Genomic DNA, 57,671 nt, shown 5'->3' with positions numbered 1-57,671 from the left:
ACCTCGAGCCGATCGTGACCGCTCCGCTCCTGGCACTCGTCGCCGTCGCGGAACTCGCCCGTACCGCCGTCCGACGGACGCAGGTCCACCGGCCGCGGCGCGGGATCCGGGCCGTCCTCGCCCTCGGAGCCGCCGCGGTGCTGCTCGCCGGGGCCGCCACCCTGCCGAGCACGCTCCGGACGATCGCCGATGCCCGCTACGACCCGGCGGCCTGCCTCGACCGGTGGGCCGGCGGGCGGGACGTCGTCGGAGTCGGTCAGTTCTGGACGGTGCGACCGCTCGCGACGTACTCCGCCACCAACGTGCAGCTGCTGCAGGTGCGGGACACGTTCCAGACCTACCCGTGGCTGGTCGACCTCGGCGCGTACCGGGACGCCGCACCGACCTTCGTCGTGATCGGGTCCGGCGACGTCTGGACGACCGCGGTCGAGGACTCGCTCGGCGCCCCGGCGACCATCACGCACTGCACCGGGTTCGACGTGTACGACTACGCCGGCACGGCCGGTGCGGCGATCCTGCAGCGCGACGTCGTCGGCAGTGCGGACGTCATCCGGCGCGAACGCGGGTTCTGAGCCCGGGAGTTGTCCACAGCCGCGCGGCGGGACCCGTTCCGACCTGTACGGATGTATAGGCTCGGGCCCGTGACTCGTCCCACCAGCCACTCCCGCCCCGGTGCCGCCGTACGCCTCCGTCTCGCCGCCACCGCGCTCGCGCTCGCGGGCCTGCTCGGCACGGTGGTCCTCGACGCCCCGACGGCGAGCGCGACGACCTACCCCTCGTGGGACGACGTGATGGCGGCGCGCGGGCAGGAGTCCGACAAGCAGGGCCAGATCACCGAGATCCGCGGCATCATCGCCGGGCTCTCCGCCGACGTGAAAGCGGCCGAGGCCGAAGCCGAACGGCTCGGCACCGAGTTCTTCGAAGCGCAGAGCAAGGCGCAGGACGCCGCCGAGAAGGAACAACGTCTGCGCGCCGACGCCGACGAACACACCGACATCGCCGAGCAGAGCGCCGCGCAGGCCGGTCAGTTCGCCGCGCAGATGGCGCGCTCCGGCGGCGCCGACGTCACCGCGTCGGTCATCTCCGGGGGCGAGGACGCGAGCGACCTCCTCTACAACCTCGGCGCACTGAGCAAGCTGTCCGAGCAGGCCGAGCGGGTCGAAGCCGCGGCGACCGCGGACGCCGCCGTGGCCCGGTCGCTCACGGCGCAGGCCGACCGGGCGTCCGAGGCACTGGCCGACCTCGCCGCCGAGGCCGAACGTCGCATGCAGGCGTCCCAGGCCGCAGCGGACAAGGTGCAGGCCGCCTACGACGAACAGCAGAGCAACAAGGCCCGGCTCGACGCCCAGCTCGCGACCCTGACCTCGGGCCGCGTCCGGACCGAAGCCGAGTTCGCCAAGGGTGAGGCGGTGCGCAAGGCGGCGGAGGAGAAGGCTGCGCGTGAGGCGTACCTCCGCGCGATCGCGGCTCAGAACGCGGCGAACAGCGGCGGCGGGGGTGGCACCGGCAGCAGCGGTTCCGGGTCGAACGGCTCCGCCGGCTCGGGTTCGGGCACCGGATGGGTCCGTCCGGCGAGCGGGTACGTCATCAGCCCGTACGGGTACCGCGTGCACCCGATCTACGGCACGGTGATCAAGCACGACGGCACCGACCTGGCGAGCGGGTGCTCCACGCCAATCGTCGCCGCGGCGGCTGGGACGGTCGACTACGTCGGCTGGTACGGCGGGTACGGCAACTACGTCCGGATCAGTCACGGCGGCGGGGTGCAGACGGCGTACGGGCACATCGTGAACGGCGGGTTCCGGGTCAGCCCGGGTCAGCAGGTGTCGGCGGGGCAGCTCATCGCGCTCGTCGGCTCCACGGGCAACTCGACCGGCTGCCACACGCACTTCGAGGTCCACGTCAACGGCGCCACCACCGACCCGGTGCCGTTCATGCAGGCGCGCGGCGTCGCATTCTAACCGACGGCAGCGTCCGCGGGCTCGATCCCGTCGTCGTCCAGGTTCCACAGCGCCCGGTACCACGCCGTGCGCTCCTCGTCCATCGCCAGCCCGTACGCCTCGTGGAACAGCGCCTCCCACCCGGGCCCGTAGTTCCACCCGAGCGCCATCGTCGCCACGCCCAGGTCGGCCCACCGGTCCGCGATGCCGAGCGCGTCGAGGTCCACGTGTCCCGCCCAGCGACCATCGGCGCCGATCAGGGTGTTCGGCGTGCACGGGTCCCCGTGGCACACCACGACCCGGTCGGTCGGCGGCTCCGGCCCGAGCACGTCCGGGTCGGCCCCGGCCGCGCGAGCCCGACCGGTCCGGTGGGCCGTGGACCACTCGAAGGGGCAGTCGAGCACGGGCAGGGTGTCGTGCAGCGCCCGCAGCCCCTCCCCGGCGGCGATCACCGCCGTCCGTGGTTCGTCGCGCCACCGGGGGTCGACGGCGCTCCACCCCGGGAGTGCACGGGTCCGCAACCAGGCGCCCTCGTCGTCGACGCCGTGGTCGAGCAGCTCCGGGACCCGCGCGTAGCGGGACGCCCAGGTCAGCCGGGCGGCCTCGCCGACGATCCACGGTGTGTACGCGTGCGGGAGGACCTTGACGTACTCGTCGGCGCGGCCGTCGTCCCCGATGCGGAAGGTCCGCCCGCCGATCTCGTTGACCCACACGGCCTGCACCGGGCGACCTCGTGCGGCACGGTCGACCACGTGAGGCACGACGACGTCACCCCGTGCGCGGGAGATCCCGTCGATCGAGCGGGGCATGCGTGCCTCAGTGCACCCGGTCCGTGCGGCCGGACCCCGATCCGCCGCGGGCGATCTCGAGCAGCACCGGCAGCTGGTCGCCGAGGAGCGCGTCGAGGTCGGCGACGATGCCTTCGACGCCGGTCGTGATGTCCCGCGGGGACGCCCCGCGTCGGGGTCGGACCCGGATGCGGATCGCCCGGCTGCCCCGGACCCGGTAGACGTCGACCGCCAGCGACCCGACCTGCGGCATCGCCCCGATCGCGGAGGACAGTGCGTGCTGCACCGCGGCGGAGTCGATCCGCACCGCGCCCGCGACCCCGTCCGCGGAACCGTCGTCCTCGATCACGGTGCCGACGCGGCCGCCACCGAGCGTCGACAGCACGACGATCGCGAGGATCCCGAGCACCAGTCCACCGCCGAGCACCCACGTCCACGCGGTGGCCGAGGCGTCCCGCCCGGCACCGGTTCCGAGGGCTTCGAGCGAACGCGCCCAGTCGTGCCAGGTCGCCGCAGCCCAGGGCAGGGTCTGCACGAGGATCGCGCCGACGCCGAGCACGAGCAGTGCCAGACCGACGAGCACGAGCGCCGTGCGGCCCACACCGCGGTTCGTCGCGTTCATCCGTCCACCCGTCCGGTCGGTTGCACGCGGACCCGCACGGTGACGGACGGTTGCGCGTCGATCGCGACGAACTCCGACTCCACGGCCTCGGTCGCGGCCACGGCGGGGACGTCGACACCCGCGGCGGGCCGGAGCACGACGTCCACCGTGCGGCGACCGACGGTGCCGACGGCGGCGTCGGGTCCGAGCCGGGTGGCCGACCGCGCAGCGCGGGCAGCAGCGGACGCGAGGACCTCGTCGTCGACCACGACCGCGAGGCGGACGGAGGACATCGCGTGCCGCGGCCGCCGCTGGGGCAGGAGTCCCTGCCCGAGGAACACCAGTCCGACGAGGGCCACGACGGCGCCGATCCCGATCACGATCGTGGCGTCGAGGCCCCGGGGTGCACGAGCCGCGGTGTCGACGACGTCCCGCGGGTCGATGCCGAGGACGCGCTGGTCGAGGAGCACGAGCACGGCGGCGAACACTGCGGCAGCCGCGACGACGAGTGCGACGAGCATCGCGACGACGACGGCGCCCGAACGGGACGCGTTGGTCTCGCGGCGGACGATCCGGCGGTACACGCGGTCGTGGGTGCGGCCGGTCGACGACGGGGCCGCAGTGGTCGGGGGCGTGGTCGACAGGTCGGTCATCGGACCCGCCTCGGGACGTCGACGACGGACGACGAGAACGTCACGGTCACCCGCTGGACCTGTCGACCGGTGATGCTCCGGAGCCGCTCGGCGATCGTGCCGCGGGCCCGGTGCGCCGTGGTGGTGACGGGTTCGTCGGGGACTGCGTGGCTGCCCAGCACGGGCACGGTGAGCGGGGCGGTGATCTCGACCGCCAGCCCACCGTGACCGTCGTCGGCGACCCGGGCACGCGCCTCCCGGAACGGCACGCGCAGCGCTTCGGCGGCGACCGCCTGGGCGGTGTGCACGAGCGCGGCGGAGCCGATGCGGTCGTACCCGGCCACCGGACGCGCGCCCACGGCGCCGCCGGCGGCCGCGCTCACGAGGAGCTCCGGCGCCCGCGCAGCACGTCGAGCAGACGGCGGAGGTCGATGTCGCCCGTCACGATCCGGGCGACCAGGCCGCCCACGACCATGAAGACGGCGACGACGACGAACGCCCAGAAGCCGAGCGTCACCGCGACGATCGCGAGGAGTGCGCCGGCGCCCATGCCGACGACGGTGGCGTTCACCGGACGCGACCCTCGGAGTCGACCTCGACGCCGGCCAGCCCCGGGATGTTGACGTCGTTGATGGCGATGTTGACCTCCGTGACCTCGAGCCCGACGAGCTCGGTCACGGCCTTCGTGACGGCGGCGCGCACGGCGGTCGCGACCTCCATCATCGGCGTCGGGTAGTCGACCACGATCGTCAGGTCGACGGCGACCTGGGTCTCGCCGACCTCGACGCGGACGCCCTGCCCGAGCGCGCTCGAACCGATCGCGTCGCGGATCGCCCCGAACGCGCGCGCGGCGTTGCCGCCCAGGGCGAAGACCCCGGGGACGTCCCGAGCGGCGATGCCGGCGACCTTCGCGACGACGGTGTCGTCGATGATCGTCCTGCCCTTGGTGGTCACCTGCGTCGTCGTGGTGCCGGTCGTCGCGGTCCCGTCGACGCGGTTCGTCGTCGATGCCATCAGTGCCTCCTGCGCTCGCTGCCTGGTCTCCCAGCGAACACCATCGTGCCGTGCCGCGCCCGTGAGCGGCACCGCGCCCGCGGCGGACGCCCGGCCGTCCCGCGGTAGGTTCGGACCCATGCGCGTCGCGACCTGGAACGTGAACTCCGTCCGCACCCGAGTCGGTCGGATCGTCGACTGGCTCGTCCGTGAGGACGTCGACGTCCTCGGCATGCAGGAGATCAAGTGCAAGCCGGAGCAGTTCCCCGTCGAGGCGTTCGAGCAGGCCGGGTACCAGGTCGAGGCGCACGGGCTCAACCAGTGGAACGGCGTCGCGTTCGCCAGCCGTCTGCCGATGGAGGACGTCGAGCGCGACTTCCCCGGTCAGCCGGGGTTCCTCAAGGGGCAGGAGGGACCGGACCTCCCGGTCGAGGCACGCGCGATCGGCGTCACCGTCGACGGCGTCCGTCTCTGGAGCCTCTACGTGCCGAACGGCCGCGAGGTCGGCGACCCGCACTACACGTACAAGCTCGACTGGCTCGCGCAGCTGGCCGACCGCACCTCGGAGTGGCTGACCGCCGCCCCGGAGACCCCGCTGGCGCTGATGGGTGACTGGAACGTCGCGCCGCTCGACCGGGACGTCTGGGACATGCGGGTCTTCGAGGGCGCCACCCACGTGAGCGAGCCCGAGCGCGCGGCGTTCCGCACGTTCGAGGAACGCGGCCTGCAGGACGTCGTCCGACCGATCGTCCCCGACGGCTACACCTACTGGGACTACAAGCAGCTGCGGTTCCCGCGGAACGAGGGCATGCGCATCGACTTCGTGATGGGCTCCCAGGCCTTCGCCGACGTCACCGTGGCGGCGGCCATCCACCGGGACGAGCGGAAGGGCGACGCCCCGAGCGACCACGTCCCCGTCACGGTCGACCTGGACCTCGAGACCTCGCTCGACGACGACCGCCCGATGATCTTCTGACGCTTCTGTTACGTCACGCGACGGCTGCCGTCGCCCTCCGCCGGCAGCACGACGTACGTTTCCTGCACCCCCTTCCGAGAGCAGGTGAAGCCATGTCCCGCACGACAGTCCTCCCGATCCAGCGCGTCATGGCCGACGCCACCCCGAAGGCCTGGAGGGACGGCATCGTCGTCGAGACCCGTCCCGCCGACCTCGTGGTCGCCTTCCTCGACGGTGCCGTCACGCAGCTCCGGGTGGCGGACGCCGACGCACTCGCGTCCGTCGGCGACCCGGTCGCCCACCACCCGGTCGCGGAGATCCTCAGCGTCGGCGAGCGCACCACGACGGCCCGCGTCGCCTAGGAGGCGTCGCGGTCGGGTGCGTGCTCGCGCTGGCTGCCGCTCTGGCGCTCGCGCTCGTCAGGCGGGCATCGCGGTGAGCATCGCCTCGCACTTCGCGACCATCTCGTCGCACGCCATCGCGCAGTAGCGGCACGACTCGTCCATGTCGGCGTGCTGCCGGCACTCGGCCGCGCACGCGGTGCCCATCGCCACGCAGGCCATGAGCATCGTCCGCATGCTCGAGGCGTCCATCCCCATCGGACGCATCATCATGCGCATGCCGGTGTCGGCCATCATCGCCGTGTTCGAGCACATCGCTGCGCACGTGGCCATCTCGGCACCCATGCGCATGTCGCTCGCGGAGCACATCGTCGCGGCCATCGACGCGGCGTTCATCGCCATCATCGTGTCCTGCATCATCTCCGCGTCCATCGCCATGGGCATGTCGGTCGCGGACATGCTCTTCATCATCGCCATCGTGTCCATCAGGGTCTCCCGTCCCTCGATCCGGCGCGGCGCCGCTCGGTGCCGCGATGCCGCCCACGGTACGCGGGCCGTCGGGAGCGCAGGCTACGAGCCCGCGAAGAATCCCCCTGGCCTGGCGGCGGCCGCCGGCCGGCGCGCGCCGCCGAGCGGGCACGACCCGCCGCCACCGCACCGCCGAGCGGGCGGAACCGGCCGCCCCCAGCCCCCGAACGTGACAGAAAAGGCCCGCTCGCGCCGACGCCGGACGGGAGGCCTGCGCCAGCCCACCCCGCGCCTCCCGTCCGCCGAGCGGGCACGACCCGCCGCCACCGCCCCGCCGAGCGGGCGGAACCCGCCGCCCCCAGCCCCCGAACGTGACAGAAAAGGCCCGCTCGCGCCGACGCCGGACGGGAGGCGCGGCGCCAGCCCGCCCCGCGCCTCCCGTCCGCCGAGCGGGCACGACCCGCCGCCACCGCCCCGCCGAGCGGGCGGAACCCGCCGCCCCGGACCGCCGAACGTGACGGAAAACGCCCGCTCGCGCCGACGCCGGACGGGAGGCGCGGCGCCAGCCCGCCCCGCGCCTCCCGTCCGCCGAGCGGGCACGACCCGCCGCCACCCCACCGCCGAGCGGGCGGAACCGGCCGCCCGGAGGCGCCGAACGTGACAGAAAACGCCCGCTCGGCGCGCCGAGCGGGCCCGGGCGCCCGCGCGGGCCTACGGGTGCAGCAACGCGGCCACCACGACCAGCACGGGCACGGACCCCACCGTCGAGATGAGCACCACGTCCCGCGCCACGGGCACCGCCGCCCCATACCGCTGCGCGTAGTTGAACACGTTCTGCGCCGCCGGCAACGCCCCGAGCGTCGTGAGCACGAAGACGTCGTGGTCCCCGAGCCCGAACACGAACCGCGCGAACACGAACGCGACCGCCGGCATCACCACGAGCTTGATCGCCGACGCCACGACGACGTCCGTCCGGATCGCCGGGTCCCGCAGCGGCGTCGCACCGTGCAGGCTCATCCCGAACGACAGCAGCACGATCGGCACGGCCGCAGCGCCGACGAGCGAGAACGGCTCGAGCACCGGCGTCGGCAGCTCGATCCCCGTCGCCGAGAACAGCAGGCCGACGAGGGACGCGATGATGATCGGGTTCCGGAACGGCCCGGACACCCGGCGTCCCCAGCTGCCGCCGGCCGAGGTCGCCGTGTCGAGGATCGTCAGCGCGATCGGGGCGAGCACGACGAGCTGCAGCAGGATCACCGGGACGACCGCGGTGGCCTGCCCGAGGACGTACACGGCGACCGGCAGCCCGATGTTGTTCGCGTTCACGTAGCTCGACGCGAGCGCACCGACGGTGGTGGTCGCCAGCGGCCGGCGGAGCACCACCCGGAACAGGATGCCGGCGCCGACCGCGACGACGACCGCGCTGAGGAGCGACACCCACAGCATCGGCGACAGCAGCACGTGGATGTCGGCCGTGGCGATGGTGTGGAACAGCAGGCAGGGCATGAGCACGAAGAACGCGAGCCGGCTCATCACGAACTGGGCGTGCTGGCCGAGCAGCCCGACGCGCCCGACGACGTACCCGACGGCGATGATCGCGCCGATGATCGCGAACCCCGTCAACACGCCAGCCATCGCGTCCATCCTTGCACCTGGGGACGGCTGTCATGTGACGTCGCTCAGGCCGGAAATGCGAACGCATCGAATACCGTTGGAGCCACCATGACCTCGACGAACTCCGCGACGCTCACCCGTTCGACCGACTCCAGCCAGCCCCTGGTCCCCCTCCTCGAGGAGCGGTGGAGCCCGCGCTCCTACGACGAGTCGGCGACCGTCTCCGACGAGCAGCTCGACGCCGTCCTCGAAGCCGCACGCTGGGCGGCCTCCGCGAACAACTTCCAGCCGCGCCGCTTCATCGCCGGCCGCCGCGGGACCGAGACCTTCCGCAAGATCAACGACAACCTCATCGGCTTCAACGCCGGGTGGGCGTTCCGCGCGAGCGCACTCGTCGTCGGCATCCTCGAGACCGAGACCGAGGACGGCACCGCGCGTCCGTTCGCGCAGTACGACCTCGGCCAGGCGATCGCCGCGCTGACGGTGCAGGCGCACGCCGAGGGGCTGCACGTCCACCAGATGGCCGGCATCGAGGTCGAGGGCCTCCGCGCCGCGTTCGACCTCCCGGAGCGCTTCGTCCCGTTCACCGTCACCGCGATCGGCACCGTGGCGGACCCGTCGCAGCTCGACGAGAAGGCCGCCGAGCGCGAGGTCGCCCCGCGCACCCGCATCCCGCTCGACGAGGTCGTGCTCGTCAAGGAGTAGTCCGGGGCGTAGCATGTACTGACATGGAACAGACGCCGGAGATGAACTTCTACACCCGCAAGTGGGTCCGCCCCGAAGACCTCAACGCGAACGGCACGCTGTTCGGCGGCAGCCTCCTCCGCTGGATCGACGAGGAGGCCGCCGTCTACGCGATCATCCAGCTCGGCAACGGCAAGGTCGTCACGAAGTACATGTCGGAGATCGTCTTCGTCTCGTCCGCGAGCGAGGGCGACATCGTCGAGATCGGCCTCGTCGCCACGCGCTTCGGCCGCACCTCGCTGACCATGCGCGCCGAGGCGAGGAACCTCTTCACCCACCGCAGCATCCTCACGATCGACGAGGTCGTGTTCGTCAACCTCGACGCGGACGGCAACCCGGCGCCGCACGGGTACACCGACATCACCTACGCGCGCGACCGTGTCCCGGCGACCCACCGAGCCTGACAGAATCGGTCGCATGACCACGCCCCGACTCGTCGCCTTCGACCTGGACGACACGCTCGCCCCCTCGAAGTCCGCGCTCGACCCCCGCATGCTCGAGACCTTCGCGTCCCTGCTCGAGGTCGTGCCGGTCGCGGTCATCTCCGGTGGCAACTTCGCGCAGTTCGAGCAGCAGCTCGTGGCTCCGTTGCGGCAGCGCGAGGGCCTCGTGCTCGACGACCTCCACCTCCTGCCGACCTGCGGCACCGCCTACTACCGGTGGTCCGGGGACGACTGGGCGCTGCAGTACGCCGAGGACCTCACCGAGGAGCAGAAGGCCCGCGCCCTCTCCGTGGTCGAGTCCCAGGCGAAGGCCGCCGGCTTCTGGGAGTCCGAGACCTGGGGAGCGATCCTCGAGGACCGCGGCTCCCAGATCACCTTCTCGGCGCTCGGCCAGGCCGCGCCCGTCGACGTCAAGAAGCGCTGGGACCCGACCGGCGCGAAGAAGGACGAGCTCCGTCGGCTCGTGCAGGCCGAGCTCCCCGACCTCGAGGTCCGCTCCGGCGGCTCGACGAGCGTCGACATCACTCGCAAGGGCATCGACAAGGCGTACGGGATGCAGCGGCTCGCCGAGATCACGGGCATCGCGCTCGACGACATGCTGTTCGTCGGCGACCGACTCGACCCCGAGGGCAACGACTACCCGGTCAAGGCGCTCGGCGTCCCGTGCCACGCGGTGACGGGGTGGGAGGACACCGACGCGTTCCTGACGGAACTGATCCCGACGCTGCGCTGACGGTCCGTCCGGCAGGAAGGGCCGGACTGGAGGCGCGGCTCGGCCGTCAGGGGATGCTGCGGACCGCCTCGACGAACGCCCGGATCTTCGCCGGGTCCTTCACGCCGCGTTCCGACTCCACCCCGCTCGACACGTCGACCCCGTCGGGGTCGAGCGACTCGATCGCCGCGACGACGTTCGCCGGCGTGAGCCCGCCCGCGAGGATCCATGCCTCGTCCACCTTCCCCGCGATGGACGCCGGGTCGATGAGCCGTCCGCTGCCCGGCACCGCGGCGTCGAGCAGGAGCAGGTCGTGGTCGTACGACGCGCGCACGTCCGGGGTCTCGCGGAGGTAGTCGTCGGCGGCGACCGCCCGGATGGTGAAGAAACCGGCGTCGCGCGCCCGGGCGAAGTCCGTCGCGGACTCGCCGCCGTGCAGCTGCAGGGTGGTGAGCCCGACCTCGGACGCGATGCCGACGATCTCGTCGATCTCCTGGTCGCGGAAGACCCCGACGGCGTCGATGCCGTCCGGCACCCGCGCGACGAGCTCCTTCGCGAGGTCGGCCGTCACGGTCCGGGGGCTCCCGGCGGCGAACACGAACCCGACGGCGTCGGCGCCCGCGTCGATGGCGGCGTCCACGGTCTCGGGCGTCGACAGGCCGCAGATCTTGATCCAGCGCTGGTCGGTCATGCCGTCCATCCTGCCAGGGACCACGGACGCGGGGAGCGTCCGGTCCCGATCAGTGCAGGGTGCCCGCGACGTACGAGGCAGCGCAGGCGGCCAGGACCCCGAACACGGCGAACGACCCGACGAGCACGTTCCGCCGCCGCCAGCGCTGCACCACCACGAACGTGCCGCGCCTGGCGTGCCGGTGCGCTGCACGGTGCATGCGGTGGGCGCGCTTGTGCTCCACGCGGGCGGGTCCGAGCGGGACCGGTCCGGTGATCTGCGTCGATCCCCCGCGCAGGGCACTGGCGATCGCCACGGCCGTGGGGCGCCGCTCCGGGTCGCGCGCGGTCATCTTCGCGAGGAGGTCCCGCCACTCGGGCGCGATGCCGTCCGGGATCTCCGGGTCGTGCCGGAGCCGGGCGAGCGCCGCCTCGATGAGGGTGCCGGTGTACTCCTGCTTGCCGGTCAGGGCTTCGAGCAGGACGAGGCCGAGCGAGTAGACGTCCGTCGCGAACCCGATGGGCTCGCCGGCGACCTGCTCGGGGCTGAGGTAGGCCGCGGTGCCGATGATCGTGCCGTCGTTCGTCAACCGTGACCCGTCGACGAAGTGCGCGACGCCGAAGTCCGTCAGCTTGACCGTGCGGGCGAACCCGGACGACCCTTCGTCGCTCATCAGGATGTTCGCCGGCTTGACGTCCCGGTGCACGATGCCGCGGGAGTGCACGTACGCGAGGGCGTCGGCGAGCTGGGCACCGAGGTCGGCCACCTCGTAGTTGTGCATCGCGCCGTCGGCCAGTCGGCGGAGGAGCGTCGTGTCGGCGATGAGCTCCATCACGATGAAGCGGTGCGGGCCGTCCTCGAAGTCGTGGGTCCCGGCGTCGTAGAGCGGGATCAGGCCCGGGTGCGAGAGCATGCTGAGCAGGCGGATCTCGCGTTCCTGCCGGACCCGGTCGGCCGTGGTCATCGACTCGGGGGTCGCGAACATCTTCACGGCGACCGCTCGGTACGTGTGCTCGTCACGCGCTTCGTAGACCGACCCCATGCCGCCCGTGCCGATCAGCTTGACGAGCCGGTAGCGACCCGCGAGGACCGTGTCCGTCCGTGCGCTCTCGAGCAGGGTCATTGGTGTGTCGTTCCGTTCGGAGCCCGGTTGTCCGCGGCAGTTGCCAGCGAGGTGACTCACCCAGTAGGGTACGCGCCGCCCTCCGTTTCGGGAGCGGCGTTATGACATCGTGATGGGGGACAGTTTCCCGCGACTTCCCCGGAACCATGCGGATGCATCGGGGTACGGTCGGCCTCTCCGAGAGTGAGCGATCACGCGCCGAACGCGCAAGGAGGACGAACATGGCACTGTCCAAGGGCGAGAAGGTCCACTGGAACACCTCGCAAGGGAAGACGACCGGCACGCTCGTCGAGAAGAAGACGAAGGACTTCCAGTTCGACGGCCAGCACTTCAAGCCGACCGACGACGACCCGTACTGGATCGTCGAGTCGGAGAAGTCCGGCAAGCAGGCCGCCCACAAGGAGTCGGCGCTGACGAAGGCCTGACCGGTCAGTCGCCCGCGGGCTCGGTCCGCCGGGTCTCGCGGGCCTGGCGGCCACGTCGGATTCGTCGGACGACGAAGGTGACCGCGACGGCTGCGATCGCGACGTAGAGGACGCGGTCGATCCACTCCGTGTACTGCTCGACGCGCTCGTACTGCGAGCCGAACGCCGCGCCGAGCAGGACGAGCGCGCTGTTCCAGATGCCGCTCGCGATGATCGTGAACACCGAGAACGTCGCGAGGTGCATCCGGTCGGCACCCGCCGGCAACGAGATGAGGCTCCGGACGATCGGCACGAACCGGCCGAAGAACACCGCGCTCCGGCCGTGCCGGTGGAACCAGTCCGCTGCCGTGCGGAAGTCGTCCTCGTCGACGAGCGGCAGCTTGCCGAGCCAGCGGACCGTCCGCTCGAAGCCGATGACCGCGCCGAGCCAGTAGAGGACGAGCCCCCCGAGGTACGACCCGAGCGTCGCGAGCACCAGGACCAGCACGAGGTTCATCCGCCCGGCACCGGCGAGGAACCCGGCGAGCGGCAGGATGACCTCGGACGGGATCGGTGGGAAGACCGTCTCGACGAAGAGCATCAGCGCAACACCCCACTCGCCGAGGGCGTCGATGAGCCGGAGCACGAGGCCGGACAGCCCGCCCATCTCGGCGTCGTCGGCGGCATCGGAGGCGGCTGTCACGGTCGGGGCGAGGGCGGCCAGGGCAGTCGTCATGCCGCCATCGTCCCTGAGTGCCCTGACAGAACCCGGCGCAGGACCTGGACGTCGCCCGGGCCGGCCCGCCCGCCCGAGAACAGCCGGACCCGTCAGCCGAGCCCCATGTGCGACGTCCGCACGTGCGTGAGCGATCGGGCGAGGGCACCGCGGGCCACCGCGTCACGACCGACGGTCGACGCCACGATCCCCACCGGGTGCCGGAGCTGCGGCGTGACCACCTCGGTCAGGGCGGCGCAGAACACCTCGGCGGCGGGGAGCACCTCGCCGCCGACGACCACGACCTCGGGGTCGATGGTGGCGACGAGCTGGACGACGCCGGGAGCGACGTCCTCGGCGAGCCCGCGCACCACCGCAGCGGCGGCCGCGTCCCCCTGCCCGGCCGACACCATGACGGACTCGAGGTCCGAGCCGGACGGGATCCGCGCCTCCAGTCGGGCTGGTGCACTCGGCCAGCCGGTCGATGCCAGGCCGCCCATCTCCCCCGCTGCTCCGCGCGCACCGCGCGCCAGTGCCCCGTCGACGACGTAGGCCGCTCCGATCTGGCGACCCATCACCAGGTACAGGCCGTCCTGGACCCCTCGGAAGCGTCCCCACATCGCCTCGGCGGTGGCGGCGAGCTTCGCGTCGTTGTCGAAGAACGTCGCGGAGTCGGGGAAGAGGTCGCCGATCCGTCCGGGCACCCGACGCTCGACCCACTGCGGCACCGCGACCGTGTAGTCGATCTCGCCGGAGCGGTCGACCACGGCCGGCACCCCGAACGTGGCGGCGAGGAGGCGTGACGGATCCGTGCCGGCCACGAGTCGTCGGACGACGTCCTGCACGCTCTCCCACGCCTGCTCGGCCGAGGCGAGGTCGGTGTAGACCTCTTCCACCCGGGCGAGCCGCTGGCCGCGGAGGTCCGACCGCAGGCCGACGATGCCGTGCAGCCCGAGGTCGACGCCGAGCACCGATCCGGCCGCGGCGTCGGCACGGAACCGCTTCGCCCGGCGTCCGGCCTTGTTCGGCGTCGCGATCGCCTCGGCCTCGCTGACCCAGCCCTCGTCCACGAGGTCCGCGAGCGCCGCCTCGACCGTGGGGCGGGAGAGCCCGACCGTCCGGCTCAGCTCGGTGACGGTGTGCGAACCGTCGCCGCGGAAGAGCTCGTCGAGGATCGCGCGCGAGTTGATGAGCCGGAGCATGCCGGGCGTGCTCCCGACGACACCGTTCGGAAGCGTTGACAGGGTCTCGTCCACGGCCATAGCCTCCATATTACGAAAGATCATTGAGGAATGGTGGACTCCGACATGCTCATCCCACGGCCGCTCCGCACCGAACCCGGTGCCGGCGCCTTCGCGCTCACGCCGTCGACCCGCATCGCCGCAGACCCTGCGAGCGAGTCGGTCCGACTGTACCTGCAGCAGACCCTGCGGGGGTCGACCGGGTTGCCGGTGCGTGACGCCGCGGACGGGGCGGACGCCACCCAGCGGGACGTGATCGTGCTGCGCGTCGCCTCCGACGACGTCGCACTCCCCGAGGGCCCCGGCGGCGACCGGTCGGAGTCCTTCCGGCTCACGGTCACCGCCGCCGGCGTCGAGATCACCGGCGGCGGCCCGGCCGGCGTCTTCTACGGCGTCCAGGCGCTCCTGCAGTCCCTGCCCGCCGACGTCTACCGGAAGGGACGCGTCGGCACCGGTCCGTGGACCATCGCGTCGACCATCGTCGAGGACGCCCCGGCCTTCGCCTGGCGCGGTGTCATGCTCGACGTCGCCCGGCACTTCCGCACCAAGCACGAGGTGATGCGGGTCATCGACCAGCTCGCCGCGCACCGCCTGAACCGCCTCCACTTCCACCTCACCGAGGACCAGGGGTGGCGGATCGAGATCCGGAAGTACCCGCGCCTGACCGAGATCGGGTCGTGGCGGACGGAGTCGCAGGTCGGCGCACACGTCCCCGGGCCGGACGGCACGCTGATCGTCGCCGGCAGGGACGGGCGCCCGCACGGCGGCTACTACACGCAGGACGACATCCGGGAGATCGTCGCCTACGCCGCGGACCGCTTCGTCACCGTCGTCCCGGAGATCGAGACGCCCGGGCACGTCCGCGCTGCCCTCGCCGCGTACCCGCACCTCGGCGTGCACCCCGAGACCCCGGTCGACGTCTGGACGGAGTGGGGCATCGCCGACGACGTCCTCAACGCCGACGAGTCGACGATCGAGTTCTTCGAGGACGTCCTCGACGAGGTCATGGCGCTGTTCCCCTCCGACTACATCGGCGTCGGCGGCGACGAGTGCCCCAAGGTCCAGTGGGAACAGGACCCCCGCACCCAGGAGCGCATCCGCGAGCTCGGGCTCGAGGACGAGGAGCAGCTGCAGGCCTGGATCATCGGCCGCCTCGCCGCGCACGTCGAGTCGCACGGTCGGCGCGCGTTCGGCTGGGACGAGATCCTCGAGGGCGGGACGCTCTCGAAGTCCGCGACGGTCCTGTCCTGGCGCGGGCTGACCGGTGCCCGGACCGCTGCCAAGCGCGGGCACGACGTCATCTCCGCCCCGGACGACCAGGTGTACCTCGACTACCGGCAGAGCGACCTCGCGACCGAGCCGATCCCGGTGTCGATCGTCCTCACCGTGGACGACGTCTTCGCGTTCGACCCGGTGCCGTCGGACCTCACCGACGACGAGCGTGCGCACGTGATCGGCGGCCAGGGCAACATGTGGACGGAGCACGTCGACTCGGCGCGGAAGCTCGACTACCAGCTGTTCCCGCGGGTCGCCGCCCTCGCCGAGGCGCTGTGGTCGGCCGACGCGACCGGCCCCCGGGACGTCGCGGAGTTCCGCGGACGCCTGGCCGAGCACGTCGCACGGCTCGAGGCGATGGGGATCGAGTACCGGCACGAGGCCGGTCCGTTCCCCTGGGAGCAGCGGCCGGGTGTGCCCGGGCGTCCGCACTCGCGCGAGGAGCGGGCCGCGTACATCAACGCGGTGACGGCCAACATCAGCGAGTAGCAGCGTCAACATGAAACGATGTACATGCGGCATATCAGTGGGTACCATGTACTGACCACCAGTTGCCGCATCCGAGGAGCACCGTGCCCGTTTTCAGCGTCCCAGGTTCGGACGGCTCAGCCCACATCGACATCGAAACCCTCATCGGCAAGCAGCCCCTCGAGACGGACCTCGAACTCGCGGTGGACTTCGTCCGCGGGCAGACCGTCCTCGTCACCGGTGCCGGCGGATCGATCGGGAGTGAGCTCTGTCAGCAGCTGATGCGGTACGAACCGTCGGAGATCATCATGCTCGATCGCGACGAGAGCGCGCTCCAGCAGGTCCAGGTCGCCGTCGCGGGCCACGGGCTGCTCGACACGCAGGACGTCGTGCTCGCCGACATCCGGGACGCCGAAACGATTCGAAGGGTGTTCCTGTCACGACGACCCGACGTCGTCTTCCACGCCGCCGCGCTGAAGCACCTTCCCATGCTCGAGCAGTACCCGGACGAAGGCTGGAAGACCAACGTCCTCGGCACCCGGAACGTCCTCGCAGCGGCGGTCGACGCCGGGGTCCGCACGCTCGTGAACATCTCCACCGACAAGGCAGCGGACCCGACGAGTGTCCTCGGCCGAACGAAGCGCATCGCGGAGCGCCTGACCGCATGGACCGCGGCCGAGACCGGCCGGGACTTCGTCTCGGTGCGTTTCGGGAACGTCCTCGGCAGCCGCGGGTCGATGGTGCCGCTCTTCGCAGACCTCATCCGGTCGGGACGTCCGGTCACGGTCACCCACCCCGACGCCACGCGCTACTTCATGTCCATCCCCGAGGCGTGCCACCTGGTGATCCAGGCGGCGGCCATCGCGCAGCCCGGGGAGGTCTTGGTCCTCGACATGGGAGCTCCCGTTCGGATCCTCGACGTGGCCCGCCGGATGGTGCAAGCGATGGGTGGCTCGTCGGACATCGTCTTCACCGGGCTGCGTCCGGGCGAGAAGTTGCACGAGGACCTCATCGGACGGGGTGAAACGGAACGCCGTCCCGTACACCCGAAGATCTCCCACGCGTCGGTCCCGCCGCTCGCGCCGGCCGAGGTGGACGAGCCGGCTCGGATCGACACCGCGCCGATCCTCCTCGCCGCCTGACGCTCGGCCCGGCCCGCCACGCGGCGCCACACGACACGCCGCTCAGGCTGTGGCCCGGTCGCTCGAAGTGCGGCCCGCCGACGAGCACGCTGCAGAACACGCGACCGCGCGAGCCACCAGATCGCACGGCTCGGCGACGCGACGGGGGTCGCGCCCACCGACGGACGGGAGGCGCGGTGCCAGCCGGCACCGCGCCTCCCGTCCGTCAGCCGGTGACGTCCACTACACGGCGACAGCCACACGGTCGCCAGCCGTCTCGGACACGGCGGCGTCCGACGCCGCCGGCGCCCGCCGCACCCACTTCTTCAGCCCGACCAGCACGAGCGCCGACACCACGGTGCCCGCCAGGATCGCCACGATGAACATCCCGACGTCCCCGATGGCGAAGAACACGAAGATTCCACCGTGCGGTGCCCGCGAGGTCACCCCGGCCGCCATCGAGATCGCCCCCGTGACCGCGGCACCGACCATCGACGCCGGGATCACACGCAGCGGGTCGGCTGCTGCGAACGGGATCGCGCCCTCCGAGATGAACGAGGCGCCGAGGAGCCACGCTGCCTTGCCGTTCTCCCGCTCGGGCTTCGTGAACCCCTTGCGGTAGAGCACGGTCGAGGCGAGTGCCAACGCGAGCGGCGGGACCATGCCGGCTGCCATGACGGCTGCCATGATCTCGAACGGGACGACGTTCGTGGCCGACCCGGCGCCGAGGCCGGCGACGGCGAACGCGTACGCCACCTTGTTGACCGGGCCGCCGAGGTCGAACGCCATCATGAGTCCGAGGATGATGCCGAGCAGGATCGCCGACGCACCGGACAGCGAGTTGAGCCACGCGGTGAGCTGCGTCATCACCCAGGCGATCGGTCCGCCGAGCACCAGGAGCAGCAGCCCCGACGCGATGATCGACGCGAAGAGCGGGATGATCACGACGGGCATCAGGCCACGCAGCCAGCGCCAGACCGGGATGCGCCCGATCCAGTACGCGGCCGCACCGGCGATGAGGCCTCCGACGAGCCCTCCGAGGAACCCGGCGTTCATGAAGACGGCGATCGACCCGGCGACGAAGCCCGGCGCGATGCCCGGCCGGTCGGCCATCGCGTACGCGATGTACCCGGCGAGTGCGGCGACGAGGAACCCGAGGGAGATCCCGCCGATCTGGAACGCCGCGGCGCCGAGGTAGTAGGCCAACCCCTCCGGTGGGAGGTTCAGCAACGTGTAGTTCGTCAGCGTGTACACGGCGTTGTTCTGCCCGGAGTCACCGTGCGCGAGCGCGATGCCGTACCCGGCGAGGAGGAAGCCGAGGGCGATGAGGAGGCCACCGCCGGCGACGAACGGGATCATGTAGCTGACCCCGGTGAGCAGCCAGCGCTTGAGGGCCTGACCGAAGTGCTCGTTCTTTGTGGTCGTCTCGGTCGCGGTGGCTCCGCCCTGCACGCGCGCGGCGTTCGGGTCGTCGGCGGCACGGAGGGCCTCGGCGATCATCTTGTCGGGCTCGTCGACGCCGCGCTTGACCGGTCCGGAGACGAGCGGCTTGCCGGCGAAGCGGCCACGGTCGCGGACGTCGACGTCCACGGCGAAGACGACGGCGTCGGCACGGGCGATGAGCGCTGGGTCGAGGGGCTCGACCTGCGAGGACCCCTGCGTCTCGACGTGCATCTCGGCGCCGGCCCGCTGGGCCGCAGCGACGAGCGCGTCGGCCGCCATGTAGGTGTGCGCGATGCCGGTCGGGCACGCGGTGACGCCGACGATGATCTTCCGTCGGCCCGCCGTGTCGCCTTCCGCCGTGTCGCCTTCCGCCGCGTCGCCTTCCGCCGTGTCGCCTTCCGGCGGGGTCGGACTGGAGGCGCGGCTCGCCTTCCCGATGCCGGCTTCCGACACCTCGCCGCTCACTTCGCGGTCGACGAGGTCGACGATGTCCTGCGGGGTGGCGGCGGCGCGGAGCGCGGCGGTGAAGTCGTCGCGGATCAGGGCACGGGCGAGGGTCGAGAGGACCGTGAGGTGGTCCTTGTCGGCGCCTTCGGGCACGGCGATCATGAAGACGATGTCCGCGTCGCCGTCCGGTGCGCCGAACGACACCTTCCGGGCGAGCCGGGAGAACGCCAGGGTCGGCTCCGAGACCGACGCCGAGCGGGCGTGCGGGATGGCGATGCCGCCGGGGACGCCGGTGCCGACGCTCGCTTCGCGCTTGATGGCGTCCTCGGCCAGGACGGACCCCTCGGCCGCTCGGCCGGTGGCGGCGACACGGTCGGCGAGGACGCGGATGACGTCGCTCGAGGTGGCGCCGAGGTCCTCGTCGAGACCGACGAGCTGGACGCTGATGAGGCGTGGACTCGTGTTGACGGACATGGTTTGCTCCTTTGCAATGGCGCCACGGGCGCGGGACGAGCGGTGTTCGGGGAAGGGGTGTCAGGCGCGTTCGGGCGCTGCGGGGGTGAGCGTCCGGACGGTGATGCCGTCGGGGTCGGTGTGGTCGAGGGCGGGCACGTCGCTGCCGGGCAGCGCTGCGGCCGCGGCTCCGGTGGCGACGGCCTGAGCGAGGCGCCGTTCGGGTGGAGCGCCCGCGACCTCGGCGAGCAGGTAGCCGGCGAGCGAGGAGTCTCCCGCGCCGACCGTCGACCGGGCGGTGATGACCGGGGCGGCGGCGACGTAGCTGCCCTCGTCGGTGACGAGCACCGCGCCGGCGCTGCCGAGGGTCAGCAGGACGGTGCCGACGTTCCGGTCGCGGAGTCGCTCGGCGGCGGCCACCGCGGCGTCGACGTCCCGCTCGTACAGCTCGGGGTCTCCCCCGACGACCTCGGCGAGTTCCTCGGCGTTGGGCTTGACCAGGTCGATCCGTTCGCCGGACTGCAGCAGCGCGGTGAACGGCACGCCGGACGAGTCGACCGCGACGCGGACGGCGTCACCGTGGCGTTCCCGGACGGCCCGCACGAGGACGGCGAGGGCGTCGTCGGGGAGCCCCGGCGGCAGGGAGCCCGCGAGGACGACCCAGCGCGCGGCGGGTCCGGTCGCGGTCGGGCCGGCGGTGTCGGCGACGAGGGCGGCGAGGTCGTCGAGGCGTCCGGCGAGCGAGGGCCCCGGTTCGTTGAGCTTCGTCGTGGTGCCGGTCGGCTCGGTGACGGTGACGTTCGAGCGGAGCGGGGCACCGATCGGCAGCGCGGCGGTCGGGATCCCGCGGGTCGCGAGGCCGAGCAGTACGGGGTCGTGCTCGTCCCCGGGCAGGACGGCCACGGTGTCGCCGCCGCTCGCGACGACGACTCGGGAGACGTTGACGCCCTTGCCGCCGGGTTCGGCGGTGCTCCGTGTCGCTCGCTGAACCGCGCCGCGCTGGAGTTCCCCGGCGAGTTCGATGGTGCGGTCGAGGCTCGGGTTCGGCGTGACCGTGACGATCCGGGTGCTCGTGCTGACGTTCGTGCCGGTGTTCGTGCTCGTGTTCGCGCTCATGCCACGACCACCTCGACGTCGGCGTCGGCCAGCGCCCCGGCGAGGTCGACCGGAGGAGCCTCGTCCGTGACGATCGTGTCGATCTCGTCCAGCCGGGCGAAGCGCATGAGCGCCTCCACCCCGTGCTTGGCGGCATCGGCGAGGACCACGCTGCGGCGGGCGGCCAGGACGTACGCGCCCTTGACCGCCGCCTCGTACTCGTCCGGGGTGCTCAGCCCGAAGCCGGCGGAGAGGCCGTTCGTGCCGACGAACGCGATGTCGGGCCGGAGGGCGCCGATCTGCTCGACCGTCGCCGTCCCGACCGCGGCGCTCGTCACACCGCGGACGCGACCGCCGAGCAGGTGCAGCTCGACGTGCTCGCTGTGCTGCAGCGTGCTGGCGATCGGCACCGAGTTCGTGATCACCGTGATGGTCGCTCCGGCGGTGGCGGGCTCCCACCGGGCGAGTTCGGCGGCGACGGCAGCGCAGGTCGTGCCGGCGTCGAGGGCGATCGAGCCGGTGAAGGTCGGCGGGACCAGGCGCATCGCGGCCCGGGCGATGGCGGCCTTCGCGGAGTTGTGCTGCCCCTCGCGCTCGGCCACGGAGAGCTCGACCACGCTGGACCGTCCGACGGGCACCGCGCCGCCGTGCACCCGGCGGAGGAGACCGGCGGACTCGAGCAGGTCGAGGTCGCGGCGCACCGTCTCGGTCGTGACGTCGAAGTGCTCGGCCAGATCGGCGACGGAGACCCGCCCTGCCGCGTGCAGCGCGGCGGCGATGGCGTCTTGCCGCTCGGTTGCGTACATGCCCGAACTCCTTCGTTCCCGTGGGTTTCGAGAAGAGTACGGCCGATCCCCACACATTCGCAACCGTTTCACCCCGAAACCAACACAACCGAAGGCGCGCGGCGGCCCGCCCCCGCCCGCCCGCCCGCCGGCCCCACCGAGCGGGCAATATCCGTCACGCTCGCGCCTGGCCGGCGACCGGTTCCGCCCGTTCGCCGAACACGAGCGGCGTGTCCCGCCCGCTCGCCGCCCACCCGCCGCCCGACCCCGCAGCCCGAGGTCCGACGAACTCCAGCGGCGATCGCGCATCCTCGGCCGCCCCGGCCCGCCGAGCGGGCGATTTCTGGCACGCACGACGCCAGCAGGCGACCGGTTCCGCCCGTTCGCCGAACACGAGCGGCGTGTTCCGCCCGCTCGGCATCCGCCGGCCGCCCGCTCGGCATCCGCCACCCCACCCGCCTGGCCCCGGCCGCCACCCCAGCCCGCCCGGCCCCGGCGCCCCCGCGCCCCGCCCGACCACCTCCGCACACGACGACGACGCCCCGACCCACCGCAGCGGATCGGGGCGCCGGACGTCGGCACGCCGCGGGACTCAGCCCTTCACGGCCCCCGCCGTCATACCGCTCACGAGCCGCCGCTGCACGATGAGGAAGAACACCACGACGGGGATCGAGAACAGCACCGAGGCCGCCATGAGCCCGCCGAAGTCCGTTCCCTTGTTCGTCGAGAACCCGGCGAGCCACACCGGCAGCGTGTACATCCCCTGGTCCTTGAGCATCACGTACGCGGTCAGGTAGTCGTTCCACGCCGCGATGAACGCGAACACGCTCGTCGCGATGACCCCCGGCATCACGAGCGGGAACAGGACGCTCCACAGGATCCGGAAGGTCCCGGCGCCGTCGACCTTCGCCGCTTCCTCGATCTCGATCGGCACCGCGACGAAGAACCCGCGCATGACCCAGATCGAGAACGGCAGCACGCTCGCGACGTACGCCAGGATCAGGCCGATGTAGCTGTTGAGCAGCCCGAGCGTCTGGAACGACAGGAACAGCGGGATGAGGAGCGCCCCCGAGGGGATCATCTGCACGAACAGGATCGCCACGAGGATCGCTCGACGGCCACGGAACCGGAAGCGCGACAGCGCCGCCGACGCCAGGAACCCGACCACGATCGACAGCAGCACGGCGGCCACCACGACGATCGCGGAGTTCCGCAGGTACGTCAGGAAGCCGTCCTGCGTGAGCGCTCGCATGAAGTTCTCGAGCGTCGGGCGGAGCGGCAGCCAGATCGGCGTCAGCGTCGTGACCTCGTCCGAGGGCTTGAACGCCGTGTTCACCATCCAGTAGATCGGGAACACCCACACCAGGCAGAACACGACCGCGATCGTGTTCGCCAGGACGCGCGGCTTCCGCCTGCGCGCACGCACCGCGGACGCTGGTCGACCAGCCCTGGAGGCGCGTCCCCCGCCCGCCACGTCGGCCCGCCCTGACAGCGACGTGGCCCCGGAATCCCCGGTCGCCCCCGCAGCACCGGTCGGCCCGCTCGGTCCTGCTGCCCCGGTCACCCCGGGGGTCGTGGTCGTCGTCACAGGTCCTCCTCCCCGCTCCGGACGAGCCGGCGGATGTAGTAGCTGGTGAGCGCGCCGAGGATCACCGTCGAGATGACGGCGATCGCCGCGCCCTGCCCGTACGCGTTCGAGACGAAGGACTTCACGAACGTCCAGATGCCGAGCGTGAGCGTGGTGTCCTCCGGGCCGCCCTTGGTGAGCAGCCAGATCTGGTTGAACACGTTGAAGTCCCAGATCACCGAGAGGATCGTCACGAGCAGCAGCGTCGGCACGAGCGCCGGCAGCGTGATCGACCGGTACATGGCCCACGCCGATGCCCCGTCGAGCGACCCGGCTTCGTAGTACTCGGGCGCGATCTGCGACTGCGCGGCGTAGAGGGTCAGCGCGACGAACGGCACCGCCTGCCAGATCACGAGCGACAGGACGATGGTGAGCGCCTGTCCGGGGCTCGACGCCCAGTTGTCCTGCGTGTGGTCGCCGAACACGCCGAGCTGGGTGATGAGCCAGTTGAGCACGCCGTAGAACGGCTGGAACAGCCACTGCCACACCAGGCTCGACGCCACGTTCGGCATCGCCCACGCGAGCACGAGCACGACGCTCACGACCGTGCGCATCGCGACGCCGAGCCGCGTGAGCAGCTGCGACACCGCCATGCCGATGCCGATCGTCCCGACGACCATCGCCCCGGTGACGAGGATCGTCCGGAGGATGACCGGCCAGAAGCTCGCGTCGGTGAGGACGTTCGTGTAGTTCGTCAGCCCGGCGAACCCGGCCTGCCCGGTGAAGATCGCCCGCAGCCCGTAGTCCTGGAACGAGATCACGACCAGGCGGACCAGCGGGTACACGACGAGCGCGAGGAGCAGGATCGCCGCGGGCGCCAGCAGCACCAGCGGCGCCCTGGACGACGTGATCGGCCGACGACGCCGGGTGCCCGGCCCGGCCGAAGCCGGACCGGACACCCGCTCCGTGGTGGAGGTCATGGACTACTGCTGCGCGTTGAGCGCGGACGTGAGGTGCTTCGAGAAGCCCTCGGCCGCCTGCTCCGGCGTCTTCCGACCGGTGGCGACGTCGGCGAACATCGTCTGGAAGGTCGAGTCGCCCTCGATCGTCGCCCAGCCCGGCGTGGCCGGCGTCGGACGGCTCGTCGAGGCGGCGGCGAAGTACGGCTTGTGGAGTTCGTCCACGTCACCGGCGACGGCATCGAGCAGCTGCGTCGAGTTCGGTTCCCAGCCGTCCACCCCGAAGACCTGGTCCTGCTGGAACTTCTTCGAGGTCAGGATCTTCGTGTAGTACAGCGCGAGGTCCTGGTTCGCCGACTTCGACGGGATGCCGAGGTCCGAGCCGCCGAGGAACACGGGCTGGGTCTTGCCTTCCGTCTGGGACGGCATCGCGAACGTGCCGATCTGGTCCTTCAGCTCGGGCTTCGCCGTCGTGATCGACCCGATCTCCCACGCCGACCCGAGGATCGCCGAGGTGTTGCCCTGCGCGAAGATGTCGGACTCGGCCGGCTTGTCGGTGTTGATGTCCTGCGTGGACTTCGCGGAGTACGCGTTCTGGAAGTCCTTCCACGCGGTCAGCCCCTTGACGGCGTCAGCGGAGTCGATCGTGCCCTTCCACTTGCCGTCCTTCTCGGTCGCGATCTGGCCGGCGGCGTCCCACACCCACTGTAGCCCGCCGTACCAGTACTGCCCTGGCATGTAGAACGCGGAGAAGTCCGACTGCGGGTTCTTCGCCTTGACCTTGTCGAGGTCCGCGGTGAGCTCGTCGTACGTCGTCGGCACGCCGGTCACCCCGGCGTCGGCCCACACCTTCTTGTTGTAGATCACGGCGCGGTTGCCGGCGAAGAGCGGTGCCCCGTAGAGCTTGCCGTCGACCGTGGCCGGGCCTTCGAGACCGGAGAGCCACGTCTGCCCGCCCTGCAGTTCCTTCTTGTAGGGCGAGAGGTCCATCAGGCCACCGGTCGCCGCGTACACCGGCACCTGCGTGTTGCCGAGGTCGACCACGTCCGGGGCGTTCTTCTGCGCGAGCGCCGTCGTGAGCTTGGTGGTGATCCCGTCCCACTGCTGGAGCTGCAGCTTCACCTTGGCGCCGGTGGCCTTGGTGAACTGCTTCTCGGCGACGTCGAGGATCTTCGGGCTGAGGTCGCCGTTCATGATCCAGACGGTGAGTGTCTTGCCCTTGCCATCGGGGGTCCCGATGGACTTCGTGCCGCCGTCGGAAGCTCCGTTGCTTCCGGCGGAGCACCCGGTGAGGGCGAGCGCGCCTGCGAGGGCGAGCGCACCGAGTGCGGCGAAACGCGTGCGTGTCACGTTGACTCCCTTGGTCCGACCTTTATGAAAGGACGTTGCGTATTGGGCAAGTGAAGACCTTCGGGGTCGCGTTGTCAAGCATCGATCCGACCCTTGTGGACGGTTGTGATCCGCATGTTTCCGGGGGATCACGGATGTCGAACGGATCACCGCAGATGCTTGACGGAACTGGTCATGACCAGGCATGATCAGCACCCGCACCGACGGTGGACGGGAGGCACGGTGCCAGCCCGCACCGCGCCTCCCGTCCGCCATCGCTGACGTCTCAGACCGCAGCCAGCGCTGACGTCGGTGGGATGCGCGCAGCGCGCGCCGCCGGGTAGAGCCCGGACACCCCACCGATCACCACGGTCGCTCCGAGTCCGCCGGCCACCGCCCAGACCGGGATCGCGATCGGCCACCCCTGGGCCAGGGCGAACACGATCGTGACCCCGACGCCGATGACGACGCCGGCGACCCCACCGAGGAACGAGAGCAGCAGCGACTCGACCAGGAACTGGTCGCGGATGTTCCGCCGCCGGGCTCCGAGCGCGCGACGCACCCCGACCTCGGCGCGTCGCTCGAGCACCGTGATCACCATCGTGTTCGCGACCCCGATGCCGCCGACCAGCAGCGCGACCCCGCCGATCCCGACGAGCAACCCGGTGAACGAGTCGTCCGTCGCGTTCTTGGCGGCGAGCGCATCGGACGGACGGGTCACCCCGACGTCGCGCGCACGCCCCGGACTGATCGCGTTCGCGAGGACGTCCCGCGCACGTTCGACCCGCTCCGGGTCGACGCGGGCGTACACGACGGTCGGCGCCCCGTCGAACCCGAGGTCGGCCGCGAGGCCGCGGGGTACGAAGACCCGGCCGTCGAGGTCGTCCGCGAGCGCCACCGGCTCGAGGACCCCGACGACCTGCACCCACTGCCCGCCCATCCACACGCGTGAGTCGGCACGGACGTCCTCGATCCCGAGCGCCGCCGCGGCGTCCGCGCCGAGCACGACCTGCGGCGCCGCTCCGGGCGAGGAGTCGATCCACCGGCCGGAGGCGAGTGATCCGCCGAGCACCGACGGGACGTCGCCCCACGCCGCCATCACGCCGATGCCCTTCGTCTCCGGCGCGGGCACGAACTCGTTCCGGTACACGGCAGCGTCGGCCACCGTGCCCACGGCCGCTGCCCGCTGCACCTCGTCCTGCCGCACCGCGGACTCGAGCGCCGTGGACGGCAGCGGTCGCTGTTCGACGAACCCCTGGGCCGGCGTGACGGTGAGGACGTTCGTGCCGAGCGCGTCGAGCACCTGGTCGACCTTCGCCTTGCTCGAGGACGAGATCCCGACGACGGAGATCATCGCCGCGATGCCGATCGCGATGCCGAGCGCGGACAGGACGACCCGCGCGGGACGGGTGCGCAGACCGAACACCCCGAGCCGCAGCAGGTCCGTCGCGCCGACGCCGCGGTGGCCGCCGGCGGTCACCGCCCGCTCCGCTCGTCGCCCTCGACCAGTCCGTCCCGCATCCGGACGCGCCGCGGCAGGGACGCGGCGAGCGCCAGGTCGTGCGTGATGACGACCACGGTCGTGCCGCTGGCGTTCAGGTCGCGGAGGAGTGCGAGCACCGCTGCACCCGACGCGGAGTCGAGCGCGCCGGTCGGCTCGTCGGCGAGGAGGATGGTCGGGTCACCGACGATGGCCCGGGCGATCGCCACGCGCTGCTTCTCACCGCCGGAGAGCTGGTTCGGCCGGTGGTCCACGCGGCGGCCGAGGCCGACCCGGTCCAGCGCGGCCTCCGCCCGTCGGTGCCGTTCCCGCCGCCCGACGCCCGCGTACAGCAGGCCGTCGGCGACGTTCTCGGCCGCGGTGGCTCCGGGCTGCAGGTGGAAGTGCTGGAAGACGAACCCGATGTGGTCGGCGCGCAGCCGCGACAACCGGTCGTCGGACAGGCCGCCCACGTCGTTCCCGGCGACCGTCACGGTGCCGGACGTCGGGCGGTCGAGCGTGCCCGTGATGTTGAGCATGGTCGACTTGCCCGAGCCGGACGGCCCGACCACGGCCAGGAGCTCCCCGGCGCGGACCTCGAGCGACACCCCGCGGAGCGCACCGACCTCGCCGTACGTCTTCGTGACGTCCCGGAGGGACAGGACCGCGCCGCTCACCGGGGCACCACCACACGGTCGCCCTCGGCGACGCCGCCGGTGACCGCCACCCGACCGTCGGCCACGAGCCCCGTCTCGACCCGGACGCGCTTCGTCGTGCCGTCGCGGCGCACCACGTCGACGGCGTACCGGCCGCCGCTCCCCGCGACGAGTGCGGCGATCGGAACGGACAGGACGTCGCGCTCCGTGACACCGGTCGCGTCGATCTGCGCCGAGGCGGCCGCGGGCAGCTTCCGGTCCCCCGCTTCGAAGGAGACCTCGACGTCCACTTTCGAACCGGCGTCCTCGCCCGTGCTCGGCTGCACGCCCGTGACGGAGCCGGGCATCGGGGCACCGGCGCCGTTGATGCGGACCTGGACCTTCGTGCCGACCGCCAGCCGCTCGGCTTCGCGCTGCGACACCGTCGCGGTGACGATGCGCTTCGTGCTCGTCACCGTGACGACGTCCCCGCCGGACGGCTGCCCGAGCTTCCCGCCGACGGTCCCGACCCGGACGTCCCCGTCCACGAACGCGATGTCCCGCGCGGTGAGCACCCCCGTCCGCTCGTGGCCGCGGTCCCGTTGCCACTGCCGGACGGCCCGCTGCGTGCGCGGACCGAACGTGTCGTCGACCGAGACGTCGTACCCGAGCGCGGCCAGGTTCGCGTTCAGCTGGTGGACGTCGGTCCCCTTGCGACCGCGCTCGAGCGACCGCCAGACCGGCACGGTCCCGTGCATCGACCGCACCCCGCGCTCGTCGACGGCGTAGAGGAAGTCGTCCCGGTGGATCACCTGCCCGGGCTCCGGGAGCCAGGTGAGCGTGCCCTGGGCGGCTCCGGGGACACCGCGGGCGGCGCCGTAGCCGAGGGTCCCGGCGAACACCTTGGAGTCGGTCAGGTCCCCCCGGTCGACGGTCGCCGTCGCCGACTGCGCCCCCGCGGCACGGCCTCCGCCGCGCTCGCTGTCGCCGTCCGCGTGCCGACCGGCCGACGCCGACGCGCGCACTGACGGATCGACGACCGCCCAGGTACCGGCACCGATCGCGAGCGTCGCCACGATGGCCGCACCCGCGATCGTCGCTCGGTGCCGCTTGCGGGCGGTCACCGGGTCGCTCCGGTCGCGTCGTCACCGAACGCTTCGTCGCTGCACTCCTGCGCGGCGGTCTCGAACGCGTCCTGGTCCGCCGCCCGGTACTTCGACCGAGCGTCCATGTCGTCCGGGTAGTCGGAGAACCCGGCGTCCCGGATGCACTTCGCGACCTGCCCGGACTTCGCGTCGACGCCCGGGGCGGGCTTCGCCATGCCGCTCCCGCCGGCGCCGCCGTCGTCACCCAGGCACGCGTCCATGTCCTCCTGCCACTGCTCCTTGTCGACGCCGTCCGGGATCGACACCTTCATGCCGCCGTCGGACGTGGAGGGGTCGTCCATGTCGTAGCCCTTGTCCCGCATGCAGGATGCGGTGGTCGCACCAGCGCCGGCGCCGGCGGGCTTCGTCTCGTGGTCGTCAGGGGTGCCGCCGGAGCACGCGGTGAGCGCGCCCGGCAAGAGCAGGAGCGTCGCGAGGGCGACGAGCGTGCGGGTCCGGCGGGTGGTCGTCGTGGTCGTTGTGTGCGTCATGACCCCAGCACAGCGGACCGGCTGTTTCGGCCCCCGTCCACGTCGGGTTGCACGGACGAAACACCGACGCGGAGCCCGCCCCCGGATCGCGCGACGACCTCGAGCTGCCATCCGTGCGCCTGCACGATCGACGCGACGATCGAGAGCCCGAGGCCGCTGTGCCGGGTGCCGGACGGCACGGGAGCGCACCGTCGGAAGGGCTCGACGAGCATCGGCGCTTCCTCGGGCGGCACGACCGGACCGGAGTTCTCGACGACGAACCCGTCGGCACGCGTGCGGACCCGGACGAACCCACCCGGTTCGTTGTACTCGACGGCGTTGCCGACGAGGTTGACGAGGAGCTGCCGGACGAGCGTCGGTTCGCCGAGCAGGAGTCGGTCTGGAGGCACGACTCCCCCCTCGTGCACCAGCTGCACGCCCGCCTCGTGCGCGGTTCCCGCCGCGCCCGCCAGCACGTCGTCGGCGAGCGCCGCCAGGTCCACCGCGCTCCCGTCACCCACGAAGCCCCGATCGGCCTCGGCGAGGACGAGGAGCGACTCGACGAGGTGCTCGGTGCGCCGGTTCTGCTCGAGCAGTTCGTCCCGGGTGGTCCGGACGTCGTCGGGGTCGGCGCCGTCGTGCAGGCCGATCTGCACCGCTGCCCGCTGGACGGCGAGCGGGGTCCGGAGCTCGTGCGACGCCTGGGCGACGAACCGGCGTTGGCTCTCGAAAGCGGTCTGCAACCGGTCGAGCAGGTCGTCGATCGTCCGGGACAGCCGGCGGAGCTCGTCGTCCGGTCCGCCGAGGTCGATGCGCTCGTGCAGGTTCGACGCGGTGATCCGGTTCGCGGTCGCCGTGATCCGGTCGATCGGGCGGAGCATCCGACGGCTGAGGAGCCAGCCGACCCCGCCGGCGACCGCCCCCGCGCCGGCGACCCCGATCGCCGACCACTGCCACTGCTGCGTCGCGACGGCCCGCACCACCGCGACGCTGGCGCGCTCACCGCCGGCGCGTCCCGGCCCGGTCGCCGGTGCGGAGACGTCCCCGGCGGCGGCCTCGCTCGTCTGGACGGCCATCGCGAGTTCCGACCCGAGGCCCGCCTGGGACATCAGGTTCGAGAACACGACGACGCCGGATGCGAGCGCCATCGCCGCGAGGGCGAACACCACGGCCGTCCGGGCCCGGATGCTCCAGGTCCGACGTGCCCGGATCACAGCGCGTAGCCCTGACCCGGCACCGTCCGGATCGGATCGGGCTCGCCGAGCTTCCGGCGGAGCTTCGACATCGTCACCCGCACCGCCGCGGTGAACGGGTCGATGTTCATGTCCCAGACCTTCTCGAGGAGCTCTTCCGCCGGGACGATGCGCCCGTCCGCACGCAGCAGCGTCTCGAGCACGCCGAGCTCCTTCGACGTGAGGTCGAGCGGTCGGCCGTCCCTCGTGGCGATCCGCCGGTTCGTGTCCACGAGCAGGCCGCTGCGCTCGAGCACGGGTGCGACCGGAGCCACGCTGCGCCGCCCGAGAGCCCGGACCCGTGCGACGAGCTCGGGGTACTCGAACGGCTTCGCGAGGTAGTCGTCGGCCCCGAGCTCGAGCCCGTGCACCCGGTCGGACAGCGTCGTCGCGGCCGTGAGCATGATGATCCGGGTGAGGCTCCCGCGCCCCGCGAGACGCCGGGCCACCTCGTCGCCGTGGAGTCCGGGGACGTCCCGGTCGAGCACGACGACGTCGTAGTCGTTCACCGCCAGGAGTTCGTCCGCATGGTCGCCGCGGTACGCGACGTCCACGGCCATGTCCTGCCGGGTCAGGCCCTTCGCGACCAGGTCGGCGAGGGCGATCTCGTCGTCGACGACGAGGACGCGCACGCGCGGCCGTCGCTGTCTAGCCGACGGCCGGGTCGATGTGGACCTGGCCGGCGTGCTCGTCGATGCGGATCACGAACTCGACCCCGCCGGGGCCGGGTACGACGGCGAGGGGGATTGTGTGGATGCTGTGGTGCTCCATGCCACCAGCATTCCGCATCTGGTGTATCGCCGGTGTAACGATCAGGCGTCGAACGGCACCTCACCGCTGCGGCTGACACCCGCGCGCTGCCGGTACGCCAGGTGGCCGCCGAGGTACCCACCGACGCCGACGATCGTCAGCCCGGCAAACCCGAGCAGCTTCCCGGCGCCGTGGTTCCCGCGCTTCCGCTGCAGCCACGACAGTCCGTACAGCGAGATGCCCGCCCAGTTCACCGCCTGGTGCACCCAGCCCGTCCGGAGCTGCTCGCGGTCGAGCTCGGACCAGTCGACGTACCCGGCGACCGAGGCGCTGCTCGCGGACACGAGCCCGACGCCCACGAGGGTCTTCGCCGCTTTCGCGTTGCCCTTCCCGCCGAGCAGGTCGAGGACCGCCGCCGAGATCCACGCCCCGAGCGGAACCTGCACCATGAGCGGGTGCAGGGGGTGTCCGAACGGCACACCGTGCAGCAGCTGGCGGAGGGCCTTCGGCTTCGCGAGGGCGTTGACGACGGCGCGGTCGATGTCGACGGCCTTGTCGAGCACGCTGGCGTGCTCGACGGTCTCGGTGAGGCGACGGAACAGGCGGAGTTCAGGCATGCCCTGGACGCTAGCCCGGCGTGGCCGAGCCGGTCCCAGGCACCGGCACCGCGCCTCCCGTCCGCCGCCCCCCCCCCCCCTCGACGGGACCAGCGCTACTCCTCGACGATCTCCGCCAGCTCGAACGGCTCGACGACCAGCTCGTCGCCACCGGCGGCGACGTCGACCCGCACGGTGTCCCCGTCGCGGACCTCACCCGACAGGATCGCCCGGGCGAGCCGGTCGTCGATCTGCCGCTGCATGAGCCGCCGCAGCGGACGCGCCCCGTACACCGGGTCGTACCCGCGCTCGGCGAGCCAGGACCGGGCATCCGGCGTGACCGCGAGCTCGAGCCGGCGGTCCGTCAGTCGACGGGCGAGCCGGTCGACGTAGAGCGACACGATCTGGCCGAGGTCCTCCTCGGTGAGCGCCTGGAACACGACGATGTCGTCGAGGCGGTTGATGAACTCGGGCCGGAAGGCCTGCTGCACGAGCTCGCGCACCGCCTCCTCACGCTGGACGTCGGAGATCGACTGGTCCGTCATGAACTGCGAACCGAGGTTCGAGGTCAGGATGAGGATCGTGTTCCGGAAGTCGACCGTCCGACCCTGACCGTCGGTCAGGCGCCCGTCGTCGAGCACCTGCAGCAGGACGTCGAAGACCTCGGGGTGCGCCTTCTCGATCTCGTCGAGCAGCACCACGGAGTACGGGCGACGCCGGACGGTCTCGGTGAGCTGTCCACCGGCTTCGTACCCGATGTACCCCGGAGGCGCACCGATGAGCCGCGCGACCGAGTGCTTCTCGCCGTACTCGCTCATGTCGATGCGGACGAGGGCCTTCTCGTCGTCGAACAGGAACTCGGCGAGCGCCTTGGCCAGCTCGGTCTTGCCGACGCCGGTGGGGCCGAGGAACAGGAACGAGCCCGTCGGGCGGTCCGGGTCGGAGATGCCGGCGCGGGTGCGACGGACGGCTTCCGACACGGTCGACACCGCGGTGCGCTGCCCGATGATCCGTCGACCGAGCTCGTTCTCGAGGTGCAGGAGCTTCTCGGTCTCCCCCTGCAGCAGGCGGCCGAGCGGGATGCCCGTCCACTGCGCGATCACGGCGGCGATGTCCTCGTCGGTGACGCTGTCGTTCACCATCCGGTCCGCACTCTCCGCGCGCTCGGCGGCGGCGAGCTCGGCCTCGATCCGGGGCTTCTCGCTGTACTCGATCCGCGAGACGAGCTCGTAGTCCGCCTCACGCTGCGCACGCTGCGATCGCATGTTGAGGTCGTCGAGCTGCTGCTTCAGCTCACCGATGCGGTTGAGGCTCGACCGCTCGGCCTGCCAGCGCTGCTCGAGTTCGGCGAGCAGGGTCTCCCGGCTCGCCAGTTCCGCGCGCAGGGTCTCCAGCCGTGCCTTCGAGGCGTCGTCCTTCTCCTGCTTGAGCGCGAACTCCTCGACACGCAGCCGATCGACGGTGCGCTTCAGCTCGTCGATCTCGACGGGGCTGGAGTCGATCTCCATGCGGAGCCGCGACGCCGCCTCGTCGATGAGGTCGATCGCCTTGTCGGGCAGCTGTCGGCCGGAGATGTACCGGTTCGACAGGCTCGACGCAGCCACGAGAGCGGAGTCGTTGATCGTCACCTTGTGGTGCGCCTCGTAGCGCTCCTTGAGCCCGCGGAGGATCGCCACCGTGTCCTCGACACTCGGCTCCCCCACGAAGACCTGCTGGAAGCGACGCTCGAGCGCCGCGTCCTTCTCGATGTACTCGCGGTACTCGTCGAGCGTCGTCGCACCGATGAGCCGGAGTTCGCCGCGCGCGAGCATCGGCTTGAGCATGTTCGAGGCCGCGACGGAGCCCTCGCCCCCGCCTGCGCCCATCAGGGTGTGCAGCTCGTCGATGAACGTGATGACCTGCCCGTCGGAGTCGTTGATCTCCTTGAGCACGGCCTTGAGCCGCTCCTCGAACTCGCCGCGGTACTTCGCGCCGGCGATGAGGGCTGACATGTCGAGCGAGACGAGTCGCTTGTCCTTGAGCGAGTCGGCGACGTCGCCCGCGACGATGCGCTGGGCGAGGCCTTCGACGACGGCGGTCTTGCCGACGCCGGGTTCCCCGATGAGCACCGGGTTGTTCTTGGTGCGGCGGGTCAGCACCTGGCTGACGCGCCGGATCTCGGCATCGCGCCCGATGACCGGGTCGAGCTTGCCGCTGCGGGCGATCGCGGTGAGGTCGACGCCGTACTGCTCGAGGGCGGTCTTCTGTCGCTCTTGCGAGTCAGGTGCGCCCTGGAGGTTCGCCATGCGTTCCGTCCTTTCCTTGCGGTGGTCGTGTAGTTGAGTCTACTCCACTCAACTTGCGTCCGGCGCGGCGTATTCCGGTCGTGGGTTGCGGATCCCGACGGCGCTCACGACCGCGCCGGCGACGAGCAGGACGGCGATCGCGATCATCCCGCGGTGCAGCCCGGCGACGCTCACCCCACCGCCGAGCACGACCCCGGCGAGCGCCACCATGACGAGTCCCGCGATCCGGGCGATCGCGTTGTTCACCGCGGAGCCCGCTCCCGCTTCGGACTGCGGGACCGACCCCAGGACCGCGCTCGTCAGGGGCGTCACCATCAGGGCGATCCCGGCGCCGATGAGCACGAGCCCGGGGAGCACCGACCACCAGTACCCGACCGGCTCGTCCCCGGCCAACAGGAGCAGGAGCGCCCCGATCGCCGCGACCGTCGGGCCGGCGGCCATGAACCACCGTGGACCGTAGCGGCCGGCGAACGCGCCGACCGTGGTCGAGAGGAGCAGGAGCATCACGGTCGGAGGCAGCGTCGCGAGGCCGGCGAGCCAGGCCGGGAAGTGCCAGACCTCCTGCAGGAACAGCGTCACCACGAAGAACACCATCCCGAGGGCGCCGTAGATCGACAGCGTCGCGAGGTTCCCGACCGTGAAGTTCCGCGCGCGGAAGAGCTCGAGCGGCACGAGCGGCGAACCGTGGGCCCGCGTCACGCGCAGCTCCCACGGGACGAACGCCACGAGTGCGATCCCGCCGACGACCAACGCGGCGACCACGACCGGGGCGTTCCACCCGAGCCGCTCCTGCTCGATGAGTCCGAGCACCACGCCGCCGACCCCCAGGACGGCCAGCACGGCGCCGACGACGTCGACCCGGGCGTGCGGGCCGACCCGGACCTCGGCGGAGATACGACGCACGAGGGGGATCGTCACCGCGATCGGCACCGCCGTCAGCACGAAGATCCACCGCCACCCGATGCCGTCCACGATGAGGCCGCCGACCACGGGGCCGAGGATCGTCGCCGCGCTCGACCACGCCGTCCACGTCCCGATCGCCTTCGTCTGCGCCGCTCCCCGGAACGCCGCGACGATGAGGGCGAGTGCGCTCGGCGTCACGAGCGCCCCGCCGACACCCTGCAGCGCCCGGGCGACGATGAGGACCTCGCCGGACGGTGCGATCGCGCACCCGACCGAGGCGATCCCGAAGACGACGAGCCCCCACGTGATGATCCGGACCCGGCCGAACAGGTCGGACAGCGACCCGGCGACGAGGATGAGCGAGCCGAGCGTCACCAGGTAGGCGTCGACCGTCCACTGCTGCACGACGAGTCCACCGCCGAGTTCGTCCCGGATGGCGGGGAGCGCCACGTTCACGACGCTCGAGTCGAGTCCGACGACGAACGACGACAGGATCGCCACGACCAGCACGACCCGGCGGTCGTCGCGGAGTGGGGCGGTGGCCGCTGCCGGGGCTGCGGGTGGCGGGGTCGTCATGTGCTCATCCTGCGGCATCGGGCGACGGCCAGCGTGTCCCTCGTCCTCCCCCTCTGCCCGCGGATGCACGGGCACGACGAAGCCCCCGCGACCAAGTGGTCGCCCGGACCGCCCCGCCTGCCGACCTCGGACAGGACGAAGCCCCCGCGACCGGAAGTGGTCGCGGGGGCTGCCGACAGGACGGGGCTGGGGTCCTAGTTGCGGGAGTCCGAGTTCGGCTGGACCGAGGGGCCAGGGTTGACGACCGGCTGGGGCGTCGGCTCGGCCGCCGTGTTCTGCACCGTGGTGTTCTGCGCGCCCGGTTCGCCGGCGGTCTTCTTGTCGTCGTTGCCCATCTCCTTCTTGAAGATGTTGATCGACTGGCCGAGGCCCTTGGCGAGCGCGGGAAGCTTGGTCGCGCCGAACAGCAGGATGACGATCCCGAGGATGATCAGCAGGTGAACGCCGCCGAGGTTTCCGAGCATCATGACTCCTTGATCTGGAACTGGTCGCCGTCCTCGTGTCGTCGTCGACACGGGCGGCGGAAGTCCGTGTCTCCCCATCGTAACTCCCGCGCCGCGGGAATCACAGGCCGGGCCCCCGACGGACACCGTTCACCCAGACTCAGCGGCCGATGACGCGGTCCAGGGTCCAGGTGACCGGTTCTGCCGTGAGCGCCGGGACGTCCGCCTCGGTCACGCCGTGCAGGCGGTAGGAGACGCGCTCCCCGGGCAGCAGCGTCATGAACCCGCGGTCCACGGCACCATCGGGCGCGACCCGGTCCGGCTGGATCAGGAGGTCCCGCACGAGCGAGTCCGCCTCGACGACCAGGTCGAGTCCGTCGCCCTCACCGGCCGGGATCGGCGTGAAGGTCGTCCGGTAGCGGGCGGGCTGCCACTGCATGTCCTGGTCGGGAGCCGGCGTCCAGACCGCCCGACGCCAGTCCATGTCCGCCACGACGAGTTCGTTCGTCGGGTCGTCCACGACGCCGACCGACTCCGGCAGCGACACCACGGCGACCCCGGCGGTGGGGAGGTGCACGGGGAGCGTGACCTCGGCGAGCACGGTGCCCGCGAGCGAGATGCGACGCACCCGCACGACGCTGTCGTGGCCCGTGCGGGTCGACCGCACGGCGACCTCGATCGGTGCGTTCCCGAAGGCGCCGGGCGACACCCCGAGGGACAGCGTGTCGGCCAGGGGGCCCAACTCGGCCGTCTCACCGGCGCGCGCCGACGGTTCCGGGCGATCCGCGCCTCCTGGCCGACCCACCGACGCCGAGAACGAGGTGACCGGTCGGATCGTCAGCAGCACGTCGTCGTAGAGCCGACGCAGCTCGTGCGCCAGCGGCTTCAGCCGCCCCGCGGAGTCGATCGCCGACCACGACGAGACCGACCACAGGTCGTTGAGCTGCCAGACCACCACGCCGGCGTTCCGCGGCCAGTGCGTCCGCCAATGCTCGACGCCCGTCGCGATCGCACGCGTCTGCTGGAGCTGCGTGAGGTAGTGCCACCGGTCGAACTCGGCGGGGTCGACCGAACCGAACCGCGGCGCGATGCCCCGGGCCAGCTTGGCCATGCCGTCGGCCGCCTTCTGGTGGTGCACGACCCCGGCGGAGTCGGCCCGCATCGGAGAGTCCCGCACCGCGTCCCGCAGCGTGCGCCACGCGGGCGGCGCCTGCCAGCCGAACTCGGACACGAACCGCGGGACGGAATCGCGGTAGTGGTCGTCGGACAGGCGGTTCCAGACGTCCCACGAGTGGTGCGTCTCGTTGTCGACGTCGTTCGCGAAGAGCGACTCGGAGCCGGACCACGGCGACGCCACCGTGTAGAAGCGCGACGGGTCCACCGCGTCGACGATCGTCGGCAGCAGGTCGAGGTAGTAGTCGAGGCCCCAGCCGCGGTCCCCGAGCTCCTCGCCCCAGCCGTCCACGTCGTGCAGCCAGATGTTCTCGTTGTTGCCGTTCCACAGCACGAGCGACGGGTGGCGGGACAGCCGGGCCACGTTGTCGCGGGCCTCGGCGATGACCTCGCTGCGGATCGGTTCGACCTCGGGGTAGGCCGAACACGCGAACGGGAAGTCCTGCCAGACGAGCAGGCCGAGCTCGTCGCAGACGTCGTAGAAGTCGTCGGACTCGTAGACCCCGCCGCCCCAGACACGGACGAGGTTCACGTTGAGGTCGACCGCGGCACCGAGCCGACCGGCCACCCGCGCGCGGTCCACCCGCGAGACGATGACGTCGTCCGGGATCCAGTTCACGCCACGGACGTCGATGAGCGTCCCGTTGACGTGGATGGTGAAGGGCTTGCCGACGGCGTCCGCCGTCGTGTCCACGCGCGTCGACCGGAAGCCGGTCCGGAAGGTCTCGCGGTCGAGGACCTCGCCGTCGACCGTCTGCAGCTCCACGACCACGTCGTACCGGTCCTGCGCGCCGTAGCCGCGCGGCCACCAGCGCTGCACCTCCGGCACCCGGACCGTGACCACGGTCTCGTCGTCCTTCGGGGTGAGCTGCGCCCGGGAGCGCTGCCTGGTCGTGCCGCCCTCCGCCGTGCCGCCGCTCACCGTGACGACGAGCACGAGGTCGTCGTCCTCGCCGTCCTGGTCGAGGTCGTTCAACCCGGAGCGCTCGACGGTGATGTGCGCGTCGAGCACGCCCTCCCCCGCCTCGACGTCGACCAGCGGACGGACCTCGCGCAGCCGTGCCGTCGACCACCGCTCGACCGCGACCGGACGCCACGGGCCGCTCGTCACTGCGGTGAGCCCCCAGTCCCACCCGAAGTTCGACGCCATCTTGCGGATGTACGGGAACGGCTCGTCGTACGGGCCCGGCATGCTCCCGGCCCGTGCCGCCACCCGTCCGGCTTCCCGGTACGGCGACTCGAAGAGGATCTCGAGCGCCTTCGTGCCTCGCCCGACGCCCCCGGTCTGGTCACGCGCGTCGAAGCGGTAGCGACGGTGCATGTTGCGCGTCGTCCCGATCACGACGCCGTCCAGGCTGAGTTCCGACACCGTGTCGAGGCCGTCGCACACGAGGTCGACGCGCTCGAAGCCCTTCGGGTCGACGTCGACCGTGCGGCGGTAGGACCAGTCCGCCCGGCCCACCCACTTGCCGGCGTCCTCGTTCCGGTCGAACGTCGGGTCGGCCAGCAGCCCTTCACGCTCGAGGTCGGTGTGCACCTGCCCCGGGACCGTGGCCCGGATGGTGCGCTCCGCGATGCCGTCCGGCGCACCCGCGGGCACGGCGTCCCCTGCGATGGTGACGGTCCAGTCGTCGCGGAGTTCCTCGCGTTCGAGGGTCATGCGGGTCCTTCTCTGGGCGGACGGGTCGGCTCGCGTCGCGCGCGCGGACGCTGGTGCGGTCGCGCGAGGGGTGCTCGGCGATGCTAGTACGGGCACCTTGCAGGACCACCAGTGGCAGGCTGGGGAACGTGATCAGTGTTGCGCTCGCCACCTCCCTCCGCGACGCCGGGCTGCGGTGGCACCCCGCGACCGGCGACCGGTTCGTGATCGACAAGCCCGGTGTCGACGACGAGGTCTACACCGTGTCCGAGATGACGGTCGAGCGGCACGACTACCCCTCCGGCACGGTCCTCGGCTTCAACGGGACGACCGAGTGGGCGCTCGACTCGGTCGCGGCGAGCGAGTCGCTGTGGCTCCCGCGGGAGGACCAGCTGCGCGAACTCCTCGGACCGGCGTTCGTCTCGCTCGCGGCCGGGTTCACCGTGGAGGCCAGAATCGCCGGAGAGCGGCGGACCTTCCTCGCAGCGGTCGCCGCGGATGCCTACGCGAACGCACTGTTGGCGTACATCGTTTCATCGCTGGAGTGATTGAATATGTGAAATACAGGTATGCTGGTGTCTCCCACGATCGGAGCACCATGAGCACCACCCCCGTCCGAAGCGCCATTGGCGCCTGTACCCTCGTCGTCGCCGTCGGCGCCGCTTTCCTCCTGCCCGTGACGACCCCCAGCGCAGTGGCGAGCCCGTCCACGAAGACGCTCGACGCCGCCGCAAGCGTGGCGCCAGTGCACCTCGTGACCGCCGTCGCCGGCACTGACTTCGCCTGGCGAGGCGCCGCCCCGCAGGGGTCGATCATCCGCGCGTCGTACGGCGGGAAAGCGCTCCCCGTCTTCCAGACCACCGGCCCGCAGTTCACCCTGACTCTCCCGGCGGCAGCACTCGGCACCACGCTGGAGATCACTGCCGAGCACGGCGGGCAGCAGTCCGCGCCGCTCGTGCAGCAGTTCACCGGTGTCGCCGCCGACGGGTCGGTACCGCCGCCCCAGCCGAGTGCGTTCGTCGAGCACCCAGACACGACCCAGTCCTTTACACCGAGGGTGACGGGGACCGAATCGCAGCGCGTGTGGCTCCTCAACCCGTCGAACGTCGTCGTGCACAGCGCCGTCGTCGCCCCCGGCGTCGAGGGCCCCGAGTGGACGATCCCGCCGCGCTTCCTCACGGACTTCCGGCTGGTCGCGTTCTCGATGGACGGACTGCGGCAGTCGGTCGACGTGGACATCCCGAACCCGCTCACGATCGCCGGCGTGTCGAGCGCCGACGCCGTCTACACCCCTGGCGAGACCGAGTTCAGCGGCACGGCGAACCCGGGAGCGACGATCGCCGCGCGCGACCAGAACGGCACGCTGCTCTTCAGCACCACCGCGAGAGCATCCCGGAGTGCGGCTGCTCAGTGGTCCGCGTCGGCCAGCCTCCCTGGAACGGACGGCTACGTCGTGACGTTCACCCAGCAGCTCCCGTCCGGGCTGACCACCACGATGCCCGACATCCGGTACAGCCCCGCGCCGGCGGGAACGATCCCGGCACCGACCGTCTCCGGGGTCACGCTGACGGAACCCCGGTCCGCTCGCTTCGGCTGGCACGGTTCGACCGTGCCGAACGCGCGGGTCACCGCCGTGTTCCCGTCCGGTGGACGACAGACGGCCACGTCCGACGGCACCGGGTCGTTCACCCTTCCGGTCGAGATGCACGAGCTGGTCGAGACGGCGGCGGTCACGGTGCAGCGCGGCACCGACACGAGCACGGCCCTGACCGCACGTCCGGACGCCGGCTTCCAGGACGACTCCCTCGCCGCCCCGAACGGGACGGTCGTCCACGAACGCATCGACGGCAGCCGGTCGATCGAACCGGTGCCGGACGCCGACTGGGCGCACTGGATGATCGTCACGAACGGTGCGGGGCGGGCGGTCTGGGCGGACCTCGTCGACCCGACGGACGAGAACGTCACGAAGCTCGTGACGATCCCGTCCTCGGAGCGCGGCACCCACCGCGTCTTCATGATGAGCGACGGGCTCGACCGCATCTCCGCACCGGTCGTCGTCCCGGACCGGCTCGTCGTCGCCGACGTCGGCGAGGAGAACACCTACGTCCCGGGCCCGCAGCACTTCTCCGGAACGGCGGCGTCCGGCGCCGTCGTGTCCGCGACCGACCAGGACGGGCGGCTCCTGTTCCGGACGACCTCGTCCCGAGCACGATCGGGCGCGTGGGAAGCGACCGCGGAGCTCCCCGCCGGGGGCGACCACTCGGTGACGTTCGCGCAGACCGCGCCGAACGGCGTCCGGAGTGTGCTCGAGACCGTGCACTTCACCGCCGAGCCCGCGGAATCGGCACCGATCACGATCAGCGGACCCACTACCGCGTACACCGGGGTCAGCAACCGATTCCGGGGAACCGGCGAGCCCGGCGCCTCGTTCCGCGTCGTGAACGCGTCCGGCACGGTCATCGTCCCCGGCGAACACGTGGTCCAGGCCGACGGGACGTGGTCGTTCGACCGTGTGGTCTCCACGGGCGCGACGTCGTTCCGGTTCGCGATCGAACAGTCTGCCGGAGGCTCGACGACGACGAGCAAGCTCTTCACCGTCGGTGCCGAACCGTCCCCGATCACCGTCACGACCCGCGAAGCTCGAGCCGGCGAGGAGAACCGGTTCTCCGGCACCGCCCCCGCCGGTTCGACGTTCCGTGTGTTGAACCCCGGCGGCACGCAGATCGTCGAGGGGACGCACCGAGTCGCAGCCGACGGTACGTGGTCTTTCGACCGCGTGGTCTCGAGGACCGCGGACCGGTTCGACTTCGTCCTCGAGGTCACCATCGACGACGACCGTCTCCTCACCGGGACGAACCGCATCGCGGTCACCGCAGGACACCCCGTCACCGTCCGGACCGCGAGCGTCGCCCCGGGCAAGCTGAACACGTTCACCGGCACCGGGCCGGCCGGCGCCGACTACCGCGTCCGCAACGCCTCCGGCACGCAGATCGTCCCCGGCGAGCACCGGATCGGGGCGGACGGCGCGTGGTCGTTCGACCGCATCGTGTCGACGGGGGCGACCAACTTCCGGTTCACCCTCGAGGTCACGAAGGACGGCGTCACCCGCACGAGCCAACTGTTCACCGTGCCCGCGGAGTAGCAGCGAAGGCCGCCCCGGCGCACGAGCACCGGGGCGGCCTGCGCCGCGCCCGGGCTGAACGTTCCCGGAATGCCTCCTGGGCCCGGTTTGGTTGCATGGCACCATGACCGTTCCGAACATCACCCTGAACGACGGCAAGACGATCCCGCAGCTCGGCTTCGGCGTCTTCCAGATCGACCCCTCCGAGACGAAGGCCGCCACCCTGGCCGCGCTCGAGGTCGGTTACCGCCACATCGACACCGCCGAGATGTACGGCAACGAAAAGGAAGTCGGCGAGGCCGTCGCCGAGTCCGGCATCCCGCGCGAGGAGATCTTCATCACCTCGAAGCTCAACAACGGCTTCCACGCCCCCGAGTCGGCGCTGGAGAACGGCAAGAAGTCCGCCGACCTCCTCGGCGGCTACACCGACCTCTTCCTCATCCACTGGCCGCTTCCCACCGTGTCGGACTTCGTCCCCACGTGGAAGGCCCTCGAGGAGCTGTACCACCAGGGCACCTCGCGCAGCATCGGCGTCAGCAACTTCCAGGCACACCACCTCCGCCGCCTCATCTCCGAGACGACGATCACGCCGGCCGTGAACCAGATCGAGGTGCACCCGTACCTCGCGCAGGACGAGCTCCGCGCCGTGGACCGCGAGCTCGGCATCGCGACCGAAGCGTGGTCGCCGATCGCGCAGGGTCTCGTCCTCGACGACGAGACCATCACCCGCATCGCCCGCTCGGTGGACAAGACCCCGGCGCAGGTCGTCCTCCGCTGGCACATCCAGCGCGGCGACATCGTCTTCCCGAAGTCGGTCACGCGCGCCCGCGTCGAGGAGAACTTCGCGATCTTCGACTTCGAGCTCTCCGACGAGGACATGACGGACATCACGACCCTCGACAAGGGACACCGCACGGGTCCGGACCCGGACACGTTCGACTACGTCCCGGCGTAGCCGACAGCGACGAAGGGGCGGTCACCTGGTGACCGCCCCTTCGTCGTCCCCGACCCCCGTCAGGCCCGCCGCGACGCCGTCACGGTGAACTTCGGCGTCCGCGTCACCTCACGCGTCGGGCCGACCAGCCGCTCCAGCACGTGCCGGTACCGCAGGTGCGAGTTCCAGACGCACCACAGCTCACCGCCGGACTGGAGGATCGTGGCCGCGTTCCGGAACATCGCCTCGGCCGCGTCGGTGGTCACCGTGGTGTCCGCGTGGAACGGCGGGTTGCAGAGGACGAGCTGCGCGGAGCCCTCGGCGAGCTCGTCGCCCGCATCGGTGCGGACCACCTCGACCCGGTCCGCGACGCCGTTCGCCGCCGCCGTGGCACGGGTCGACGCGACCGCGATGGCGGACACGTCGGTCGCGATGACGCGCAGTCCCGGTCGTCGCTGCGCGATGGCCGTGGCGATGACGCCGTTGCCGCAACCGAGGTCCACGGCCACCCGGGCGGTCGGGACAGCAGCATCCATCGCGTCGAGCAGCACCCGCGTGCCCTGGTCCAGCGAGGTCCCGGCGAACACGCCACCGTGCGCGACGAGGGTCAGGCCGATGTCGTCCACGTGCACCGACCGCGGCCAGGGGTTCGTCGCGTCCGCTCGGGTGGCCGAAGCGCGGAGCGGGTCCTGCGCGATGAGCAACCTCGACTTCCCGCGCCCACGGGACGCAGTGACCTCGCCGAAGTACCGTCGCAGGACGTCGTTCTGCGACAGGTTCATGTGCTTCGAGACACCGCCGCAGAGCAGCACCACGTCGGGCGCCGCGAACCGGGCGACCGCGCGGGCGATCTCGTCGAGCCGGTCGTTCGACTTCGAGAGCCGCAGCAGCACGAGTCGCACGTCGCGGAACGCCTGCTCGAGCGAGTCCGGGTGGTGGAACCCCCGGCGACCGAACGCGCCGGCGTTCGCCTCGAGCGCTCTCACCCCGACGAGGGAGTCCTGCACGACACGGACGTCGGACGCTCCGTGGACGGAGATCGCCCCGAGCGTGAGCACCCCGTAGCGGTCGTCGACGACCGCGACCTCGCCCGGCTGCCGGAGTGCGTCGCCGTGCACGTGGGGCGCTTCATCGAGGATGAAGTGGTCCGTTCCGTCGATCGCGAGCAGGTCCGGCGCATCGTCGGCGTGGCGGCGGAAGAATTCGGCGAAGTCCGGTGGCACGGCGCCAGCGTACCGATCCCCGCTCGGCGGCTGGTCATCGTCGGACGACGGACCGCCCGAGGGCTTCGGGCACGGTCGCGGAGCCGAAGGCGTTCCCCTGGACCAGGAACCGGTTGGCTGGGTCCCCGATGCGGAGCCCGACACGGACCGGGGGATTCGTCCGTTCGACACGGTTGCCGGTGATGCTCCCGTCGTTCGCGCCGGCGCGCACGTCGAGGGCGACGGAAGACCCGGACACACCAGAGATCACGTTCGACCGGACGACCACCCGGGTGTTCGAGTGTTCGATACGGATCCCGTCGTCCTCGCTCGATGCGACCCTGTTCGACTCCACGACCATTCCGCTCGTGAGCTTCACGAGGATCCCGCCGGCGTCATCCCCTCCCGCGCCGGACACAGTGTTCCCCGTGATCGCACCGGTCGCACGCGGCGCGGTCGAGCCGACGGCGGTCCCCGCGCCGCTCACCAGGATCCCTGATCCCGCAGCGAGCCCACGACTCCTGGTGATCCGATTGTCCGCGATCACCAGGTTCGTCGGCGCGACGTCGGTCGTGTTGCGGTCGTTCGCGGACTTGCTGGGAACAGCAGCGATCCCGACACGGCACCCGGTCACCGTGTTGCCGCGGATCTCGATGGTGTCACCCGCGTGGGTGTCGATGCCTTCCCAGGCCGGTACGCCACTGATCCGGTTCCGGATGATCCGAACCCTGGTGGACCGCCGGGTGACGTCCACCGGCGAGCGTGCGTCCCGCGTGACCGTGATGCCGTACGAGTTGATGCGACCGGCCGACTGGCGAACATCAGAGACGGCTGAGTCCTGCACGACAGCGTCCGTCACGCCGAGCAGTGAGATGCCCGCGTACCCCACCGACGAGATGCTGACGCGTTCCACGGTCAAGTGGTCGCAGTACTCCACGTGGACGCCGTCCGACGCCAGCTGGCGCAACCGACCACCGAGGATCGACACATCAGCGATCGGTGCGTTGCGGGTGCCGATGACGGCGATGCCGTGGGACGTCCCGGCGTGGGACGCGCCGACACCGACGACCGCTGGGTCGACGATCCTCACGTTCGAAGCACGAACGACGAGAGCATCGCGGTCGGAAGTCATCCTGATCTCGCCGGTCGGCTGGAATCGAAGTGTGACCCCGCGACGGACGACGAGCGGCGCAGCACGCGACCACACCCGGTCGATCACGAACTCACCCCCCTCGCGGACGTCATCGAGCTGCAGCTGGAGGTCGTCGGAGGCCGGCTCCTCGCCATCTGCCTCGCGTGGCACGAGCGAAGCAGCCAGAGCAGCGCCGGCCACGCTCAACGCGGCGCACATCGCAATTCGAACGGCACGCCGCCGACCGTGCAGGGAATGGTCGTGCGCCGATTGGTCCATCACATCACCGTATCAACGCCGGACATCAACATTTGTGCATTCAATATTCACGTGCAGTGTCGAATTGGAATCTGATATGTTGACAACGTCCAGCCGGAGAAGAATGGAGAGTGCTCTTGCACCGAACGAAAAACACCAGATCGATGACGATCGTCACAGGCGTGGTCGCGCTGACCACGGCCGCGACCGTGGCAACGGGACCGACTGCATCCGCAACGGCTCCTGACGCAGATGGCCAACAGATCGGCCCGCTCGTCACGGAGACGTCATCCTTCCAGGGTGCCCTGCGGTTCAGCGCTCCGACGGCCGGTGCGGTCGGCGCTGACATCGCTGCGAATCGCGCGGCCACCCTCGCAGCAGCGCGGGCAGCTGCCGTCCGCTGGTACCTGCCTGCCCCGGGAGCGACCACAACCGTCCGACCACTGTCGGCGCCCGGCCTCTGCCTCACCGCGGGAAGTCAGTCGGTCGAGAACTCCTCGCCGGTGACGCTCGACCCGTGCGCCGCGGGCAGCGCCGCACAGCTGTTCCGACTCGCCGCCAACACTGGTTCGAACAATCCGATCGGCACGGGGCTGCAGTCGACGTTCAACGACGGCTTCCTCGGGCTCTTCAACAACGACGCAGTCATGCGCCTGCAGTCCAAGACCGTCGCCGATCGTGTTCCGACGATCGACGAATTCGTCGGTGCTTTCAGCGCCCGCATCGACCGGGTCGACGTACTGACGAGGAGCGCGGAGATCTCGGGCACCGGCACTCCGGGCGCGAAGGTGTTCGTCGATGGGTTGCACCCAGTCGACGTGCGTGCCGACGGCACGTGGTCGACACGCGTGACCGGTCTGTCGTTCGGCTCCAACGAGATCGAGGTCACGCAGTACGAGGGCACGGTGGAATCCGGGCGAGCGACGTTGCGCATCGAGGTCCTCGTGGACGCGCTCACGTTCGAAGCCGCCTTCGGGTCGGACCGCGACGCCGCAGCGTCGGCGACCGGGTCCGCACACCCGGGTGCCGAGGTGAAACTGTTCGCGTCGGACGGCACGCAGGTCGGCGCGAGCACGATCGCCGACCCCCGCACGGGTGCCTGGTCGACGGCGATCCCTGCACCCAACACCGGAGGGACGCGGACGCTCACCGCGGCACAGTTCATCGACGGAGTTCGCGACGGCGCGCACGACGTCACACGGACGCAGGACTACGGAACGGCTGTCAGCATCACGAGTCCGGCTGACGGGGCAGCACATGCTGGCGGTCCGGTGGAGATGAGCGGTACTGGTGAACCCGGGTCAGCGGTGGAGGTCCACGATCACTCGAGCGGAGGCGACGTCCTGATCGGCGCTGCCGAGGTGTACGCGACGGGTCGATGGGCGCTCTCGACGCAGCCGATCGATCGTTCAGAACACCTCCTCGAGGTCGTCCAGCGCTCGAAGGGCGCGAACACCACCCGAGCGGAGATCACCCTGAACGTCGGAGAGACCGGCAAGCTCGCGCCGGTCCGACTGCTCGGCCCGGTCACCGTCACCCCCGGGGTGGACAACGTCTTCACCGGAACGGGCGAGCCGCAGGCGACGTACGAGGTGTTGAACGCGTCCGGGACTCCCCTCGTGCCCGGGACACTCCAGGTGGACTCGGCCGGAAAGTGGACGTTCAGCCGCGCCGTCGACTGGCGCGCGAAGGAGTTCTCCTTCGTCATCCGCCAGACGAAGGACGGTGTCACCGAGACTTCGGAGCTCTTCACCATCGCGGCCAACTCCGGGTTCGACCCGGTCACGGTGACGACCGAAACGGTGAAGCCCGGTGAGGTGAACACGTTCGACGGCACCGGGCCGAAGGGCGCCCGGTACGAGGTCTTGAACGCGTCGGGGACGACGATCCTTCCCGGCGTCCGGACGATCGACCAGAACGGGCGATGGTCCTTCGAGCGCGCGGTCTCCGCCGGTCAGGTCAAGTTCGAGTTCAAGCTGCGCATCACCATCGACGGCACCAGCTACACGTCGAAGCTCTTCACGGTCGCTGCGAACACGCGCTGACCGTGCACGAAACCACGACGGGGTCGGCGCTCAGCCGGCCCCGTCGCTCACGAGGTCGAGTCGGACGCGTCGTCCGGCCGATCACCATCCTGAGGAACGAAGAGGTATGAAGACCATCATCAGGGCGGCGCTCGCCGCAACCGCGGCCGCTGCCGTGGCACTCACCGGGTTGCCCGCGGCACCCGCCGCAGGAGCGACGGCGGAGTCAGTCAAGGTCGGCCCGAGCCAGGGTAGGTTCCCGCTCGTGTTCGACATGGGCGGGATCAAGTCGATCAACCAGAACCCCGCATCGGGATGGAACGTCGTCCGCTACCACTCCTGGGCTTCGGTCGCGGCCGCAGAGGCGAACGCCGACCGGTACTCGGTCACCTACGAGGGCGGGGGTTGGTACCGCTTCTGGAACTCGAGTGACTACGAGAAGTGCCTGCGGATGCACGGGCCGTACCAGAGCTACCCGGGAAGCGCCGCCTACTACACCTTCGCGACGTCGACGACGTGCACCGGAGACCGAGCACTCTTCCGCGTGAACGAATCGGGTTGGCTCATCAACAAGGACGGCAACCGCGCGCTGGCGACGACGCTGCGCATCGCTGGCAACGACGGCGTGTCGAGCTTCTCGGAACTCGTGGCGTACGGCTCGACCACGGGGTCGCGGCTGCTCGGCAACATCAGTGCGCTCAACCCTTCGGCGGCGCCAGGCTCGAAGACGACCCTGACGCGGGGTCAGTCGGTGTTCGTCCCCTTCGGCCTCCGTGCCACGAGCTGGTACAACAGCGCCTTCTTCGAGTTCGCGCTGCGCGCTCCAGACGGAGCCACGTTCGACCGTACCCAGACGTCGATCGAAGGCGAATGGGCGGACGATCAGGGTCGGTTCCGCCAGGACAACGGGTTGACCATCACCGGCGTCCGCGTCAGCGCTGACGGGAAGACGTTGACGGGATCGTTCGAGACCCGCACCGGCTTCCAGCAGTTCCCCGAGTACCAGCTCCGTTGGTCGCCGAAGGTGATCGCCGACGGAGATGCGCCGGTGGGTTCGGGATCGATGGGCTTCACGGTGACTGGCAAGACCTCCCTCGGAGCGCTGCGCGTGACCGGTTCGACCCCGACCCTCATCCAGTCGCCTCCGATCGAGAACGGCGGCCTCGCCGGAGTCGACGGTGGACCGGTGACGTTGATCCGAGAGGGATCGGCGAACGTCGTCGCCGGGGTGCGCTTCACCGGCGACACGACGACGACCTCCGGTTCGGTGACGTTCACTGCGCCGAACGGCACGACCTTCCCAGCTGCACTCGCAGGCTCGTTCAACGGAGAGCGAAGGCCGGCAGGAGGTAGCTGGAGCGGTGCTTCGGCGTACGCGCGTCTCACGGACGGCGTGATCAGTGCCGATGGCACGAAGGTCACCTACCGCTTCTCGTGGCGGTCGGACACGGCATTCGGCTACGACCGCGGAGACGAGCTCCGATGGGCACTCCCGGTCACCACTCCTGCCGACGCCCGATCGGGGGCTGGTTCGATGGAGGGCGACTTCACGGGGACGACCGACCTCGGTCGCTTCACCGTCACGACGTCGACGAAGACGACGATCCCGCCAGCGGAGCTCGCTCCGGTGACCGTGACGACCAGCACCGTGTCACCAGGCGCACGCAACACGATCACCGGCACAGGCGAGCCGAGCGCCAGCTTCCGAGTCCTGAACGCGTCGGGTGGCGAGAAGGTACCCGGTCCGCACGTGGTCGATGCTCAGGGCCGCTGGTCGTTCAGCGTCAAGGTGCCTGCGGGGGCCCTGCAGTACGGGTTCTTCATCGAGCAGACGAAGAACGGAGCGACCACGACCAGCAAGCGCTTCGTCATCCCGGCGGACACGCACACACACTGAGGACAGCGCGTCCCGGAGCCCACACCGGGCTCCGGGACGCCGCTATTCCCGATGCCGAACCACGACGCCCGGCGCAGCGACCACAGCCACGGCGGTGCCCGACCAGTCGTTGTCGACGAGGAAGAGGTCATTGCCGGTCTGTCGGCACATCAGCCCGTACACAGGACCACCGGTCGAACCGGGACGATGACTGTTCCCGATCAGGGTCGCGCTGTTGTCAGTCGCACGGACATCGACCACCACTGAGGTCGCAGTGCCCTGCTGCACCAGAGTAGAGACGACGTTCCCGCGGAGCGTCAACGCTTCATTGGAGTGGTAGAGCGAAATGCCCCTCCGTCGTCCGTGTCGACATTCGTTCTGGGCGATCACGAGGTTCCGGGTCAGGTAGACGAGGATTGCACCGTCTCGGTCTCCGTCACCGTAGCCGATGACCGTGTTCCGCAGCACGATCCCGGTCGCTCGCTCCGCGGACGAACCCACCGATTCTCCGGCGCCGCGGACGACGATGCCCGAACCGGGGCCAGGCTCGGAACGGACGACCGTGTTGTCGATGATCGAGCAGCCGATCGGTGCGTACTTGGTCGCCGACGCGTCGTCTTCATCCTTCGAAGGGACGACGGCGATCCCCACTCGACATCGTTCGATTCGGTTCCGGAGGATTGCGATCGATTCGCCTCCGTGCGTGTCGATGCCTTCCCAGTGCGCGACGTCGGCGACGTGGTTGTCCGACACCAGGAGGCGGCTGCTCCGCGGCGAGCGATCGAGCCCGGCGGTCGTGGAGCGGACAGCCTGGATCCCGTAGGAGTTGGGGTAGGGCGCGGGCTGCGTCACTCGTTCGATCCGGTTCCTCGCCACGACGCCGTCCGTGCACGAGAACATCAGCACTCCCGAGTAGCCCACGTCCGAGATCCGACTGTCGACTACTTGGAACTTCACGCAGTGTTCGAGCAGGACACCGTCGTGGGCGAAGTGCGCGATGTGTGCCTGAGTGACCTCGAGGTCTTCGACCGGCCTCTCCACCGTGCCGACCGCGTGGATCCCGCGACCGAGCCCCGAATGTTCAGACCCCGATCCGGTGAGCACGGCACCGACGATCCGGACCGACGAGGCACGAACGAGAACGAGATCGATGTCGCGGTCCGTTGTGAGCGAGCCTCCTTCGAACCGGAGCGTGATGGGGCGATCGATGACGAGCGGAGCCTCCCTGCGCCAGTCTCGTGTCACGGACACGACATCGTGGGCCTCGGCTGCTTCGATCACGTCCTGGATGTCCGCAGCTCCTGCGTCGTTGGATCCGGCGGTGCACGCCGTGTGCGGTGTGTGCGGTGGAGCGTCCTGCCGCTCGGTGCGGGCGCTCTGCGGACGCCCGCACCACGCGACGAGGGCAGGCACCGACGCGGCAGCATGGAGGACGACGGACCGTCGGGTGGCGACACCACGGGCATCAGCCACGTGTCCGCTCCTCCCCGCCGCCCGGGACGAGGCCAGCCGTCGGCGTCGTGCCGAAGATGCCGGCGTAGATGTCGAGCAACCGGGCGGACTCTGCATCCCACCGGTAGTGCTCCCGCACCAGTGCGTGCCCCGCATCCGCATGGCGCTGCAACAGTTCGGGCGAATCGTTGTACTGGTGGAGAGCACGAACGATCGCCGCAGGGTCTCCCGCTGGAACCCATGACACGCACTCGACGCCCCGCAGGAGCTCCCGCCAGGCCGGCGTGTCCGATGCGATCACGGCGAGACCTGCAGCCCAGTACTCGAAGAGCTTCGTCGGGATCGACACCGCGTACGCATCCGTGAGGAACAACGGCAGCAGACCGACCCGCGCCTCGAGCAGCAGATCCCGAGCTCCTTCGGGATCGAGTGTTCCCCGGTGGTCGATCCTCCCGCTCCGCCGGGCCGCATCGAACAGACGTCCGTCGACGGCCCTGTCCACGGGTCCCGCCGTCACGACACGCCAGCCGTGAGGCAGTTCGGATGCTGCAACACCGGCGAGGACATCGATCCCGCGATCCCGGCTCAGCGCCCCGAGGTAGACAGCCCTCAGTGGTCGCTCGCTCATCGGAGGAGGGGCGTCGTCCGACGGACGGAATCGAGGCACGTTCCGGACCACAGTCGTCCTCTGGTCTGGGAAGCGTCGGGCAACAGCGGGGGTCGCGGCAACGATCGCATCGGCGTGACCCGCGACCAGCACGAGACCCTTCGCCAGGATCTCCGCGATCCGTTTCGCGAAGCCCGGGAGGTACTCCTTCCCCCGGACCTGTACCGGGAGGTCTTCGTGTGCGTCGTAGACCACCGAACGAGACGCGGCGCGGAGGAGCGGGATGGCCCACACCAGCTCCGGGTCGTGCAGATGGACGATCCTCGCGCGCGATGCCACCGCAGCTCGCACCGCCTGAAACGTGGAGATGACGATTCGCGCCTTGCGCGATCGTTGTGGGAGACGAAGAACGTACACACCCGTGGACCGATCGGGAACGTCCCAATCGGTGTTCGGCGGGTGCCCGACGGTGGCCACCGCGATGAGCGCCGTGCGGTACCCCGCCGCGGCAGCGGAAGCCGCTGATCGCTGGTGAACCCGGTTGTCGGTCCAGGGATGAGCGCTGGAGACGTGGACGACGTCGAACGGTCGCGGGCTGTGGCGCATGCTGCGACGTTAGGAGACGGCCGGCCTCGGACGCGAGTTGTTCACATGTCGAATACGAGAAGCTGTTCCGGGAGCATCCCCGTCGCGAGTTCCGGCGCCGTGACGGAGCGATCGACGACGTCGCGATCCCGCTCCTCGGGCCCTTGAACGTCGGACTGCGTCAGCGCGGCCCGCGGTACAGCACGATCTGCGTGTTCCGCTGCGGTCGCGATCCCGCCTTGAGCGAGATCGCTGCCCCGGTGGCCGTGGCCGCGAAGACCCGTGCACCCGGCCGGTTGAGGAGCTGATCGGCGAGCGCGGTCTCGAGCTCGCTCACCCGCGCCCGCAACGCCCGGTTCTCGTTCTCGAGCTCGAGCACCCGGCGGATCCCCTCGAGCGAGACGCCCTCGGAGCCGAGTCGCGCGATCTCCCGTAGCTGTGCGACGTCGCGCATCGAGTATCGCCGCGACCCGCCGCGGGTGCGGCCCGGCACGACCAGGCCGAGCCGGTCGTACTGCCGCAGGGTCTGCGGGTGCATCTCGGCGAGCTCCGCCGCCATCGCGATCGCGAAGACGGGCGAGTTCTCGTCCATGTCGTCCATGGCGTGTTCCTTTCCGTCGTTCGCGTGGTGGTGGAAACCAGCCTGGAGGCGCGGCGCGCGTTCCTGACGGAGCCGCGCCGCGCCTCTCCCCACCGGCACGGCCCGCCCGCCGCTTCGCGACGGGCGGGTACCGGCGGCGTGGGCCCAGGCCGGTCTACTGCTGGTGTTGCGGGGTCTAGCTGCGCGCCTTCGCGAGCAGGTCTTCGCGAGGATCCTCGTCGGGGAGGGTCGCGGCGAGGGCCTCGACCGCCTCCCGCTGCTTGTCCGTCAGGTGCGACGGCACCGCGACCTGGACGGTCGCGAGCAGGTCGCCCGTGCCGTTCTTCGTCGAGACGCCGCGGCCCTTGACCCGCAGGACGCGGCCCGACGGGGTGCCGGGCGCGACCTTCAGCTTGACCGGTTCGCCGCCGAGCGTCGGGACCTGGATCGTGGCGCCGAGGGCCGCCTCGACGAACGTCACGGGGACGTCCACGCGCAGGTTGAGCCCGTCGCGCTCGAACACCGGGTGCTTGCGGACGGTGACGGTGACGACCAGGTCGCCCGCGTCGCCGCCGTCCGGCGACGGCTGCCCGCGACCCCGCAGCCGGATCTTCTGTCCGTCCGCGACCCCCGCGGGGATCCGGACGTTGACCGGCCGGCCGTTGCCCTGCGACAGCTTGATCGTGTCGCCGGTGATCGCGGTGGTGAAGTCGAGCGTCGTCGAGGCCGTGACGTCGGCACCCTTGGTCGGGCCACCGAAGCCGCGGAAGCCGCCGGAGGACTGGCCGAAGCCGCCCCCGCCGCCGAACATCCCGCCGAGGATGTCCTCGAAGCCACCGCCCGCGCCGCCCGCCCCGCCCTGGCCGAAGCGGACACGCTGCCCGCCGCCCTGGTTGAACATGCCGCCGAAGACGTCCTCGAAGCCACCGCCCTGGCCGCCGCCGCCCGCCGTGAAGCGGGCGCCGGAACCCATGGCGCGGACCTGGTCGTACTCCTGACGCTGCTCCTTGTCGGAGAGCACCGAGTAGGCCTCGCTGATCTCCTTGAAGCGGTTCTCGGCGGCGGCGTCACCCGGGTTGGAGTCCGGGTGGAACTGCCGCGCGAGCTTGCGGTAGGTCTTCTTGAGCTCGGCGTCGGTCGCGTCCTTGGACACACCGAGCGTCTTGTAGAAGTCCTTGTCGAACCAGTCCTGACTCGCCACCACTCACCTACCTTCTTCTGTCGTCGTCACGGGAACGGCTCCGGCTCAGGCCGGGACCGCCACCGCGACCTTGGCCGCACGGAGGACACGCTCGCCGAGCTTGTAGCCCGGTTCGACGACGTCCGCCACGGTCTGGCCGGTGGCGCCCGGCGTGGGGAGCTGCACGATCGCCTCGTGGATGTTCGGGTCGAAGGCTTCGCCCTTCTCGCCGATCTGCACGAGCTTGAACTTCTCGAACCCGCCGCGGATCTTCTGCCCGATGACCTGCATCGGCCCCTCGGCGAGGTCGCCGTGGGCCTCGGCCCGGGTGAGGTCGTCGAGGGCCGGCAGGAGTGCCCGGACGACCTCGGCGATCGCGACCTCGCGGTTGGCCTCACGGTCACGCTCGACGCGCTTCCGGAAGTTCACCAGCTCCGCCTGCGCACGGAGCATGTCCGCGCGCATCTCGGCGACGAGGTCGCGCTCTTCGGTGCTGAGCTTGTCCTCGGCGATGCCACGAGCGGCGTCGGCGAGGAGCGCTTCGTCCTCCGGGGAGAGGTCGTTCGCAGCAGCGTCGTCGGGGGCTGGCTCGCCCCCGGCGGGGCCGTCCGTGGGGATCTCCACGTCCGGCCCCTCCGCCTCGATGAGGTCCTCGGGCTCCTGCGCGTTGGTGGCCTCGCCCTCGACCTGGGGCTCGTCCTCGTTCGGCACGTTGTCCTTGGGGTCCGTCATCGTTACTTCTTGTCCTTGTCGTCCTCGTCGTCCACGACCTCGGCGTCGACGATGTCCTCGTCGTCCGCCGCCTGCTCACCGGTCGGCTGCTCGCCACCGGCCGCGGCGCCCGCGTCCTGCTGCGAGTAGATCGCCTGACCGAGCTTGCCCTGCGACTCGTTGAGCTTGTCGAAGGCGGCCTTCACCGCGTCCTCGTCCTCGCCCGCGAGTGCCGACTTCAGCGAGTCGACGTCGGCCTGCACCTCGGACTTGACGTCCGCGGGGAGCTTGTCGTCGTTCTCCTTGATGAGCTTCTCGATCGAGTAGACGAGCTGCTCGGCCTGGTTGCGACGCTCGTTCGCCTCACGACGGGCCTTGTCCTCGGCCGCGTGCTCCTCGGCTTCGCGGACCATGCGCTCGATATCCTCCTTCGGCAGCGACGAGCCGCCGGAGATGACCATCGACTGCTCCTTGCCGGTGCCCTTGTCCTTCGCGGACACGTGCACGATGCCGTTGGCGTCGATGTCGAAGGTGACCTCGACCTGCGGGACGCCACGGGGAGCCGGGGCGATGCCGGTCAGCTCGAACGTGCCGAGCGGCTTGTTGTCGCGGGTGAACTCGCGCTCGCCCTGGAAGACCTGGATCGCAACCGACGGCTGGTTGTCGTCAGCGGTCGTGAAGGTCTCGCTCCGCTTGGTCGGGATCGCGGTGTTGCGGTCGATGAGCTTCGTCATCAGGCCGCCCTTGGTCTCGATGCCGAGCGACAGCGGCGTGACGTCGATGAGGAGGACGTCCTTGCGCTCGCCCTTCAGCACACCGGCCTGCAGCGCAGCGCCGACGGCGACGACCTCGTCCGGGTTGACGCCCTGGTTCGGGGACTTGCCGCCGGTGAGCGACTTGACGACCTCGGCCACGGCGGGCATGCGGGTCGAGCCACCGACGAGCACCACGTGCGCGATGTCGTTGACCGAGACACCGGCTTCCTTGATGACGTCGTTGAACGGCTTCTTCGTGCGGTCGAGCAGGTCGGAGGTCATCTGCTCGAACTGTGCGCGCGAGATGGTCTCGTCGAGGTTGAGCGGGCCGTCGGCCGTGAGGGTCAGGTACGGGAGCTGGATGCTCGCCGACATCTGGGAGCTGAGCTCCTTCTTCGCCTGCTCAGCGGCTTCCTTGAGGCGCTGCTTCGCGATCTTGTCCGTGGACAGGTCGACACCGTGCTCGTCCTTGAACTTCTTGACGAGGTAGTCGACGATGCGCTGATCCCAGTCGTCACCACCGAGGCGGTTGTCGCCCGAGGTCGCACGGACCTGGATCGTGGAGAAGTCGTCGTCCTTGCCCACCTCGAGCAGGGAGACGTCGAACGTGCCACCACCGAGGTCGAAGACCAGGATGAGCTCGTCTTCCTTGCCCTTGTCGAGCCCGTACGCCAGAGCGGCGGCGGTCGGCTCGTTGATGATGCGGAGGACATTGAGGCCGGCGATCTCACCGGCGTCCTTCGTGGCCTGGCGCTCGGCGTCGTTGAAGTACGCCGGGACGGTGATGACCGCGTCGGTGACGTCTTCACCGAGGTACTGCTCGGCGTCGCGCTTGAGCTTGCCCAGGATGCGGGCCGAGATCTCCTGCGGCGTGTACTGCTTGCCGTCGATGTCGACCTTCCAGTCGGTACCGATGTGGCGCTTGACGCTCGCGATGGTGCGGTCGACGTTGGTGACCGCCTGGCGCTTCGCGGTCTCGCCGACGAGGACCTCGCCGTCCTTCGTGAACGCCACGATCGACGGCGTGGTGCGGAGGCCCTCGGCATTGGCGATGACGGTGGGCTCGCCACCCTCGAGCACGCTGACGACCGAGTTGGTGGTTCCGAGGTCGATGCCTACTGCACGTCCCATGTGTGGGTGCTCCTTCTGTTGGTGCGTGTGGTGAAGTCTCTGGACTTGCGTCCGATGGACTCAACTCTACTCCGTCCTGGAGGCGCGTCAACTCTGGGAGCTGAAAGTTGCGTCCGAGAGACGCAGGTTTCTCGACCTTCGCAGGACATCCCCTCGCGCCGTTCGCACTTGGCGGATCCGACGCAACGCGTTGGATTCGAGGGCGACGAAGGCCAGGTTTCAGACGGAGGACCCCTAGATCGCCATATCCACCGCGCGGGAAGTTCGCAGCACTCGTCTCCGATCGCGTCGGCGACCGAGCGCCCTGGGGACGGCGGGCAACGACCCGGACATCCGCCCTTCGCCGTCCAGCCCTTGCAGGTTCAGGCGGAGCGATGTTCGCCACAACGCGCCGGCCGAAGCGCAATCAAACTTGTTCATGTGATATTCTAAATATGTACGGATCACACAGTCGATCACATTCCCCCTCCCGGGCGCCCTGGCGCCGACTACAGAAGGATCCCCATGCGCAGAATCAACAAGGCAGTAGCGTCCGCTGGCCTAGCGGCGGCGGTTGTGGTCTCGGGCCTCAGCTTCGGCCCAGCCGCCGTGGCGGCGCAGACGACCGCGGCGCCAGCGCCCGCGAGCTCGAGCCCTTCCGTGGCCCCGAGCGCGCCCACGATCGATGCTGCGTATCGTTATGCAGCGGACGACGACTCCGTGCAGTACGCATACACCGTCTCGGGCGAGCCGGGTGCGAGCGTCTTCGTGAAGGGGGCAGCCTCGGCGTACTGGGGTGATGCGATCGGAACCATCAACGCGAGTGGCACCGGAACCTTCCACACTTCGAAGGGCGTTGCGTCTGGCGACGGCAGCAGCGGACGTATGCAGTTCCAGCTGCGCAACGCTTCTGGGTCTTCCGCGGTGACCGAGATCGTGACGGAGGACATCGTCGACGCGTCGACGACGGTGATCTCGGGCAAGCGCGGCGATGACACCACGCTGACCCGCGGCGGCGAGGAAACCGTCTACGCCAAGGGCCGCTTCGTCCAGACCGGCACCGGCAAGGTCAACGCCTCCGTCGTGTTCACCGCCCCCGCCGGCAGCACCTTCACCGAGGGCCAGGACACCATCCAGGGCCAGTACTGGTGGGACAGCAGCGGCTGGGCCGGCGACACCGCCTACCTCGCCCTCCACGACGGAGTCCGCTCCGCCGACGGCAAGACCTACACCTACAAGTGGGGCGAGACCGACTCCAGGCCCATGGACCACCAGCGCGACTTCCGCTTCGGCATCAAGGTCGCCACCGCCGCCACCTCCACCGGCACCACCGGCCAGCTCACCACCGCCATCACCGGCACCAGCACCGCCGGCGCCTTCATCGCCCACACCACCACGAACACCAACATCCCCGCGTCGACGACGGTGATCTCGGGCAAGCGCGGCGATGACACCACGCTGACCCGCGGCGGCGAGGAAACCGTCTACGCC

The 57,671-nt window shown here is 70.7% G+C and carries 54 protein-coding genes and 1 pseudogene (1 of these 55 running past the window's edge); 17 read left to right on the top strand and 38 right to left on the bottom strand.

The features are described 5' to 3' along the window. Positions 1-572: the end of a hypothetical protein gene (locus FS825_RS01165; RefSeq protein ID WP_144710078.1), read on the top strand. The gene continues 1,096 nt to the left of window position 1, outside the view; only the last 572 of its 1,668 coding nucleotides appear in the window; its start codon lies off the left edge, out of view; its stop codon occupies positions 570-572. A gap of 69 nt (positions 573-641) precedes the next feature. Further along, positions 642-1,961: a M23 family metallopeptidase gene (locus tag FS825_RS01160; RefSeq protein WP_144710076.1), complete on the top strand. Its 1,320-nt coding sequence runs from the start codon at positions 642-644 to the stop codon at positions 1,959-1,961. On the opposite strand, the gene FS825_RS01155 is transcribed toward FS825_RS01160, so the two are convergent. The 6 genes from FS825_RS01155 to FS825_RS01130 are packed head-to-tail and all read right to left on the bottom strand — an operon-like array spanning position 1,958 to position 4,975. Further along, complete coding sequence (locus tag FS825_RS01155; protein ID WP_144710074.1) at positions 1,958-2,749, bottom strand: aminoglycoside 3'-phosphotransferase; 792 nt, start codon at positions 2,747-2,749, stop codon at positions 1,958-1,960. The genes FS825_RS01160 and FS825_RS01155 overlap by 4 nt on opposite strands. 7 nt (positions 2,750-2,756) lie before the next feature. After that, positions 2,757-3,350, bottom strand: coding sequence for a hypothetical protein (locus FS825_RS01150; RefSeq protein ID WP_144710072.1), 594 nt, complete (start codon positions 3,348-3,350; stop codon positions 2,757-2,759). Next, on the bottom strand, positions 3,347-3,982 hold the full coding sequence (locus FS825_RS01145) for a hypothetical protein (protein WP_144710070.1): 636 nt from the start codon (positions 3,980-3,982) through the stop codon (positions 3,347-3,349). The genes FS825_RS01150 and FS825_RS01145 overlap by 4 nt, the downstream gene beginning before the upstream one ends. Further along, on the bottom strand, positions 3,979-4,344 hold the full coding sequence (locus tag FS825_RS01140; protein WP_144710068.1) for a hypothetical protein: 366 nt from the start codon (positions 4,342-4,344) through the stop codon (positions 3,979-3,981). Before FS825_RS01140 ends, FS825_RS01145 begins: the two co-directional genes overlap by 4 nt. Beyond that, on the bottom strand, positions 4,341-4,532 hold the full coding sequence (locus tag FS825_RS01135; protein ID WP_144710066.1) for a DUF2273 domain-containing protein: 192 nt from the start codon (positions 4,530-4,532) through the stop codon (positions 4,341-4,343). Before FS825_RS01135 ends, FS825_RS01140 begins: the two co-directional genes overlap by 4 nt. Further along, complete coding sequence (locus FS825_RS01130; RefSeq protein WP_144710064.1) at positions 4,529-4,975, bottom strand: Asp23/Gls24 family envelope stress response protein; 447 nt, start codon at positions 4,973-4,975, stop codon at positions 4,529-4,531. Before FS825_RS01130 ends, FS825_RS01135 begins: the two co-directional genes overlap by 4 nt. A 118-nt stretch (positions 4,976-5,093) precedes the next feature. On the opposite strand from FS825_RS01130, the gene FS825_RS01125 reads away from it, so the two are divergent. Together FS825_RS01125 and FS825_RS01120 are read left to right on the top strand one after the other, a co-directional pair. Then, positions 5,094-5,930 (top strand): exodeoxyribonuclease III, encoded by an 837-nt coding sequence (locus tag FS825_RS01125; RefSeq protein WP_144710063.1) that lies wholly within the window; start codon positions 5,094-5,096, stop codon positions 5,928-5,930. Between the two features lie 92 nt (positions 5,931-6,022). Next, positions 6,023-6,271 (top strand): nuclease, encoded by a 249-nt coding sequence (locus FS825_RS01120; protein WP_144710061.1) that lies wholly within the window; start codon positions 6,023-6,025, stop codon positions 6,269-6,271. A gap of 57 nt (positions 6,272-6,328) precedes the next feature. On the opposite strand, the gene FS825_RS01115 is transcribed toward FS825_RS01120, so the two are convergent. Both FS825_RS01115 and FS825_RS01110 read right to left on the bottom strand, forming a co-directional pair. Continuing rightward, complete coding sequence (locus FS825_RS01115) at positions 6,329-6,709, bottom strand: four-helix bundle copper-binding protein (RefSeq protein ID WP_260980955.1); 381 nt, start codon at positions 6,707-6,709, stop codon at positions 6,329-6,331. Positions 6,710-7,429: 720 nt separating this feature from the next. Next, on the bottom strand, positions 7,430-8,353 hold the full coding sequence (locus FS825_RS01110) for an AEC family transporter (RefSeq protein ID WP_144710057.1): 924 nt from the start codon (positions 8,351-8,353) through the stop codon (positions 7,430-7,432). Positions 8,354-8,440: 87 nt separating this feature from the next. Here FS825_RS01110 and FS825_RS01105 point away from each other — a divergent pair, with 87 nt between their 5' ends. From FS825_RS01105 to FS825_RS01095, 3 genes are read left to right on the top strand one after another with little or no spacing between them, the layout of a single operon-like run. Beyond that, entirely contained in the window at positions 8,441-9,037 is a 597-nt protein-coding gene (locus tag FS825_RS01105) for a nitroreductase family protein (protein WP_144710055.1), read from the top strand. Positions 9,038-9,060: 23 nt separating this feature from the next. After that, positions 9,061-9,480 carry an acyl-CoA thioesterase gene (locus FS825_RS01100; RefSeq protein WP_144710053.1) on the top strand — a complete coding sequence of 140 codons (420 nt, stop codon included), beginning with the start codon at positions 9,061-9,063 and terminating at the stop codon, positions 9,478-9,480. 13 nt (positions 9,481-9,493) lie between these two features. After that, entirely contained in the window at positions 9,494-10,252 is a 759-nt protein-coding gene (locus FS825_RS01095) for an HAD-IIB family hydrolase (protein ID WP_144710051.1), read from the top strand. A gap of 46 nt (positions 10,253-10,298) precedes the next feature. Here the strand turns inward: FS825_RS01095 and FS825_RS01090 are convergent, their stop codons facing one another. Together FS825_RS01090 and FS825_RS01085 are read right to left on the bottom strand one after the other, a co-directional pair. Beyond that, positions 10,299-10,922 carry a phosphoribosylanthranilate isomerase gene (locus FS825_RS01090; RefSeq protein ID WP_144710049.1) on the bottom strand — a complete coding sequence of 208 codons (624 nt, stop codon included), beginning with the start codon at positions 10,920-10,922 and terminating at the stop codon, positions 10,299-10,301. A 49-nt stretch (positions 10,923-10,971) separates the two neighbouring features. Further along, positions 10,972-12,024, bottom strand: a complete 1,053-nt coding sequence (locus tag FS825_RS01085; protein ID WP_144710047.1) for a serine/threonine-protein kinase — start codon at positions 12,022-12,024, stop codon at positions 10,972-10,974. 221 nt (positions 12,025-12,245) lie between these two features. On the opposite strand from FS825_RS01085, the gene FS825_RS01080 reads away from it, so the two are divergent. Further along, complete coding sequence (locus tag FS825_RS01080; RefSeq protein WP_144710046.1) at positions 12,246-12,449, top strand: hypervirulence associated TUDOR domain-containing protein; 204 nt, start codon at positions 12,246-12,248, stop codon at positions 12,447-12,449. 4 nt (positions 12,450-12,453) lie between these two features. Here FS825_RS01080 and FS825_RS01075 read toward each other — a convergent pair whose 3' ends face one another. Together FS825_RS01075 and FS825_RS01070 are read right to left on the bottom strand one after the other, a co-directional pair. Then, the gene (locus FS825_RS01075) at positions 12,454-13,164 is read right to left on the bottom strand and encodes a DedA family protein (RefSeq protein ID WP_144710044.1); all 711 of its coding nucleotides are present in this window, start codon (positions 13,162-13,164) and stop codon (positions 12,454-12,456) included. Between the two features lie 92 nt (positions 13,165-13,256). Beyond that, on the bottom strand, positions 13,257-14,405 hold the full coding sequence (locus FS825_RS01070; protein WP_186377005.1) for an ROK family transcriptional regulator: 1,149 nt from the start codon (positions 14,403-14,405) through the stop codon (positions 13,257-13,259). A gap of 30 nt (positions 14,406-14,435) precedes the next feature. Between FS825_RS01070 and FS825_RS01065 the strand changes: the two genes are divergently transcribed. After that, positions 14,436-16,148 carry a beta-N-acetylhexosaminidase gene (locus FS825_RS01065; RefSeq protein WP_144710041.1) on the top strand — a complete coding sequence of 571 codons (1,713 nt, stop codon included), beginning with the start codon at positions 14,436-14,438 and terminating at the stop codon, positions 16,146-16,148. Positions 16,149-16,231: 83 nt separating this feature from the next. Continuing rightward, positions 16,232-17,269 (top strand): UDP-N-acetylglucosamine 4,6-dehydratase family protein, encoded by a 1,038-nt coding sequence (locus FS825_RS01060; protein ID WP_313960532.1) that lies wholly within the window; start codon positions 16,232-16,234, stop codon positions 17,267-17,269. A 222-nt stretch (positions 17,270-17,491) separates the two neighbouring features. Here FS825_RS01060 and FS825_RS01055 read toward each other — a convergent pair whose 3' ends face one another. The 18 genes from FS825_RS01055 to FS825_RS00975 all read right to left on the bottom strand — a co-directional run bounded on the left by FS825_RS01055 (position 17,492) and on the right by FS825_RS00975 (position 38,674). Further along, positions 17,492-19,612, bottom strand: a complete 2,121-nt coding sequence (locus FS825_RS01055; RefSeq protein ID WP_144710037.1) for a PTS fructose transporter subunit IIABC — start codon at positions 19,610-19,612, stop codon at positions 17,492-17,494. 60 nt (positions 19,613-19,672) lie between these two features. Further along, the gene (locus FS825_RS01050) at positions 19,673-20,707 is read right to left on the bottom strand and encodes a 1-phosphofructokinase family hexose kinase (protein ID WP_144710035.1); all 1,035 of its coding nucleotides are present in this window, start codon (positions 20,705-20,707) and stop codon (positions 19,673-19,675) included. Next, positions 20,704-21,492, bottom strand: a complete 789-nt coding sequence (locus FS825_RS01045; protein WP_144710033.1) for a DeoR/GlpR family DNA-binding transcription regulator — start codon at positions 21,490-21,492, stop codon at positions 20,704-20,706. The genes FS825_RS01050 and FS825_RS01045 overlap by 4 nt, the downstream gene beginning before the upstream one ends. 571 nt (positions 21,493-22,063) lie before the next feature. Beyond that, the gene (locus tag FS825_RS01040; RefSeq protein ID WP_260980954.1) at positions 22,064-22,897 is read right to left on the bottom strand and encodes a carbohydrate ABC transporter permease; all 834 of its coding nucleotides are present in this window, start codon (positions 22,895-22,897) and stop codon (positions 22,064-22,066) included. A 158-nt stretch (positions 22,898-23,055) separates the two neighbouring features. Then, positions 23,056-24,018: a carbohydrate ABC transporter permease gene (locus FS825_RS01035; RefSeq protein WP_144710031.1), complete on the bottom strand. Its 963-nt coding sequence runs from the start codon at positions 24,016-24,018 to the stop codon at positions 23,056-23,058. A gap of 3 nt (positions 24,019-24,021) precedes the next feature. Then, entirely contained in the window at positions 24,022-25,347 is a 1,326-nt protein-coding gene (locus tag FS825_RS01030; RefSeq protein WP_222126868.1) for a sugar ABC transporter substrate-binding protein, read from the bottom strand. 265 nt (positions 25,348-25,612) lie between these two features. After that, positions 25,613-26,806 (bottom strand): ABC transporter permease, encoded by a 1,194-nt coding sequence (locus FS825_RS01025; protein WP_144710027.1) that lies wholly within the window; start codon positions 26,804-26,806, stop codon positions 25,613-25,615. Further along, on the bottom strand, positions 26,803-27,483 hold the full coding sequence (locus FS825_RS01020; RefSeq protein WP_144710025.1) for an ABC transporter ATP-binding protein: 681 nt from the start codon (positions 27,481-27,483) through the stop codon (positions 26,803-26,805). Before FS825_RS01020 ends, FS825_RS01025 begins: the two co-directional genes overlap by 4 nt. Further along, positions 27,480-28,565, bottom strand: a complete 1,086-nt coding sequence (locus FS825_RS01015) for a peptidoglycan-binding protein (RefSeq protein WP_144710023.1) — start codon at positions 28,563-28,565, stop codon at positions 27,480-27,482. The genes FS825_RS01020 and FS825_RS01015 overlap by 4 nt, the downstream gene beginning before the upstream one ends. Beyond that, positions 28,562-29,077, bottom strand: a complete 516-nt coding sequence (locus FS825_RS01010) for a hypothetical protein (protein ID WP_144710021.1) — start codon at positions 29,075-29,077, stop codon at positions 28,562-28,564. Before FS825_RS01010 ends, FS825_RS01015 begins: the two co-directional genes overlap by 4 nt. Beyond that, positions 29,074-30,270: a sensor histidine kinase gene (locus FS825_RS01005; RefSeq protein WP_144710019.1), complete on the bottom strand. Its 1,197-nt coding sequence runs from the start codon at positions 30,268-30,270 to the stop codon at positions 29,074-29,076. The genes FS825_RS01010 and FS825_RS01005 overlap by 4 nt, the downstream gene beginning before the upstream one ends. After that, entirely contained in the window at positions 30,267-30,920 is a 654-nt protein-coding gene (locus tag FS825_RS01000) for a response regulator transcription factor (RefSeq protein ID WP_144710017.1), read from the bottom strand. Before FS825_RS01000 ends, FS825_RS01005 begins: the two co-directional genes overlap by 4 nt. Positions 30,921-30,936: 16 nt before the next feature. Next, a complete protein-coding gene (locus tag FS825_RS18885; RefSeq protein WP_260980953.1) occupies positions 30,937-31,059 on the bottom strand; it encodes a hypothetical protein in 123 nt (40 codons plus the stop codon). 41 nt (positions 31,060-31,100) lie between these two features. Further along, positions 31,101-31,655 (bottom strand): DUF2231 domain-containing protein, encoded by a 555-nt coding sequence (locus FS825_RS00995; RefSeq protein ID WP_144710015.1) that lies wholly within the window; start codon positions 31,653-31,655, stop codon positions 31,101-31,103. A gap of 95 nt (positions 31,656-31,750) precedes the next feature. Next, positions 31,751-33,919 (bottom strand): ATP-dependent Clp protease ATP-binding subunit, encoded by a 2,169-nt coding sequence (locus FS825_RS00990; protein ID WP_144710013.1) that lies wholly within the window; start codon positions 33,917-33,919, stop codon positions 31,751-31,753. 48 nt (positions 33,920-33,967) lie between these two features. Further along, on the bottom strand, positions 33,968-35,398 hold the full coding sequence (locus FS825_RS00985; RefSeq protein WP_144710011.1) for an MFS transporter: 1,431 nt from the start codon (positions 35,396-35,398) through the stop codon (positions 33,968-33,970). 194 nt (positions 35,399-35,592) lie between these two features. Next, positions 35,593-35,865 (bottom strand): twin-arginine translocase TatA/TatE family subunit, encoded by a 273-nt coding sequence (gene tatA / locus FS825_RS00980; RefSeq protein ID WP_395885255.1) that lies wholly within the window; start codon positions 35,863-35,865, stop codon positions 35,593-35,595. Positions 35,866-36,001: 136 nt separating this feature from the next. Continuing rightward, entirely contained in the window at positions 36,002-38,674 is a 2,673-nt protein-coding gene (locus FS825_RS00975) for a glycoside hydrolase family 2 protein (protein WP_144710009.1), read from the bottom strand. A 128-nt stretch (positions 38,675-38,802) separates the two neighbouring features. Between FS825_RS00975 and FS825_RS00970 the strand changes: the two genes are divergently transcribed. The 3 genes from FS825_RS00970 (at position 38,803) to FS825_RS00960 (ending at position 42,729) form a co-directional block, all read left to right on the top strand. Continuing rightward, complete coding sequence (locus tag FS825_RS00970; RefSeq protein ID WP_144710008.1) at positions 38,803-39,201, top strand: pilus assembly protein CpaE; 399 nt, start codon at positions 38,803-38,805, stop codon at positions 39,199-39,201. Positions 39,202-39,251: 50 nt separating this feature from the next. Beyond that, positions 39,252-41,795, top strand: a complete 2,544-nt coding sequence (locus tag FS825_RS00965) for a hypothetical protein (RefSeq protein WP_144710007.1) — start codon at positions 39,252-39,254, stop codon at positions 41,793-41,795. Between the two features lie 103 nt (positions 41,796-41,898). Beyond that, positions 41,899-42,729, top strand: coding sequence for an aldo/keto reductase (locus FS825_RS00960; RefSeq protein WP_144710005.1), 831 nt, complete (start codon positions 41,899-41,901; stop codon positions 42,727-42,729). Positions 42,730-42,788: 59 nt separating this feature from the next. Here FS825_RS00960 and FS825_RS00955 read toward each other — a convergent pair whose 3' ends face one another. Both FS825_RS00955 and FS825_RS18510 read right to left on the bottom strand, forming a co-directional pair. Continuing rightward, complete coding sequence (locus tag FS825_RS00955) at positions 42,789-43,931, bottom strand: class I SAM-dependent methyltransferase (RefSeq protein WP_144710003.1); 1,143 nt, start codon at positions 43,929-43,931, stop codon at positions 42,789-42,791. A gap of 34 nt (positions 43,932-43,965) precedes the next feature. Continuing rightward, positions 43,966-44,898, bottom strand: coding sequence for a right-handed parallel beta-helix repeat-containing protein (locus FS825_RS18510; RefSeq protein WP_260981007.1), 933 nt, complete (start codon positions 44,896-44,898; stop codon positions 43,966-43,968). Between FS825_RS18510 and FS825_RS18505 the strand changes: the two genes are divergently transcribed. The 3 genes from FS825_RS18505 (at position 44,848) to FS825_RS00940 (ending at position 49,221) form a co-directional block, all read left to right on the top strand. Further along, complete coding sequence (locus FS825_RS18505) at positions 44,848-45,396, top strand: hypothetical protein (RefSeq protein WP_186377003.1); 549 nt, start codon at positions 44,848-44,850, stop codon at positions 45,394-45,396. The two genes, FS825_RS18510 and FS825_RS18505, sit on opposite strands and share 51 nt — an antisense overlap. Before the next feature lie 407 nt (positions 45,397-45,803). Further along, complete coding sequence (locus tag FS825_RS00945; RefSeq protein ID WP_144709999.1) at positions 45,804-47,345, top strand: hypothetical protein; 1,542 nt, start codon at positions 45,804-45,806, stop codon at positions 47,343-47,345. A gap of 106 nt (positions 47,346-47,451) precedes the next feature. Next, entirely contained in the window at positions 47,452-49,221 is a 1,770-nt protein-coding gene (locus FS825_RS00940) for a hypothetical protein (RefSeq protein WP_144709993.1), read from the top strand. A 42-nt stretch (positions 49,222-49,263) separates the two neighbouring features. On the opposite strand, the gene FS825_RS00935 is transcribed toward FS825_RS00940, so the two are convergent. The 6 genes from FS825_RS00935 to dnaK form a co-directional block, all read right to left on the bottom strand. Next, positions 49,264-50,673, bottom strand: a complete 1,410-nt coding sequence (locus FS825_RS00935; RefSeq protein WP_186377002.1) for a right-handed parallel beta-helix repeat-containing protein — start codon at positions 50,671-50,673, stop codon at positions 49,264-49,266. Further along, on the bottom strand, positions 50,666-51,865 hold the full coding sequence (locus FS825_RS00930; protein WP_144709989.1) for a glycosyltransferase family 4 protein: 1,200 nt from the start codon (positions 51,863-51,865) through the stop codon (positions 50,666-50,668). The genes FS825_RS00935 and FS825_RS00930 overlap by 8 nt, the downstream gene beginning before the upstream one ends. Before the next feature lie 160 nt (positions 51,866-52,025). Beyond that, complete coding sequence (locus FS825_RS00925; protein WP_144711189.1) at positions 52,026-52,436, bottom strand: heat shock protein transcriptional repressor HspR; 411 nt, start codon at positions 52,434-52,436, stop codon at positions 52,026-52,028. 184 nt (positions 52,437-52,620) lie between these two features. Further along, positions 52,621-53,625 carry a DnaJ C-terminal domain-containing protein gene (locus FS825_RS00920; RefSeq protein WP_144709987.1) on the bottom strand — a complete coding sequence of 335 codons (1,005 nt, stop codon included), beginning with the start codon at positions 53,623-53,625 and terminating at the stop codon, positions 52,621-52,623. A 45-nt stretch (positions 53,626-53,670) separates the two neighbouring features. Beyond that, entirely contained in the window at positions 53,671-54,336 is a 666-nt protein-coding gene (locus FS825_RS00915) for a nucleotide exchange factor GrpE (protein ID WP_144709985.1), read from the bottom strand. Positions 54,337-54,338: 2 nt separating this feature from the next. Continuing rightward, positions 54,339-56,201: a molecular chaperone DnaK gene (dnaK, locus tag FS825_RS00910; protein WP_144709983.1), complete on the bottom strand. Its 1,863-nt coding sequence runs from the start codon at positions 56,199-56,201 to the stop codon at positions 54,339-54,341. 504 nt (positions 56,202-56,705) lie between these two features. Between dnaK and FS825_RS18500 the strand changes: the two are divergent. After that, a pseudogene (locus FS825_RS18500) lies at positions 56,706-57,671 on the top strand (hypothetical protein); the annotation flags it as partial.

It is taken from the genome of Curtobacterium pusillum, assembly GCF_007680845.1.
Classification (GTDB): Bacteria; Actinomycetota; Actinomycetes; order Actinomycetales; family Microbacteriaceae; genus Curtobacterium; species Curtobacterium pusillum_B.
Note: the sequence above shows the minus strand (reverse complement) of the source record. Positions and strands in the feature narration are given on the sequence as shown.

Coding starts and splice junctions, on each gene's coding strand:
- FS825_RS01085 (WP_144710047.1), bottom strand. CDS start 12,024: ATGACCCTGCTCGAGAGCGCACGGACGGACACGGTCCTCGCGGGTCGC.
- FS825_RS01155 (WP_144710074.1), bottom strand. CDS start 2,749: ATGCCCCGCTCGATCGACGGGATCTCCCGCGCACGGGGTGACGTCGTC.
- FS825_RS01150 (WP_144710072.1), bottom strand. CDS start 3,350: ATGAACGCGACGAACCGCGGTGTGGGCCGCACGGCGCTCGTGCTCGTC.
- FS825_RS01095 (WP_144710051.1), top strand. CDS start 9,494: ATGACCACGCCCCGACTCGTCGCCTTCGACCTGGACGACACGCTCGCC.
- FS825_RS01145 (WP_144710070.1), bottom strand. CDS start 3,982: ATGACCGACCTGTCGACCACGCCCCCGACCACTGCGGCCCCGTCGTCG.
- FS825_RS00990 (WP_144710013.1), bottom strand. CDS start 33,919: ATGGCGAACCTCCAGGGCGCACCTGACTCGCAAGAGCGACAGAAGACC.
- FS825_RS00930 (WP_144709989.1), bottom strand. CDS start 51,865: ATGCGCCACAGCCCGCGACCGTTCGACGTCGTCCACGTCTCCAGCGCT.
- FS825_RS01075 (WP_144710044.1), bottom strand. CDS start 13,164: ATGACGACTGCCCTGGCCGCCCTCGCCCCGACCGTGACAGCCGCCTCC.
- FS825_RS01120 (WP_144710061.1), top strand. CDS start 6,023: ATGTCCCGCACGACAGTCCTCCCGATCCAGCGCGTCATGGCCGACGCC.
- FS825_RS01055 (WP_144710037.1), bottom strand. CDS start 19,612: ATGTCCGTCAACACGAGTCCACGCCTCATCAGCGTCCAGCTCGTCGGT.
- tatA (WP_395885255.1), bottom strand. CDS start 35,865: ATGATGCTCGGAAACCTCGGCGGCGTTCACCTGCTGATCATCCTCGGG.
- FS825_RS00975 (WP_144710009.1), bottom strand. CDS start 38,674: ATGACCCTCGAACGCGAGGAACTCCGCGACGACTGGACCGTCACCATC.
- FS825_RS01035 (WP_144710031.1), bottom strand. CDS start 24,018: ATGACCTCCACCACGGAGCGGGTGTCCGGTCCGGCTTCGGCCGGGCCG.
- dnaK (WP_144709983.1), bottom strand. CDS start 56,201: ATGGGACGTGCAGTAGGCATCGACCTCGGAACCACCAACTCGGTCGTC.
- FS825_RS00985 (WP_144710011.1), bottom strand. CDS start 35,398: ATGACGACCCCGCCACCCGCAGCCCCGGCAGCGGCCACCGCCCCACTC.
- FS825_RS00995 (WP_144710015.1), bottom strand. CDS start 31,655: ATGCCTGAACTCCGCCTGTTCCGTCGCCTCACCGAGACCGTCGAGCAC.
- FS825_RS01105 (WP_144710055.1), top strand. CDS start 8,441: ATGACCTCGACGAACTCCGCGACGCTCACCCGTTCGACCGACTCCAGC.
- FS825_RS00915 (WP_144709985.1), bottom strand. CDS start 54,336: ATGACGGACCCCAAGGACAACGTGCCGAACGAGGACGAGCCCCAGGTC.
- FS825_RS01010 (WP_144710021.1), bottom strand. CDS start 29,077: ATGACGCACACAACGACCACGACGACCACCCGCCGGACCCGCACGCTC.
- FS825_RS01115 (WP_260980955.1), bottom strand. CDS start 6,709: ATGTCCGCGACCGACATGCCCATGGCGATGGACGCGGAGATGATGCAG.
- FS825_RS01045 (WP_144710033.1), bottom strand. CDS start 21,492: ATGTACGCAACCGAGCGGCAAGACGCCATCGCCGCCGCGCTGCACGCG.
- FS825_RS01100 (WP_144710053.1), top strand. CDS start 9,061: ATGGAACAGACGCCGGAGATGAACTTCTACACCCGCAAGTGGGTCCGC.
- FS825_RS01125 (WP_144710063.1), top strand. CDS start 5,094: ATGCGCGTCGCGACCTGGAACGTGAACTCCGTCCGCACCCGAGTCGGT.
- FS825_RS01070 (WP_186377005.1), bottom strand. CDS start 14,405: ATGGCCGTGGACGAGACCCTGTCAACGCTTCCGAACGGTGTCGTCGGG.
- FS825_RS01065 (WP_144710041.1), top strand. CDS start 14,436: ATGGTGGACTCCGACATGCTCATCCCACGGCCGCTCCGCACCGAACCC.
- FS825_RS18885 (WP_260980953.1), bottom strand. CDS start 31,059: ATGGAGCACCACAGCATCCACACAATCCCCCTCGCCGTCGTACCCGGC.
- FS825_RS01130 (WP_144710064.1), bottom strand. CDS start 4,975: ATGGCATCGACGACGAACCGCGTCGACGGGACCGCGACGACCGGCACC.
- FS825_RS00965 (WP_144710007.1), top strand. CDS start 39,252: ATGAGCACCACCCCCGTCCGAAGCGCCATTGGCGCCTGTACCCTCGTC.
- FS825_RS01080 (WP_144710046.1), top strand. CDS start 12,246: ATGGCACTGTCCAAGGGCGAGAAGGTCCACTGGAACACCTCGCAAGGG.
- FS825_RS01090 (WP_144710049.1), bottom strand. CDS start 10,922: ATGACCGACCAGCGCTGGATCAAGATCTGCGGCCTGTCGACGCCCGAG.
- FS825_RS01050 (WP_144710035.1), bottom strand. CDS start 20,707: ATGAGCGCGAACACGAGCACGAACACCGGCACGAACGTCAGCACGAGC.
- FS825_RS00940 (WP_144709993.1), top strand. CDS start 47,452: ATGAAGACCATCATCAGGGCGGCGCTCGCCGCAACCGCGGCCGCTGCC.
- FS825_RS01110 (WP_144710057.1), bottom strand. CDS start 8,353: ATGGCTGGCGTGTTGACGGGGTTCGCGATCATCGGCGCGATCATCGCC.
- FS825_RS00960 (WP_144710005.1), top strand. CDS start 41,899: ATGACCGTTCCGAACATCACCCTGAACGACGGCAAGACGATCCCGCAG.
- FS825_RS00925 (WP_144711189.1), bottom strand. CDS start 52,436: ATGGACGAGAACTCGCCCGTCTTCGCGATCGCGATGGCGGCGGAGCTC.